Here is a 56230-nt window from a genome sequence, read left to right as displayed (position 1 = left end):
GCGGGTGGTCTCGTCCAGCGAAATCCCCAGCTTGGTCGCGCCCACCTTGCGCAGGTTGATCCGCTCGGCCTGCGCGGCCTTGAGGATCACGCCCTGCATCGGGCCGACCTCGACCGTGAAGGTGTCGAAGAAGTCCTGCGGGTCGACCTTGAACCCCGCCTCTTCCAGCCCGCGCGCGGTGCGCACCGCCTTGCGGTGGATGCGCTGGGCGATGGCGCGCAGCCCCTTCGGCCCATGGAACACCGCGTAGAACCCCGCGATCACCGCCAGCAGCGCCTGCGCGGTGCAGACATTCGATGTCGCCTTTTCGCGGCGGATATGCTGTTCGCGCGTCTGCAACGCCAGCCGATAGGCCTTGTGCCCGTGGGCATCGACCGAGACGCCGACGATGCGGCCCGGCATGGCGCGCTTGTAGGCCTCGCGGCAGGCCATATAGGCGGCATGCGGGCCGCCGAACCCCATCGGCACGCCGAAGCGCTGGGTCGAGCCCACGGCGATATCCGCCCCCATCGCGGCCGGTTCCTTGAGGATCACCAGCGCCATCGGATCGGCCACCACGATGCCCAGCGCGCCCGCGTCATGCAGCGCCGCGATGGGGCCGGTGAAGTCGTGCAGATGCCCGTAGGTGCCGGGATACTGGAAGATGCCCGCAAAGACGCGGGCCGGGTCCAGATCGGCAAAGGGATCGCCCACGATCACCTCGATCCCCAGCGGTTCGGCGCGGGTGCGGATCACCGCGATGTTCTGAGGGTGGCAGTTCTCGTCCACGAAGACCGCCCCCGCCTTCGACGTCGCCACGCGCTGGGCCATGGTCATCGCCTCGGCACAGGCCGTCGCCTCGTCCAGCAGCGAGGCATTGGCCACCTCCAGCCCCGTCAGGTCGCAGACCATGGTCTGGTAGTTCAGCAGCGCCTCCAGCCGACCCTGGCTGATTTCCGGCTGGTAGGGGGTGTAGGCGGTATACCAGGCCGGGTTTTCCAGGATGTTGCGCTGGATCGCGGGCGGCGTGACCGTGCCGTAATAGCCCTGTCCGATCAGCGTGGTGAAGGGGCGGTTCTTCTTGGCGATCTGGCGCATGAACCACAGCATCTCGCGTTCGGATTTCGGCTTGCCGAAGTCCAGCGGCTCGGCCTGGCGGATGCTGGCGGGCACGGTCTCGTCGATCAGCCCTTCAAGCGTGGACAGCCCCAGCACCTTCAGCATCTCGACCATTTCCTCGGGCGAGGGGCCGATATGGCGGCGGTTGGCGAAATCGTAGGGCAGGTAGGTGCTGGGGGAATAGGGCATGGGGCGTTCCGTCAGCCGATGAATTTCTTGTAGGCGGCTTCGTCCATCAGATCGTCGAGCGCCGACAGATCCTCGACCTTCATCTTGAAGAACCAAGCCTCGCCCAGCGGATCGTCATTGACGAGGCCGGGATTGTCGGAAAGCGCGGTGTTCACCTCGACGATCTCGCCATCCAGCGGCGCCAGGATGTCGGACGCCGCCTTGACGCTCTCGATCACCACGACCTCGTCATCCTTGGACACGGTCTTGCCCTCGTCGGGCAGGTCGACAAAGACGATGTCGCCCAGTTGCTCGGCGGCATGCTCGGTGATGCCGACGACGACCAGATCGTCCTCGACGCGCAGCCATTCATGTTCTTCGGTGTAATACATGGGGGTTCCTCAACGCTTGTAGTTCGGGTCTCTGAACGGCAGGGCGACGACATCGGCAGCCATCCGCCTGCCGCGCACCTCGCCCCAGACTGTGCGCCCTTTGTGGCCAAGATCAACGGGCAGATAGCCCATCGCCAGCGGCGCCTCGATCGACGGGCCGAAACCGCCCGATGTCACGATGCCGACCGGATCGGCGGCGTCTTCGGTCGCGAAAAGCGGCGTGCCCTCGCGCATCGGCGCGCGGGTCTGCGGGCGCAGGCCTATGCGCAGCCGCGCGGGGCCGTCGGCCAGTTCCCGCAGGATGCGGCCCGCACCCGGAAAACCGCCTTCGCGCGCCCCGCCTGCCCGCCGCGCGGTCTGGATCGCCCAGGACAGCCCCGCCTCGACGGGCGAGGTCGTGCTGTCGATATCATGGCCGTAAAGGCACAGCCCCGCCTCCAGCCGCAGGCTGTCGCGCGCACCAAGGCCGATGGGCTGGACCGCTTCATGGGCCAGCAGCGCACGCGCCAGCGCCTCGCACTTTGCCCCCTCGACCGAAATCTCGAACCCGTCCTCGCCGGTATAGCCTGACCGCGACAGCCAGAGCGGGCCGAACGCGCTGTCCAGCGTGGCCACATCCATGAAGCGCATCGCCGCAGCCCCCGGGGCGACCCCGTCCATCACCGACGTCGCCGCAGGCCCCTGAAGCGCCAGCAGGCCGCGGTCGGCCACCTCCTCGACCGCACATTCCCCGGCCAGATGCGCCCGCAGATGGGCGATATCGGCCCCCTTGCAGGCGGCATTCACGACAAGAAACAGGTGATCCCCGCGATTGGCCACCATCAGGTCGTCCAGAATCCCGCCCGCCGCATCGGTGAACATCGCATAGCGCTGCCGTCCCGGCGCAAGCCCCAGCAGATCGACCGGCACCAGCCGTTCCAGCGCAGCGGCAGCATCCGCCGCCTGACCCGAGGGCGCGCGCAGGATCACCTGGCCCATATGGCCGACATCGAACAGCCCCGCCGCGGCGCGGCAATGCAGATGCTCCTTCAGCACGCCGGGGGCGTATTGCACGGGCATCTCGTAGCCCGCGAAGGGCACCATCTTCGCGCCCAGTTCCAGATGAAGACCGTAAAGCGCGGTGCGCCTCAGTTCCGACATGTCGCCCCTTTCCGCCGGATGCAGCACGCATCCCGACACCGATTGCGGCCATCCCCGCGGGATGTCCGTTGCGATGCCCCCTCTGTCCCTTCGCCTGAGATCGCTATCCCTTCGGCGGACACCGGGCCGACCCCCCGTGCCTCTCTCCAGAGTTTCCGTGCCCATCCGCGGTCCTTGCGCCTGAGAGTTTACCGGGGCGGTTGCTCCTTCGGCACCGGCCACGGGGGCCGGATTCTCCCGGGATGGATGACGCGGACGCTAGATGAAGCGTCGCTTGCAGGCAAGAGCCCGCCGCCGCCAAGGGCGCCGCGCGATTTGCGCCTGCGGCCCCATGGCGCAAACGCCACGGCCAGGCATCCGGACGGCAAGGCCCGCGTTTTCCGCGCCCGCTACCGCCCCCGGATCCGCCGCAGATCCGACCTCAGCGCGGATTGCCGCGCCCGGAACCCCTCGGCATCGCCGAAATCGGTGAAATTGCCGTAGAGCGCGTGCGGATCGGCGACCCGCCGGGCATGCTTGATCGGGCACCAGTATTGCTCGGTCCGCGCCGCGACCTCCCGGGCCAGCGCCAGCACCCCGTTGGCATAGCCGCAATAGATGCAGTTCAGCTTCTGCAACCCGTTCAGATAGGCCAGCTGATGGCGGTCGATCACCACATGATCGCCCCGGCGCACCTTGTCGATGCCATAGACCGGGAAACAGATCGCCTGATAGATCGCAACGAACAGGTCCAGCAGCACGACCGGCAGGATCAGCGCATAGATCACCGGCGCGGTCAGGATGAACAGCGGCCGCGGGCTGGCCAGAAAGCCCAGCAGGCTGACCCGCAGCGCCCGGTGGCGGGCCAGCACCTCCTCCTCGAAGCGGGCACGCCCGGCCACCAGGCGGTAACGGAACTCTGCCCGCTTCTCCTCCAGTTCATCCTGAAGGCCCTGCTGCAATTCGCGGATCCGGGCCAGCAGGGTATCGACGGTCTGGGACATGGCGCGCGCCTCCTGCGGCCGAGTTGACCACGAAGGGTCCCGCGCGCCAAGCCCCGCGGCCGGTCAGCCGATCGAGACCAGCTCGATCTCGAAGGTCAGATCCTCGCCCGCCAGCGGGTGATTGGCGTCAAGCACCACCGCCTCGTCGCTCACCTCGGCGACGGTCACCGCCACGACCTGTCCATCGGGCGTCTGCAATTGCAGCCGGGTGCCGATCTCCAGCGGGATTTCCGCGGGCACCTGGGCGCGCGGGATCGCCTGGCGCGCACCGGGATTGCGTTCGCCATAGGCTTCGGCGCAGGGCACCTCGACCGTCTTGCTGTCCCCCGCGCGCATGCCCGGCAGCGCGGTGTCCAGCCCGGGAATGATCTCGCCCGACCCCACGGTGAATTCCAGCGGGTCGCGGCCTTCGGACGAGTCGAAGGTGGTGCCGTCGGCCAGCGTGCCGGTGTAATGGATGCGGACCTTGTCGCCCGGTTTGACCTCGGTCATGGGTCTCTCCTTCGCTTGTCTGTCGGGGGAACGGGTTTGCCGAGGCCGCGCGATCGGCACGGGTGCTCGGGTCGTGACCCGAACCTGAAGGGACGCCTCCCCGATGTAAAGCGCCGCGATGCCTCAGCCCATGCGCGCGGGCGTCATCGATCCCAGCGCCGCTCCGGTCGGATCGCGCAGGATGGCGATCTGTCCCACGCCCTCGATCCGAAAGGGCTCGCGGATCACGCCGCCGCCCTGGGCGCGGGTCTGCTCCAGCGCGCGGGGCAGGTCGGAGACCGCGAAATAGCTGAACCAGTGCGGCGGCACGTCCTCCATGCCGGGCAGATCGCCCAGATCCATGACCCCCACGACCGGCTGCCCGGCGCGAAAGCCCACCTGGTAGACGCCCGCGCCCATCGGCATCGGCTCGAAATACCAGCCGCAGACGGCCTTGTAATAGGCCAGTGCGCCGGGCACGTCGCGGGTCATCAGTTCGGTCCACCAGACCTTGCCGTGATCTTGTGACATCGCGGTCTCCTTCCTGTGGCAGCATCCTACCCGATTCCCGTGACATCCCGCTGCGGCGCGTCCGCACCCTTTTCCCCCGCCCGGCTCTGTGCCAGTCTCGCCCCCGAGGAGGACCCCATGGCCATCACCACCTGCATCTTCGATGCCTATGGCACGTTGTTCGACGTGACCGCCGCCGCGCGCGAAGCGGCCAGCGCGCCGGGCTGCGAACGGCTCGCCGGTCTCTGGGTGCGGCTGGCCGAGGACTGGCGGCGCAAGCAGCTCGAATACACCTGGCTGCGCGCCATCACCGGGGCGCATGCCGATTTCTGGCAGGTCACGCAGGACGGGCTGGACTGGGCGATGGAGGCCCACGGCCTGCAGGGCGATGCAAGGCTGCGCGCCCGCCTGCTCGACCTCTACCGCGCGCTGTCGCCCTATCCCGAGGTGTCCGCCATGCTGACCGCGCTGAAACAGGCGGGCAAGGCCACCGCCATCCTGTCGAACGGCGCGCCCGGCATGCTGGCCAGCGCGGTGGCCTCGGCCGGGATCGGCGCGGTGCTCGACGACGTGCTCTCGGTCGAGAGCGTCGGCATCTTCAAGCCGCACCCGTCCGTCTATGACCTTGTCGGCCAGCGGTTCGGCACGGCCCCGGACCAGGTGCTTTTCGTCTCCTCCAACGGCTGGGATGCCGCGGCCGGTGCCGGTTACGGCTTCGTGACCGCCTGGGTCAACCGCACGGGCGCCCCGGTCGACCGGATGCCCTGGCGACCGGCCCATGTCCTGCCCGACCTGACCGGCATCCCGGCATTGGCAAGGGGCGCATGATGCAGCTTTTCGCCGCCGATGACGGGCTGATGCTGGCCTATGACGACCAGGGCGCGGGCACGCCGCTGCTGTGCCTTGCGGGCCTGACGCGCAACATGGATGATTTCGAGCCGGTCCTGGACCATTTCGCCGACAGCGCCCGGGTGATCCGCCTCGACATGCGCGGGCGCGGCCGGTCCGGCCATGATCCCGACTTCATGAATTACAACCTGATCCGGGAGGGCCGGGACGCGCTGGCGCTGCTCGACCATCTCGGGCTTGAAAGGGCCGCGATCCTGGGCACCTCGCGCGGCGGGCTGATCGCGATGGTGCTGGCGATGGGCCATCGCGACCGGCTGCTGGGCGTCTGTCTCAACGATATCGGCCCGCTGGTCGATCCCCGGGGGCTGGCCTATATCATGGGCTATCTCGGCAAACGCCCCGGCCTTGCCGATTTCGACGCGGCCGCAGAGCGGCTTGAGACGACGATGCAGGACCGGTTTCCCGGCGTCTCGCGCGCGACCTGGCGCGAACATGCCAGGCGGGTCTGGGACGAGGCGCCCGACGGACTTGCGCTGCGCTACGACCCGCGGCTGCGCAACGCGGTGTCCGAAGCATCCGCAACCGACGCCTTGCCCGATCTGTGGCCGATGTTCGATGCGCTCGCGGGCCTGCCGGTCGCGCTGATCCGGGGGGCCAATTCCGACATCCTGTCCGCCGAGACCGCGGCCGAGATGCGCCGCCGCCGCCCCGACATGATCTTCGCCGAGGTGGCGGATCGCGGCCATGTGCCCTTCCTCGACGAACCCGAAAGCCTGGCCGCGATCCGCGCCTTCCTGAAGGCCGTGGCGTGAACATCGCGATGATCGAGGCCGCGGCAGCACGCCTTGCGGGCCATGTGCGCGAAACGCCGCTGCTATCCGCGCCCGGGCTGGACCGGATCGCCGGGCGCCGCGTGCTGCTCAAGGCCGAGTGCCTGCAACATGTCGGCAGCTTCAAGGCGCGCGGCGGCTGGGCGGCGGTCTCGGCGCTGGATGCGGGGGCGCGCGGCGTGATCGCCCTGTCCTCGGGCAACCATGCGCAGGGCGTGGCCCGCGCCGCGGCCGCGTTCGGGCTGCCCGCGGTGATCGTGATGCCCGCCGACGCGCCCGCTCCCAAGATCGCGAACACCCGCGCGCTGGGCGCCGAGGTGGTGCTGCATGACCGCGCCACCGAAGACCGCGAGGCGCTTGCGGCCGGGATCGCGGACGCGCGGGGGCTGACGCTGATCCGGCCCTTCGACGATCCGCAGGTGATCGCGGGGCAGGGCACGGCCGGGCTGGAACTGGCCGCGCAGGCCGCCGCGGCAGGCGTGACGCAGGCCGATGTGCTGATCCCCTGCGGCGGCGGCGGGCTGACCGCGGGCGTCGCGCTGGCGCTCGCGGCGCGCGCGCCGGGGCTACGGGGCCGCCCCGTGGAGCCCGAGGGCTTCGACGACACCGCCCGGTCCCTGGCCTCGGGCCGGATCGAGGTGAACGACGCCCGCGCGGGCGCGCTTTGCGACGCGATCCTGACACCCAGCCCGGGGCGGATCACCTTCCCGATCATGGCGCGGCTCTGCGGCCCCGGACTTGTCGTGACCGAGGACGAGGCCCTGCGCGCCATGGCCGCCGCCTTCGAGCATCTGAAGATCGTGCTCGAACCCGGCGGCGCGGTCGCGCTGGCCGCCTCATTGTTCCATGGCGACGCGGTGACAGGCGACGCGGTGATCGTGATCGGATCGGGCGGCAATGTGGCGGCCGAAACCTTCCGGATGGCGCTTCGCCAAAGCGGAGAGATGCAATGACGACTTTCAGAATCGCAACATTCAACGCCCAGAACCTGATCGGGCCGGATCAGGAATACCAGCGGTTCGAGCGTTATTCCCCAGAGGATTACGCCGCCAAGCGGGACTGGATGGCGGATCAGTTGAACCGCATGGATTCCGACATTCTGGCGTTCCAGGAAATCATCGACCCCGAGGCCCTGCGCGAGGTCATCGCCGAGGCCGATGCGCGCGCCCCCCATCGCCGCCCCTATGCCGAGGCCGATCTGGCCTTTGCCCCCAACCTCGCCGATTCCGGACCGGGCGAGCGGCGGCCGGGGCTGGCGATCCTGTCGCGCTTCGGCTTTGCCGGGCAGCCGGTCTCGATCCAGCGGCTCGACCCGCCGCTGGAGATCCCGTTCAACCATCTGGGCGGCGGCGATGCGGGCCAGTATGTCCTGAACCGGCTGACGCGCCCGATCCTGAAGGTGCGCGTGCCCGTCGGTAGCCAAGTGCTGACCGTCTTCAACCTGCATCTCAGATCGCGCATGGGCGAATTCGTCCGCCCCAGGGGCGCGCGCTTTTCGCCCGAGGTGGACCTGTCGCATTACGACGCCCCGGGCCGGGCGCTGGGCCTCCTGCGCGCCTCGCTGCGCCGGATGGCCGAGGCCTGGGTGCTGCGCAAGCTGGTGGTCGACGAACTTGAGGCCGGCAACCCCGTCGCGGTGCTGGGGGATCTGAACGCCACCCCGCAATCGGCCACGCAACAGATCATCGCGGGCGAACGGCCCTTCACCGATTACACCTGGCTGCGCCGCCACGACGCGAAATCGGCGGACGACCTTTATTCCGAGGCCGAAGCGGCCGCGATAACCGAAGCCGTCGAACGGGTCCGACTGCATTCGGCCGAGCGGCTCTTCATCCGTAAATCCCTGCGCGACATGGCCTATACCAACGCCTTCGGCGGCGTCTTCGAATCCTTCGACGCGATCCTCCTGTCGCGCCATTTCCACCCCGACTGGCCCGGCCGCATCGGCGAGATGACCCATTTCGGCGTCTATAACGACCACATCACCGACGGCACCCATCCCGAGGCGCCGGGCAATATCCGCGCCTCGGATCACGGCCAGATCATGGCGCATGTCCGGCTGGTCTGATTGACGCCCCCCGGCGCGCGGGCCATGCTGCGCCGCGGCCGGACAGGACAGGAGGTGCCGATGCGGATTGCCGATCTGGGCGACGTGGCCCTGCATTTCCGCGAGGATGGCGACCCGGACGGCGCGCCGGTGGTCTTCGCGAATGCGCTGGGCACCGATCTGCGCATCTGGGACGAGGTGGTGGCGCTGCTGCCCGCGGGCCTGCGTGCGATCCGCTACGACATGCGCGGGCACGGTCTGTCCGCCTGCCCGCCGGGGCCTTATTCCATGGGCGCGCTGGTGCGCGATGCCGAGCGGCTGCTGGAGTTTCTCGGCGTGACCGACTGCGTCTTCGTCGGCCTCTCGATCGGCGGGATGGTGGCGCAGGGGCTGGCGGTCAAGCGGCTGGATCAGGTGCGCGCGCTGGTGCTGTCGAACAGCGCGGCCAAGATCGGCACGCCCGCGATCTGGGCCGAGCGCATGGCGGCCATCCGCGCGGGCGGGATCGCGGCGCTGGCCGATGCCACGATGGAGCGCTGGTTCGCGCGCCCCTACCGCGAAAGCCCCGATTGCGCGCTCTGGCGCCACATGCTGACACGCCAGCCGGTCGAGGGCTATCTGGGCTGCTGCGCGGCGATCTCGGGCACGGATTTCTACACGCCGACCTCGGGGCTGAGCCTGCCGACCCTCGCCATCGCGGGCAGCGCGGACGGCTCGACGCCGCCCGATCTGGTGCGCGAGACGGCGGCGCTGATCAAGGGCTCGCGGTTCCAGCTGATCCGCGGCGCGGGCCATCTGCCCTGCGTCGAGAAACCCGGCGAATATGCCGAGATCCTCACCGCATTCCTCAAGGAGACAGGCCATGTCTGACCGCTCCGACGCCGCGCAGGCCTGCGCCAGACTTTCACTTTTCCAACATTTCGAGGGGTCAAACACCCCTTGTTGGGCCTGATCATGGCAGAATTCCTGCTTGTCCACGGCTCGAACCACGGCGCCTGGTGCTGGCGTGACATCCTGCCCCGGCTTCACGCGGCGGGCCACGGGGCACGCGCGCTCGACCTGCCGTCGGCGGGGTCGGACCCGACGCCGCCCGAGTCCGTGACGCTGGCCGCCTGTCGCGACGCGGTGCTGGCGGCGCTTGATGGCCCGACGATCCTCGTCGGCCATTCGCTGGGCGGCATCACGATCACCGCAGCGGCCGCCGCCGCGCCCGAGCGGATCGCGGCCCTCGTCTTTCTGGCCGCATGGGCGCCGCGGGAGGGCGAGTCCGCGCGCGATCTGAGGGCGCGCCATGGCTGCGCGAACCTGATGGCGGCGATGCGGCTGAGCCCCGACCGCAAGACCTCGACCTTCCGCGACGAGACGCTGGACACCTATTTCTACCATGACTGCCCGCCCGGCACGGCGGATTATGCCCGCGCCCGCCTGACCCCGCAGCCGACCGCACCTGGCACCGAACCGGCCGCCGCCCTGCCGCCCGGTCTGGAATGCCACTACATCCGCTGCACCGCCGACCGCATCATCCCGCCCGAGGCCCAGCGCGACATGACCCGGGACTGGCCAATCGCCCATCTCCATGACATGGAGTGCGGCCACTCGCCCTTCTTCGCCCAGCCCGACAGACTGGCCGACATTCTGAACCGGATTGCCGAAACGACATGACAAAACCCTGCATCATCTGCGTCGCCATCACCGGATCCGTCCCCCGCAAGGAGGACAACCCGGCGGTTCCCATCACCGTCGCCGAACAGGTCGAAAGCATCCACGAAAGCTTCGAGGCGGGCGCGGCCATCGCGCATTGCCATGTCCGCAACGACGACCAGACGCCGACCTCGGACCCCGAGCGTTTCGCCCGCCTGATGGAGGGCATCCACAAGCATTGCCCCGGCATGATCGTGCAATTGTCCACCGGCGGCCGCTCCGGCGCGGGCGCGGCGCGCGCCGGGATGCTGCCGCTGCGCCCCGACATGGCCTCGCTGGCGGCCGGCTCCAACAATTTTCCAACACGGGTCTACGAGAATCCGCCCGATTTGGTCGATTTCCTGGCCTCGGAAATGCACAAATACGATGTGAAGCCGGAAATCGAGGCTTTCGACCTGTCCCATATCTTCCAGGCCGTGAAGATGACCGGGGACGGGCGACTGGCCAGACCGCTTTACGTCCAGTTCGTGATGGGCGTGAAGAACGCGATGCCCGCCGACAGGCCCGGTTTCGATTTCTACATCGAGACGCTGAAGCGGCTCGCCCCCGATGCCGAATGGTGCGGCGCGGGCATCGGGCGGCACCAGATCGAGGTGAATGAATGGTCCATCGCCGCCGGTGGCCATACCCGCACGGGGCTCGAGGACAATGTGCGGCTGGACCGCGACCGGCTTGCCCCCTCGAACGCCGCGCTGGTGCGCCGGGCGGTCGAGCTTTGCGAGAAATACCACCGCCCCGTCGCCACCTGGGCCGAGGCACGCGCGATCCTGGGTCTTCGGCCCGGCTGAGACCCGCGCAAAACGCTTTGCCGCGCGCGCCCTCACGGCTAAGCCTTTGTCATCCAACGCCCGGACGCGCGCCCCATGAGCCAGCCCAAGACCCGCCTGCCGATCATCTTCATCCTGGTCACGCTGATCCTCGATGCCATCGGGATCGGGCTGATCCTGCCGGTGATGCCCGACCTGATCCGCGATATCGAGGGCGTGGGCCTGTCGGATGCCGCGATCTGGGGCGGCATCCTCGCCACCTCGTTCGCGGTGATGCAGTTCCTGTGCGGCCCGCTGGTCGGCAACCTGTCGGACCGCTACGGGCGGCGGCCGGTCCTGCTGATCTCGCTCGCCACGATGGCGCTGGATTATGTGGTGATGGCGCTGGCGGGCTCGATCTGGCTGTTGTTCGCGGCCCGCATCGTGGGCGGGATCACCGCCGCCACGCAGGCGACCGCGGGCGCCTTCATCGCCGATATCTCGCCCCCCGAACGCAAGGCCGCGCGCTTCGGGCTGGTGGGCGCGACCTTCGGCATCGGCTTTGTCCTTGGCCCGCTGATCGGCGGTTTCCTGGGCGAACTTGGCCCCCGCGCGCCGTTCTGGGCCGCCGCCGGGCTGGCCACGGCCAACCTGATCTTCGGGTATTTCGTGCTGCCCGAAACCGTGACCGACCGCATCCGCCGCCCGTTCGACTGGCGCCGCGCGAACCCGCTGGGCGCCTTCCGCGAGATGGGGCGGCTGCCCGGGGTGCGGCCGCTGCTGACGCTGTTCTTCCTCTATGAATGCGCGATGTTCATCTATCCCGCGATCTGGGCCTATTTCACCCAGTATCGCTTTGGCTGGTCGACCGGCACGATCGGCATTTCGCTGGCGATGTTCGGCATCGGCATCGCCGCGGTGCAGGGCGGGCTGATCCGGGTGATCCTGCGGGTGCTGGGCGAACGCGGCACCGTCTGGTACGGGCTTTCGTACAATTTCCTGGCCTTCCTCATCATCGGCCTTGTCGACAATTCGACCGCGATCCTTCTGATGACGCCGCTTCTGGCGCTGGGGGCGGTGGTCACGCCCGCGATCCTGGGGCTGATGTCCAGGGCCGCGCAGGACAACCAGCAGGGCGAGTTGCAGGGGGCGATTTCCTCGACCCGCTCGGTCGCGATGATCCTCTCGCCCATCGCGATGACGCAGATCTTCGCCGCCTTCACCCGCGAGGGCGCGCCCCTGATCCTGCCCGGCGCGCCGTTCCTGCTGGCGGCCAGCCTGATGATCGCCTGCGCCCTTGTCTTCGTCGCGCGACGCGACTGCCGCGCCCCCGCCTGAGCCCCAGGGAGACGCCCATGCGCCCGATCAAAGCCGCCATCTGCCGCGCCTTCGGCGCCCCCCTGACCATCGAGACCCTGCACCTGCGCCCGCCGGGGCCGGGCGAGGTCGAGGTCACGCTGGGCGCGGTCGCGATCTGCCATTCCGACATCTCGATGGCCGAGGGCGCCTGGAACCAGAGCCTGCCCGCCGTCTACGGGCACGAGGCCGCGGGCCATGTCGCCGCCATCGGGCCGGGTGTCACGGGGGTTGCGCCGGGCGACAGGGTGCTGGTCACGCTGATCCGCGCCTGCGGCCGCTGCCCCACCTGCGCCGGGGGGCACCCGACGATCTGCCGCACGAAACCGGGCGATGGCGACACGCCGCTTTTCACCGCTTCGGGCGAGCCCGTGCATCAGGGGCTGGATACCGGCGCCTTTGCCGAGGCGGTGGTGGTCCATCACAGCCAGCTTGCCCCGATCCCGGCCGACATGGCGCTGGATGCGGCCTCGCTGATCTCCTGCGGGGTCATCACGGGGCTGGGCGCGGCGGTCAATACCGCCCGCGTGCGGCCCGGCGAAACCGTGGTGGTGATCGGCGCGGGCGGCGTGGGGCTGAATGCGATCCAGGGCGCGCGGCTGGCGGGCGCCGCCCGGATCATCGCCATCGACATGCGCGCGGACAAGCTGGAGGCCGCGCGGGAATTCGGCGCGACCGACGGCGTTCTGGCCACCGGCGACAAGCCCTGGCGCGCGGCCCGCCAGATCGCGGGCCGTGCCGCCGACGCGGTGCTGGTCGCGGTCGGCAGCCCCGCGGCCTATGACAGCGCCCCGCGCTACCTTGCCCCCGGCGGGCGGCTGGTGATGTTGGGCATGCCCCATTCCGGCCAGACGGCGCGCTATGAACCGATGTCGATTGCCCTTCTGGGGCAGGAACTGCGCGGCTCGATGATGGGCGACACGGTGCTGGCCCGCGACATCCCGTGGATCGTGGATCTTTACCGCCAGGGCCGGATCCGGCTGGACGAGCTGATCTCGGGGCGCTGGCGGCTGGACGAGATCAACGCGGCCATCGCCGACACGAAAACCGGCGCGGCGCGGCGCAACGTGATCCTGTTCTGACATCCCGGCCTCGGCCCGGTTTGTCACCTGTCCTTCAAATTGCTGTTACGCGCGGACGATAGCCCGCGGGCATTTACAATTCGAAGGACCTGACATGACCCGAATTCTGTTCCTGACCACCGCCACGCTTGGACTTGTCGCGCTGACGCCCGCGGCCCAGGCCTGCACGCTGTCGGCCCTGACGCTGACCTGCGCGGACGGCACCACCTCGACTGACCAGCGCTGGGATCAGGCTGGTCTGAACATTCATGTCGAAAGCGGCGCAACCGTGTCCTCGACCGGCGCGGCGACGCCTGCCTTCCGGTTCGGCGGCGACGATATCACGCTGACCAATGGCGGGCTGATCCAGAATCCGAATACCGCGGACAACAATTCGAACAACGCGATCGAGGTGCGCGGCACGAACCAGACCTATATCAACAATGGCACGATCTCGGGCGGCGACCGGGGCATCCACAGCCGGGGCGGCGATGGCGGGCTGACCGTGATCAATGCCGAGGGCGCGCTGATCGAGTCCCGCCGCCAGGCGGTGCGCGGCGGCGAGGATTATCCGGGCACGACCGTCATCAATGATGGCGTGATCCGTTCGACCGACGGCCGGGCGCTTCAGATCCGCGGCCAGGGCTCGACCGTCATCAACAATGGCGCGCTTTACGGCGGCGAGGAAGTGGTCGAGGCGCGCGACGATTTCACCATCATCAATCACGGCCTGATCCAGATCGACGAGACCGTGGCCGACGAGGATGGCGTGCAGTTCGCCTCGGGCCGGGCCGAGAATTACGGCCGCATCGTCGGCACCGACGACGCGATCGACCTGGACGAGGGCGAGGTCTACAACGCCCCTGGCGGTGTCCTGCTGTCGCTGGGGCCCGATGACGACCCCAACAAGGCCGCCATCGACCTCGACGGCGAATTCGACAACAGCCGCGACCCGCTGCGCCCCGCCGGGTCGGTGCGGATCGTCAACGAAGGCTACATGGAAGGCGCGCGCGCCATTTCGGCCGCCTATGACCCGACCCTGCCCGACGACCATGTCAGCCAGGCGCGCCAATCGGTCGAGATCGTCAATTCCGGCACGATGGTCGGGCGCGGCGGCATCGCCATCGGCCTTGCCCCGACGCAGGGCGACAGCCAACTGACGCTGATGGGCGAAAGCCGTCTTTACGGCGATGTCCTGTTCGGCGCGGGCGACGACCTGCTCGGCATCGGCACGCTGACCTCCGACCTGCTGATCGCGGGGCTGTTCGACGGCGGCGCGGGCGAGAATACCGTCAGCCTCATGTCCTACATGCTGACCGACGTGCTGGGCTTCGAGGCGGTCGATGACGACACCTACATGCTGCGGCTGATGACCGGGCAGGGCGAACTGGCGGGCGGCTTCCGCAACTGGCAGGACTGGCTGTTCGCCGATGGCACCCGGCTGAGCACGGCCGAATTCGCCGCCGCCCTCGCGCCCGCCCCGGTGCCGCTGCCGGCGGGCCTGCCGCTGCTGCTGGCCGGGCTTGCGGGTTTCGGCGCGCTGCGGCTGCGCGCCCGGGGCTGAGGCGCACGAAAGACGACAGACCGGCGCCCCCGGGCGCCGGTTTCCCTATGCGGGTGGGGCCATGACTTGCTCCGCGGGCTGCCCTTCCCTAGGTTGGGGGATAGCCATGGCCGCCCGCTGCGGCGCAACGGATCGCGCGCAATGAAAGCTCCTTTCGACCCCGACCTGCAACCGCCCCCGCAATCGGGGTTGCCCAAACACGACCTGCGGCGGCTTCAGGTCTGGTTCCTGGGCATCATCGCCTTCGCGGTGGTGCTGTTCCTGCTGGTGCAGGCCAAGTTCCTGCTGATCTCTCTGGCCATCGCCATCATGCTGTTCTCGCTGACATCGGACGCGATCGGCTACATGAAGCGGCTGCGCTTCGGCGAGGCAAGGTTCTCCGAATGGCTGGCCTCGCTGCTGGCGGTGCTGCTGATCGCGACGGTGCTGATCTCGCTGTCGGCGATCATCCTGACCCAGGCGAACACGGTGGTCACCACCATCATGCAATATGCCGAACCGGGCCAGCGTGCGGTGGCCGAGATGTTCGGCTGGATGGGCGAGGACGTGGAACAGGCCGTGCTGAACTGGCTGCGCGGCGTCCGGCTGGGATCCTGGCTGACGACCATGGCCGGTCAGGCGGGCAACATCGCCTCCGGCGCGGTCCTGGTTACGCTGTTCGTGGGCTTCCTGTTTCTCGAACGGCTGTGGTTCTCGACCAAGCTCACCAGCCTGATGGGCGATGCCGAGCGTGCCGCGCGGGTCGAGCGGATCATCGGTTCGATCATGCACCGCGTGAACCACTACCTCGTGGTCAAGACGCTGGTCAGCCTGGTGACCGGTGCGCTGGTCTATGCCGTGATGCGCCTGTTCGGTCTGGAACTGGCGCTGGCCATGGGCGTGCTGACCTTCGTGCTGAACTTCATCCCGAATATCGGCTCGATCGTGGCCACGCTGGCCACCGCGCTGGTGGCCTATGTGCAGACCGGGGACAACGTGACCGGGCTTGCCGTGCTGGCCATCGTGGGGATCCTGCAATTCGTGGTCGGGCAGGTTCTCGACCCGCTGCTTCTGGGCAAGACGCTGCGGCTGTCCTCCTTCGGGATCATCGCCTCGCTGGCCTTCTGGGCGGCGGTCTGGGGCGTGCCGGGCATGTTCCTTGCCGTGCCGATCATGGTCTCGGTAATGATCGTCTGCTCGCAGATCGCCTGGCTGCGCCCGGTCGCGGTTCTGCTCTCGCGCGAGGGACTGCCCGATGCCGACATGGGCGATGCCGGGACCCGCAAACCCGAACATCGCGATGCCGCCTGAACGCCTGACAGGCGTCGGTCGGCATCGCGTGACAATCAAGCACCAAGGTCGACAAGTGCATCCGCTGCACGGCATGATCGCCTTCATCATGCACCCGGCGAAAGGGAATGGCATACCCGAAAGCCGCATGACCACCGAGACCCGCTGGCGCTGATGCCCGTGAACTCTACGGCAGCTTTGGACCGGCTGACCGCGAATTTTTTTGAGCAACGCAAACAGATCAACCTTGGCGTCGCAGAGGGGGCAACTGAGCACGCCTCGGACGACTTGAACGACGTGTTGAGGAAGCTTTTCAGGCGCAGAGGCGTTTGAGCGAACCGCTGCCGGACATTCTGTTGAACATCAAGCTCGCCCCCATCTGTCCAGAGAGGCGGAACGCGAAGGCCGAATAGGTGGAGATCAGCGACGGTGTCGACACGCAACGCGATGTCATTCGGGTCCTTCTGCCGGTGCAGAAGCCGCGCCGTCATGCCTGCAGGACGCAGCGAACTGCTCCCGTCGCGGCGGACGAAAGAATGAGACCGACTACGAGATGGCCGTGGTGTTAGCGGAAATCCAAGTGATCGGAACGGAGGAAGGTCCCAACCGTCGGTCGCCAGGCCGATGGCGTCGGCATTTCGGATCTGGTCGGCGTCACGTTTGAGGCGGTGGCGGCTCTTGCTGGAGTGGCGCGGGTAACTTCTGCTGCCCATGCCGCGCCGCCATCGAGCGGCTCGACGTTTCTCCCGGGCAACTCGTCAGTTTGCTTTTCTTGCGCTGCCCGATGACAAGCCGGAACCTGCAGATGAGACCGACACGAGCGTCTGAACCTCCGGTCTGCGGCGCCGGGCTCAATCTCGACGACGCACTCACCGGGACGGACGAACTCATACCCCCCAGCCTGCCGCGCGTCGACGTGAACCGCGACCTGCGGTGCCTTCCCGTCACCCGCGAGAAATTCCGCCATCCTGGCGCGGACGGTCTCGGATTTGGCATTGAGCATGAGATCCAAAGCGACCTCGAACGCTTGGGTGCGATACAGTGCCTCTTCGCATCTGCCTCGGAAACGAAACGCCGCTGGATCTCTTCGAGGTAATCGCGCACCGCGGGGCGCTTCATGGCCGTGTGGAACCCCTGCGGGCGCATGCCGACACGGGCGCAGGCATCAACGATCGACAGGCCCTCAGTGACCCGGAGGCGGATCGCCTCGCGGAGTTTGGCGGACATGCGGGCGGAGGGTCGGGGCAAGCGCGTGACGTTCGATATGTCCTCAGACTACGGCCGAGAGGCGCGGCGCGGCATGCACTTGTGCGCTCAGGAGGTCACACAGGACATGCTGTTTCCAACCGGTCTACACTGCGTGACGGTTCCGTCGACCGCCTTCGCCCGCTCTTCGTAGTAGGTAGAGACGCATGCCTCTGTGGCGGGCCGTAGCGTCTCCGAGAGATAGATCGGGTACCCTTCCTTGATTGTCATCGATTGGCAGCCCAAGAGTGGAAAGACCGAAGCCAGTAGCAGCAGAACAAGCATGGAAAGCCCCCAGATTCCGACGCCGGTAGCCTGCACGGATGAAGAAAAATGAAAACTCGCGAACTGGGTGGTGGAGTGGGTCGGGCGCGGCGCACGATTTCCCCCCTCGCGCGAGCCCCCCGGGGGGCCTTCTTCCCGCCAGCCGACTCGGGCTGGATCGCTCGCATCCTTGTGCGGGAGGCCGGGCAGCCGCGGCAGCCCGCGACCGCCTGTCACGCCCCCAAATGGAACCCCGTGGCGGGCTCGATGGTGGGGCAGAAAGAGCGGAAGTCCGCTTTTTTACTCAATTCCAATCGCTTGAGTAGTTGGATTTGGTGGAGCCGAGGGGGATCGAACCCCTGACCTCGTCATTGCGAACGACGCGCTCTCCCAGCTGAGCTACGGCCCCGATGGGCGCTCATGTGACCCATGGCGCGGGGGTTGTCAAGCGGTCTGGCGGGCATGTTTGTGTATGATCGCCTCCACATGGCAGCCTCAAGAACTCGATCAGGAGGCTTCCCGGCATGCGGGCGATCGTTCTCACGCCTGGTCGGGGACCGGGAGAAGCTGACGATCAGATGCAAGAGAGCGCCGACAAGGGCGAAAACCCTGCGGATGCGGCCGTCGGCCGAGTGTTCCACGGTGTCCTGCATGGCGACCGTGGCAAGAACCTCGGAGCCCTTCTGGAAGGACGCAACGCGGAAGGATCCGCGCTTGATCGAGCAAGCAGACCGCCACAAGAGCATCGGCAGCTTCGATGGGTCCGAAAGCCTGCATTCGTCGCGCTGCGTCCAAGGTTCCTCCACCATCGAATGAAAGCCTTTGAACGTGATGGAAACGCTGCCCGCTTTTCTCAGACAGGTTCATGTCCGGGACAGGGCTTTGGCCCTACTGGAGTCGAGCAAAACTCGACCGCGCGCTGCGGTTGTCGAAGAAGGGCACGCTGGCAGGTGCGAGGCCGGATTTCAGAAGCCCCGCGACCTCGGCCAGAACGACTTCGGTGATGAAGGGCAGGTTGAAGCCGCGCACCTCGGCCAGCGGGATCCATTGCAGAAGCCCCAGCTCGTCCTCGGCGCGCGAGAAATCGTCGAGATCGTTCGCCACCGCCTCGGCCTCGACCAGGAAAAAGCGCGCATCGAAGCGGCGCGGGCGGCCGGGCGGGGTGATCGCGCGAAAGATGAAATGCAGCCCCTCTGCGGTGGGCAGATGTCCGGTTTCCGAGAATCCCCGCCAGCCCCTGGGTGCGGGGCTTTCCCAGCTGCCGGGGCGGCCGAGGATCAGGCCGGTTTCCTCCCACAACTCGCGAATGCCGGCCGCGACCAGCGCGGGGGCCAGTGCAGGATCCGCCTCGGCGCACAGTCGCGCCGCGCAGCCGGGGGCGAGGGGATGCGCCAGGGGCACCGTCGCGTCCACCGGATCGACCGCGCCGCCGGGAAAGACGAACTTGTTCGGCATGAAGGCGGCCGAGGCGCCGCGCTGGCCCATCAGCACCCGGGGCGCCGTGTCGGCATCGCGCAGCACGATCACCGTTGCCGCGTCGCGGATCGGCGGGTCCGTCAGGTCCCGCTCCCGAATCCGTGCATCCTCCTGGCCCATTGCAACGCCACCATCACACCCTTCAGCCTGGGCAGAAGGTATAGCGCCAGCCCGATGCAGCCAATGGTGAAAACCGAGGCCAGAACCAAGGGATCGGGCTGGAAGGCCAGATGCGCCCAGAGAACAAGGGGCGAGGCCAGGAAGGCCACGATCAGAACGGTCAGATAGACCGGCCCGTCATCGGAATGGTAGTGGTGCAATTCTTCCATGCAGACCGGGCAGTGCTCGCGCACGCTCAGATAGCCCGACATCATCGGGCCCGCGCCGCAATTGGGGCAGCGCTTGCACCAGCCGCGCAGAATCGCTGTGCCGATGGGCCTCGGGTGCATGTCGAACATCGAGTGATCAGTTGCGGTCATGTTGGGCACGCCTCCGGCTTTGCGTGCAGTCTCAAGCTAGTGACTCCGCATGTGGTTGAAAGAGGACCGACTGTCCTTGCGGCGGGATGTCGCAAAAACTCCTGCGTCGTCGCGACGGAACCCCGGGGCTTGTCCGTAATAGGTTCGACGATGGGCGCAAACGCCCCGAGGTCACAGGCAAGAGACACGAACAAGGAGAAGTTCCATGACGGACGGAAAAGGGCGCGTTTCGATTTTGGCGCTTGGCGCGGCGGCGATGCTGGTTTTCGCGGTTCCCGCAGCCGCGCAGCAGGGCGGTGCCGGGCAGCAGGCCGGGGCAGCGCAGGGCGCGGCCGCGGCGGGGACGCGCGGTGCGGCATTGTTCCAGCGGTTCGATGCGGATGGCGACGGCGCGATCAGCCTGGACGAGTTCACCGCGCGGGCGCGGGCACGGTTCGCCGAACTGGATGTCGATGGCGACGGCCTGATTTCCGCCGAAGATGCGCAGAATCTGGGTCCGGCGCCACGCCGCGCCGAGATGTCCGGGCCGCGCGGCCGGGGGGATCGCGACTGGCGCGGGAATGGCCGGAAGGGTGGTTACCACTACGGCGCGGGGCCGGGAATGCAGGGCGGCGGCTATGGCATGTTCGGCGGCATGGATGGCTCGGGGCCGATGGGTTATGGCGGCTTCGGAGATCCGCGGCTGACGGATGAGGAACGCGCCGACCGCGCCCGGTCCCTGGTCGAGATGCTGGACGCCGATGGCGACGGCATGCTCAGCGCCGAGGAACTGGCCGCACGACCCGGTCCGCAGATGATCTTCGACCGGATCGACACCGATGGCGATGGCGTGATCAGCAAGGAAGAGTTCGACGCCGCGGCGGAACGGTTCGGCGACCGCGTCGGGGCCCGGCGGGCCACGCGCTGAAAGAGGCCGCGGCGGGGCCTTCGGTGCCCCGTCGCGATTGCCGTGCGCCGCATCAGGCGCTAGGCCGGAGCAAGGATGCTGATGCCTTTCGATGCCGAGAGCGGCGAGTCCGACGAGGTCTTGCTTGTGGCCTATGGCCGGGGCGACGCGCGGGCGGCGCGTGCCCTGACGCTGCGGCTGACGCCGCGCGCCCTGGGCTATGCCGCGCGGCTTCTGCGCGATGCGGCCGAGGCCGAGGACGTCGCGCAGGAGGCGATGTTGCGGCTCTGGCGGATCGCGCCCGAGTGGCGCATGGGCGAGGCCAAAGTGACGACATGGCTGTACCGTGTCGTCACCAATCTGTGCACCGACCGGCTGCGGCGGCGGCGCGGGCAGGGGCTGGACGAGGTGCCCGAGCCCGAGGACGATGCGCCGGGCGTCGAGGCGCGGATGATCGCGCAGGCACGGGTCGATGCGCTGGATGCGGCGCTGGCCGCGCTGCCCGAGCGGCAGCGGCAGGCGGTGATCCTGCGCCATATCGAGGGGCTGTCCAACCCCGAGATCGCCGGGATCATGGAGATCGGCGTCGAGGCGGTCGAAAGCCTGACCGCCCGGGGCAAGAGGGCGCTGGCCTCTGCATTGGCGGGGCGGCGCAGCGAATTGGGGTTCGAGGATGACTGACCGGCAGATGAACGACACCGAGATCGAGGCGCTGTTCGCGGCGGCCCGCACCGACCGGCCGGAACCGTCGGCGGCGCTGCTGGCCCGGGTGATGGCGGACGCGATGGCCGAGGCCGAGGCGCGCGCCGCCTCGGCCCCCGCACCGCGTGCCCGGCCGACGGGCGGTGGGCTGGCCCGGATTCTTGGCCTGATCGGTGGCTGGCCGGCGATGGGCGGGCTGGCGACCGCCGGGCTGATGGGCGTCTGGATCGGCTATGCCGCGCCGGGCGGGTTTGACGCGGTGACGGCAACGATGCTGGGCAGCGGCTACGATGTCTCCGACATGATGCCCGGCCTCGACGCCTATCTGACGGAGGGTTGAGCATGGCCGGAACCGAAAAGGCCGCTGCCACGCCCCGCACGCCTGTCTGGGTGCGCGTGGCGCTGGTCGCAAGCCTTGCGCTGAACCTGCTGGTCCTGGGGATCGTGGGCGGCGCGGTGCTGAAACGCGACATGCCGCCGCGCGCGGGGTTCGTGCCCGGCGATTACGGCCCCTACAGCCGCGCGCTGAGCGAGCCCGACCGCGAGGCGCTGCGCGCCGCCTACAGGGCCGAGGCACCCCGCCTGCGCGAGAATCGCGAAGCCGTGCGCCAGAGCTTTCGGGACTTGCAGGCCGCGCTTCGGGCCGCCCCCTATGACCATGCCCGGGTGGTCGCCGTGGTCGAGGCCCAGCAGGCGCGGGTGCAGGATCATGCGGCGCTGATGCGCGGGCTGACGCTCGACCGCGTGGCGGCGATGAGCCCCGAGGAACGCGCCGCCTTCGCCGACCGGCTGGAACGCGTGCTGCGTCGCGGCCCCCCGCGCGAGCGTGATCGCGACCGAGAGGGGCATGGCGGTCGGCCCTGAACCCGATCCCCCTGTCAGCCCCGGTTCGAAATCCAGCGGCACTGATAGGGTGCAAAGGGAATGTCGGGGCCGGTGGGCGAGATCGTCTCTCCCGACAGCAGGTCCACCCAGGTCTCGCCGCCGATCAGGTTGATCGCCATGGGCGAGACCGAGACCTCTTCGGCGCTGACATTGTGCAGCGCAAAGATCGACTGGTCGCGGTCGAGGCTCTGGCGCCACAGTCCGAACAGGCGGTGATCCAGATGCAGCGTGAACTGCGTCGCGTTGGGATGAAAGGCAGGCTGGGCGCGGCGGATCGCGATGCGCCGCCTCATCTGGCGCAGCACATTCGCCTGCGGGCTGTCCGCGTCCTCGAGCAGGGCCAGGAGCGTCGGATAATCCCAGCGATGGCGATTGATCGCGCGCTTGACGCCGGTCCGCTCGACGCCCGCGTGATCGTTCGGCGTGGCCAGCAGCGCGTGGATGTAGAAGGCGGGCACCCCTTCCAGCGCCATCACGATGGACTGCGAACACAGGAACCGCTCGATCTGGTGGCCGTCCTCGCCCGCAAAGCTGCCCTTCATCGCGTCGAACCAGGTGATGTTCAACTCGTAGGGCGCCTCGCCGCCGCCATTCAGCGTGCGCATTGATACCTCGCCGCCAAAGGCACGGATCGCGCCCAGCACGGCGCCGATTTCCTCATCGGGCAACAGCCCCTCGACCGGGCGCATCCCGATCCCGTCATGGGAGGCGGTGAAGTTCAGATAGGCGCCGCCCAGCTGCGCAGGCGGCATCGTGGTCTGCCAGCGGTGCAGATGCCGGGCCGATCCCGACAGCATCGCGTGCAGGATCAGGGGCGGCAGCGAGAAATTGTAGACCGCATGCGCCTCGTTGCGATTGCCGAAATAGGACAGGTTCTCGACATTGGGCACGTTGGTCTCGGTCAGCAGCACGACGGGCTCGACCGCGAAATCGCACAGCACGCGCATCAATTGCACGATGGCATGGGTCTGCGGCATGTGGATCGAGGGCGTGCCCGGCTCCTTCCACAGGAAGGCCACCGCGTCCAGCCGCAGGATGCGGATGCCGTTATCCACATGCAGCCGCATGATCCGCAGGAATTCCAGCAGCACCTCGGGGTTGCGGAAGTCCAGGTCCACCTGGTCATGGCTGAAGGTGCACCAGACATGGCGCGTGCCCATCGCGGTCTCGACCTCGCGCAGCAACGGGCTGGTGCGCGGGCGGACCACGGTGGACAGGTCGTCTTCGGGATCGGCTTCGAAGAAGAAGCGGTCGTAAGGCGGATGGCCCTGACGATAGGCATTGAACCATGTCGACTGGCTGGAGACATGGTTCAGCACCAGATCCGACATCACCCGGAAATCCCGCGCGATGCGGCTGATATCGGACCAGTCCCCCAGGCTGGAATTGACCGAGCGGTAATCGGTCACCGCAAAGCCGTCATCCGAGGTGAAGGGGAAGAAGGGCAGGATATGCACCGAGCTTACCGTGTCCGCGAGAAAGCGGTGCAGGAAGTCGTTCAGCAGGTCCAGCGGCTTGTGCTGGCCGTCCATGATGCTGTTGCCATAGGTGATGACCATGCTGTCGGCCGCAGACCACAGCCGGTTCGAGGGCATGCGCGCACGCCTGCGCGGATGGCTGCCCTCGGGCCAGAACGCCTCGACGATGCGGGCGACCAGATGCGCGCAGTCGTGGGCGGGATAGATCCTGCCGACAAGATCGGCCAGTTTCATGCGCAGGGTCTGCGGCGGTGTGGTCATGGCGGTCCGGCTGTTGCAATTCCGGCCAGAGTTGCGCGGAGCGTGCGCCTGTTCAAGGCGGAGCCGACGCATTCGCCTGTTGGCGCGGCGGGATGCACAGGTTTTGGGCGCCCTGCCGAGGGTTCAGGCCGGTGGCAGGATCAGGATCGCCCGGAAATCGTTGACATTGGTCAGGGTGGGCCCGGGGATAACCTGATCGCCCAGCGCGGCAAAGAACCCGTGGCTGTCATTGTCGGCCAGCGCCTCGGCCATGTCGCGCCCCGCCGCGCGGGCCTTGGCGGGGGTGTCGGGGCCGATCACCGCGCCTGCGACCTCGGCTGCGCCATCCACCCCGTCGGTGTCGCAGGCAATGGCGTGGATGCCGGGCGCGCCGTCCAGCGTCGCGGCCATGGCCAGCGCATATTCCGCGTTCGGCCCGCCAATCCCGTCGCCTCGCCGCGTGACCGTGCATTCGCCGCCCGACAGCAGCACCAGGGGCGCCGCGCCGGGCGCCATCGCCGCCTGCCGGGCCAGCGCCAGCGCGGCATGGTCGGCGGCCAGCGCGCGCGCCTCGCCCTCCAGCGCATCGCCCAGGATCTTGACCCGACAGCCCGACGCGCGGGCGATCCCGGCCGCCGCCGCCAGCGATTGTGACGGTGCCGCGATTACCCGGTTCTCGATGCGTGCGAGGCGGGGATCGTCGGGGCGCAGCACGCCGGTTTCGCCCGCCAGCACCGCGGCGACCGAGGCGGGCGGGGTGATCTCCCAGCGGTCGAGAATGGCGCGGGCGTCTGCTGGCGTGGTGATATCGCCCACCGTCGGTCCCGAGGCGATGGAGGCCGGATCGTCGCCCGGCACGTCCGAGATCATCAGGGCCAGCATCCGTGCGGGATGCGCCGCGGCGGCAAGCTGGCCACCCTTGACCCGGCTGAGATGCTTGCGCAGCGTGTTCATCTGCCCGATCGGGGCTCCCGAGGCCAGGAGGTCGGCATTGACCTTCTGCTTCTCGGCCAGCGTGATGGCGCCTGCGGGCCGGATCAGCAGGGCCGATCCGCCGCCCGAGATCAACGCCAGAACGAAATCGTCCTCGCCGACCCCGTCCAGCAGCGCCAGCATCCGGTCGGTCGCCGCCACGCCTGCCGCGTCAGGCACCGGATGCGCCGCCTCGACGATCTCGATGCCCTGCGTCGGACGGGCATAGCCGTAGCGGGTGATGACCAGCCCCTCGCAGGGGCCCCAGGCCGATTCCACCGCTTCGGCCATCCGCGCCGACGCCTTGCCGGCGCCGATCACCAGAACCCGTCCCGGCGGCTTCGGCGGCAGCGCCGCGGGCACCGTGCGCATCGGGTCGGCGGCGGCGACGGCGGCATCGAACAGGCCGCGCAGGAAGGTGGCCGGGGAGGAGGCAAGGGGGGCGGTCACGGTCGGGGCGCTCCGGTTGCGGGATCTGGAGCGGTTCTAGCCGCCCGATACGGCGCTGGCTAGGCCCGGACCACGCGCATCGGTCCGATCCGGGGGGGCTCGCCGTCCGCGTGTCAGGCGCTGGCGACGCGAGTATCTTCCGGCTCGATCAGCATCAGCGCCCTTGCCAGGCCCTGGTTGTCCGTCACCAGATCGGCCAGCGTCACCTCGTCCAGCGTGCGGTAGAAGGCGTCGATCGCCTTGTGCAGCGTGCCTTGCAGCTTGCAGCAGCACGAGATCGGGCAGGTGTTGGTCGCCGGGTCGAAGCACTCGGCAAAGGGCACGCCCGATTCCAGATGACGGAAAACCTCGCCCACGGTGATGTCCTCGGGCGGGCGCTTCAGCGTCAGCCCGCCATTGCGGCCGCGCGTGGTCTTGACCAGGCCGTGATGGGCCAGCGTGTTGATCACCTGCGCCATGTGATTTTCCGAGGTATTGCAGGACGAGGCAATGTCGGACTTGCGCACCGTGCGCCCGCTGTTCACGGCGCAATACATCAGCGCGCGCATCGCGATATTGGTGCGTGTCGTCAACCTCATCGGCGGTTCTCTTTGCCAGCCGTCGCGGATAATGGTTTATCTCACATACGGGTTCTATCCAGCATAGAGCCTGTTAAAGATCAGGCAAGCCTCTTGCGCGCAAGGCAGGGGGACGGGTGCGAACAGACGAGCGGGGCAGGGCTTGGGCCGGAAACGCGCGAAGAAGGACGATCCCGCGGCGAAGCGGCTGGCCCGGATGACGGCCCCGGTGATGAGCAGGCTCGAACTCGCAGGCGCTCTTGCGACCGGGGCTTCGTTACTGTGGCTGGTGCAGGCGGGCGCGGTGGCGCTGGCGATCGGGCATATGCTGGAACCCGACCGGGTCGGCGGCCATGTGGCCCTCTATGCGCTGATCTTCATCGCTGTGGGCCTGATGCGGGCGCTGCTCGACCACCGGGCGGGCGCGATGGCGTTCAGCGCGGCAGACACGGTGCTGGCGCTGGAACGCGCGCGGCTGGTCACCCGCGAGTCGCGCCGCGCAACCGACGACTCCGCGCGTCCCCCCGCCGCGCGGACCGCCACGCTGGCCGCCGAGAAAATGGCGGCCATGACGCCGTTCCTCACCCGCTATGCCATCGCTCGGCGGCGCGCCTATGTGGTACCGCTGGTGATCTTGGCGGTGTCGTTCTGGTTCTCTTGGGCGGTGGGTCTGGTGCTGCTGGTCGCGGGACCGTTGATCCCGGTCTTCATGGCGCTGGTCGGCATTGCCGCCAAGAAGGCAAGCGAGCGGCAGATGGAAGAGCTTGCCAACATGAACGTGCTGCTGCTCGAACGGCTGACGGCGCTGGTCGATATCCGGCTGCTCGACGCCTCCGAGCGCACGGTGGAGGGCTTTCGCGATGCGGCCGACCGGCTGCGCCACCGCACGATGGAGGTTCTGCGCATCGCGTTCCTGTCCTCGACCGTGCTGGAACTGTTCGCCGCGATCGGGGTGGCGATGGTGGCGGTCTATGTCGGCTTCAGCCTGCTGGGCGAGCTGAATTTCGGCACCTGGGGGGTGCCGTTGACGGTGGCGCAGGGGGTGTTCCTGCTGCTGCTGGCACCCGATTTCTTCCAGCCGCTGCGTGACCTGTCCGCGGCCTGGCATGACAAGGCCGATGCCAGCGCCGTGGCGCGAGAGCTGGACGAACTGGAATCCCGGGGCGAAAGCTCGTTCCTGGGCGTCGGCGCGACGGCCCGGCCGATCGACACCGCCGATACGCTTTCGGTCCGGGGTCTGGCCTATCGCCCGCCCGGCGGACGGCTGATCCGCTTTCCCGATTTCGACCTCGGCCCCGGCGAGACGCTTGCGATCACCGGGCCCAGCGGCATCGGCAAGTCCTCGCTGCTGCGGCTGATCGCCGGGATGGCGGTGCCGACCGAGGGCGAGATCCGGCTGGGCGACACCGTTCTGGCGCCCGAGAATGCCGACGCGTGGCGGGGCAGGCTGGGCTGGCTGCCGCAACAGCCGCGCTTCGTGTCGGGCAGCCTGCGCAAGAACCTGACGCTGGCGGTCCGGCCGGGGCGCGCTCTGCCGCTGCCCGCGGCGCTGGAACTGGCCGCCGCCGACCGCATCGTGACGACCCTGCCGCGCGGGCTGAACACCCAATTGGGCGAGTTCGGCATGGGCGTCTCGGGCGGCGAGGCGCGGCGGCTGATCGTGGCGCGCGCCGCGCACGCCCATCCCGACCTGCTGCTGGCCGACGAACCCACCGCCGATCTGGACGAGGAAACCGCTGCGCTGGTGACCGAGGGGCTTCTGGGGCTGGTCGCGGGCGGTGCGGCGCTGATCGTGGCGACCCATGACCCGGTCCTGGCCGCAAGGATGGACCGCCAGATCGCCATGCGGGCAGAGGAGGCCGCATGAGCCATATCTTCCATGTCATGCTGCTGATCTGGCGGGCACAACGCGCGGCCCTGATCCGCGGCACCGTTCTGGCGGTGGCGGTGCTGGTGGCGGGCGTTGCGCTGCTGGGCCTGTCGGGCTGGTTCATCACCGCGGCGGGGGCGGCGGGGCTGGCCGGGATCGGCATCGCGTTCAACGTCTTCCAGCCCTCGGCCGGGGTGCGTTTCCTGGCGCTCGCCCGGACCGCGGCGCGCTATGGCGAACGGCTTCTGACCCATGACGCGACGCTGAAAAGCCTGACCGATATCCGGGTGCGGCTGTTGCGCGGGGTGCTGGGATTGCCCTTCCAGCGGCTGGCGCGGCTCAGGGGTGCCGAGACGATGAACCGGCTGGTGGCCGATGTCGATGCGCTGGACGGCATTTCGCTGCGCCTGTTCATCCCAGCGATTGCGGCGGCAACAACCTATCTGGGCAGTTTCCTGGTTCTGTGGTGGCTGACCGACCTTGTGCTTGCGGTCTGGATCGTGGCCAGTTTCACGCTGGGCACGGGGCTTGTGCTGCTCTGGACCGGGCGGCATGCACTCGCCCCCTCGCGCCGGGCCGAAAAGGCGTTGCAGGCGTTCCGCATCCGGCTGATCGACCTGTTGCGCGCCCGCGACGATCTGGTGGTCTATGGCCGCCTGCCCGACCAGACCGCGGCGGTTGGCGCCGCCGAGACCCGGCTGCGCGAGAACCTTGGTGCGGTTGACCGGCTGGAGCGGCGGGCGGGGCTGATGCTGGCGCTGACCACGACGATCTCGGCCGGGATCGCGCTTTGGCTGGGCGGCGCGCTGGTGGCGCGCGAAAGTATAAGCCCCGCTCAGGCGGCGCTGGGCTTCTTCGCGGCGCTGGCGCTGTCCGAGACGGTGCAGCCGGTGCGTCGCGGCCTTGCCGATCTGGGCCGGATGCTGGATGCCGCCCGCCGCGTCCGCCGCCTGCTGCCCGAAAACGATGCCGCCCCCGTCGCCGCCTCGCCTGCGGCGTCCCCTCCGCGCCCCGAAACCGCGGCGCTAGAGATGAGCAATATCGCCTATCGCCACCCCGGCGCTGAAAACCCCGTGATCGAGGGCTTCGCCCTGAGCGTCGCGCCGGGCGAGAAGGTGGCGCTGACTGGCGTCTCGGGTCGGGGCAAGAGCACGGTTCTGGCGCTGGCCGCCGGTCTGATCCAGCCCGATCGCGGCCAGATCCTCGTTTCCGGCCGCCCCCTCCGCGATCTGCCCGAAAGCCAGCTTCGCGCCGAAGTGACCTATCTGCCGCAGCGCAGCATGCTTCTGGGCACAAGTTTCTTCGACATGCTCGCGCTGGGCACGACGGAACTTGACGAAAGGGATGCGTTGGCTGCCCTCGAAGCGGTGGCGCTGTCCAGCACGGTCGCCGGGCGCGGCGGGTTGCATGCGAAGCTGTCCGAGAATGGCGCGGGTCTGTCGGGCGGTGAACAGCGCAGGCTTGCGCTGGCCCGGGCACTCCTGCGCCACCCGCAGTTGTTGCTGCTCGACGAACCCACCGAGGGGCTGGACCGCCCCACCGCGATCCGCGTTCTCGCGGGCATCCGCGATTTCCTGCCCCGGGCGACGCTTCTGATCGCCTCGCATCGCAAGGCCGAAAGGGACTGGGCCGACCGGCTGATTCGCATGGTCTGAAGTTACATCTTGGACATGCGTTTTTGATTCAGGTCAAAGTCCGCACACAAATGTATACCTAGAACGAATCTAAAGGTGCGCAAAGCGTGTATCTTTGGGAATCGCACGGGTAACGGCCAAGGAGGCCCGCCACCATGGAACTCGACATCGTCGAGCTGTCCCGGCTTCAATTCGCCCTGACAGCCATGTTTCACTTTCTCTTCGTGCCGCTCACGCTTGGCCTGTCGGTCATCGTGGCGATCATGGAGACGGTCTATGTCATGACCAACCGCCCGATCTGGCGGCAAATGACCAAGTTCTGGGCCACGCTGTTCGGGATCAATTTCGTCCTAGGGGTGGCCACCGGTATCACCATGGAATTCCAGTTCGGCATGAACTGGGCCTATTACAGCCACTATGTCGGCGACATCTTCGGCGCGCCGCTCGCCATCGAGGGGCTGATGGCCTTCTTCCTCGAGGCGACCTTCGTGGGGCTGATGTTCTTCGGCTGGGACAAGCTGTCCAAGGTCACCCATTGCGTCGTCACCTGGCTGGTGGCGATCGGGTCGAACTTCTCGGCGCTCTGGATTCTGATCGCCAATGGCTGGATGCAGAACCCGGTCGGCGCGGTGTTCAACCCGGTGACCATGCGGATGGAGATGACCTCGTTCTTCGATGTCATGTTCAACCATGTCGCGCAGGCCAAGTTCGTGCACACGGTTTCGGCCGGTTACGTCACCGCATCGGTCTTCGTGCTCGGCGTCTCGGCCTGGTATCTGATCAAGGGCCGGCACGAGGCGTTGGCGAAGCGCTCGATCGCGGTGGCGGCCAGCTTCGGCCTTGCTTCGGCGCTGTCGGTCGTGGTGCTGGGCGACGAGTCGGGCTATTCGGCCACCCATTCGCAGAAGATGAAGCTCGCCGCGGTCGAGGGCATGTGGGACACCTACAAGGCGCCCGCCCCCTTCAAGCTGGTCGGCATCCCCGATCAGGAGGCGCGCGAGACGAAATATGCCGTACAGATCCCCGTGGCGATGGGCCTTCTGGGAACCCGGTCACTGACCGAGGAGATGCGCGGCATCAACGATCTGGTGATCGAGGCCGAGGCCCGCATCCTGAACGGCATCCTCGCCTATGACGCGCTGATGGATATCCGCGCAGCCAAGGGCGCCGCCACGCCCGAACAGATCGCCCGGTTCGAGGATCACAGCGCCGATCTGGGCTATGCCTTGCTTCTGAAACGCTATGTCGATGACCCGCGCGAGGCGACGACCGAACAGATCGCCATGGCGGCCGAGGATACCATTCCCGGTGTCCTGCCGCTGTTCTGGGCGTTCCGGGTGATGGTGGGGCTTGGCTTCATGTTCATCGGGGTGATGCTGTTCTTCTTCATCCGCGCCAATTTCTACGGCATGCGCTTTCCGCGCTGGTCGCTCTGGGCGGCGGTTTTCGCCATCCCGACGCCCTGGATCGCGGCCGAGGCGGGCTGGTTCGTGGCCGAGTTCGGCCGCCAGCCCTGGACAGTGGACGGCGTGCTGCCCACCGCGCTGTCGGTCAGCCATCTCAGCGTGACCCAGGTCGCCCTGACGCTGGCGGGCTTCGTCACCTTCTACTCGGTGCTGTTCATCATCGAGATGGGGCTGATGCTGAAATACATCCGCAAGGGCCCGTTCATGGACGTGGCCGAAACCGAGGCGTGGAACCGGCGGCACAATGAGCGGCTGTCGGGCCGCACCAGCCAGCAACCGGCGGAGTAAGACCAATGATCCTGCATGAATTCATGGATTTCGAGGTTCTGCGCGTGATCTGGTGGGCGCTTCTGGGCGTGCTGCTGATCGGCTTTGCGCTGGCCGATGGGTTCGATCTTGGCGTGGGCACGTTGCTGCCCTTCGTCGCCCGGACCGATCTGGAACGCCGCGTGGCGATCAACACCGTGGGGCCGGTCTGGGAAGGCAACCAAGTCTGGTTCATCCTGGGCGGCGGTGCCATCTTCGCCGCCTGGCCGCCGCTTTACGCGGTCAGCTTCTCGGGCTTCTACATGGCGATGTTCCTGATCCTCGCCGCGCTGATCCTGCGGCCCGTGGGGTTCAAGTACCGCTCGAAACGCGAGTCGGAAACCTGGCGCAGCGCCTGGGACTGGGCGTTGTTCGTCGGCGGCTTCGTGCCGGCGCTGGTCTTTGGCGTGGCGGTCGGCAACGTGCTGCAAGGCGTTCCGTTCCGGCTGACCGAAGACCTGATGCCGATCTACGAGGGCGGCTTCTTCGGCCTGCTGAACCCCTATGCGCTGCTCGCGGGGCTGGTATCGGTGTCGATGCTGGTCATGCACGGCGCGGCCTGGCTGGTGTTCAAGTCCGAGGGTCTGGTGGCCGACCGTGCCCGCGAATTCGGCGTCTACGCCGCATTCGCCACCATCGCCACCTATGCGCTGGCAGGGCTCTGGCTGGCGGCGGGCGTCGATGCCTACGCCTTCACCGGCGCGGTCGCGCCCGACGGCCCCTCCAACCCGCTGATGAGCGAGGTTGCAAGGGGCGGCTCGTGGATGGCGGCCTATGCCGAGCGGCCGTGGATCGTGGTGGCCCCCGTGATGGCCTTCCTCGGGGCGGCCCTGGCCGTGCTGGGGTTCCGTGCGCGGCGCGAGGGCTGGACGATGCTGGCCTCGAAACTCTCGATCACCGGCATCATCGCGTCCGTGGGGCTGACGATGTTCCCGTTCATCCTGCCCTCCAGCATCGACCCGAATTCGTCGCTCACGGTCTGGGACAGCTCGTCCTCGCACCTGACGCTGTTCGTGATGCTGGTCTCGGCGGTGATCTTCATGCCGCTGATCCTTCTCTACACGGCATGGGTCTACAAGGTGTTGTGGGGCAAGGTCACGGCCCGCGACGTGATGGACAGCAGCGATAGCGTTTACTGAGAAAGGAGCCCCAAGATGTGGTATTTCGCCTGGATGCTTGGCCTGCCGCTCGCCGCGCTTTTCGCCGTGGTGAACGCGATCTGGCTGGAGTTGCACACCGACAGCGTCCTCATGGATGAGGCCGACGACGCCTGAGAGATCGCCGGGGCGGGGGTATCCCTCGCCTCGGCGTCAGACGCCCAGATAGCGGTCGGCCAGCGCCTGCGTCATCCCGGCCATTTCCCCGGTCCAGACATTGCGGCCCTTTTCCAGGATCACCGCGCGGTCGGCGATCTGGACCAGTTCCTTCAACGACTTGTCCACGACAAGGATCGACAGCCCCGTTTCGGACCTGAGCGCCCGGATCGCGGCCCAGATCTCGGCCCGGATCAGCGGCGCCAGCCCCTCGGTCGCCTCATCAAGGATCAGAAGCCGCGGGTTCGTCATCAGCGCGCGGCCGATCACCAGCATCTGCTGTTCGCCCCCCGACAGCGAACCCGCATCCTGCCCGGCCCGCTCGGCCAGCCGCGGGAACAGCGCATGGACCCGCGCCAGATCCCAATGGCCGGGGCGCGCGGCGGCGATCAGGTTCTCGGTCACGCTCAACCCGCGAAAGGCCCGCCGACCCTCCGGCACCAGCCCAAGGCCCAGCCGCGCCGCGCGATGCGGCGCCATCCCCTCAAGCGGCTGCCCGGCAAAGCGGATCGAACCCTCGCGATGCGGCATCAGCCGGGTCAGCGTGCGGATCGTCGTGGTCTTGCCCATGCCGTTGCGCCCCATCAGCGCCACGACCTCGCCCTCGGCCATGTCGAGATCGACGCCGAACAGCGCCTGCGAATGGCCGTAGAAGGCGGTGACGCCGCGCATCTGCAACAGCGCGCTCATTCCAGCCGCTCCTCGCCCAGATAGGCGCGCTGCACTTCCGGATCGGCGCGGATCTCGGCCACCGTGCCGCTGGCGATGATCCGGCCCGAAACCAGCACGCTGACCCGGTCGGCCAGCGCAAAGACCGCGTCCATGTCATGCTCGACCAGCAGGATCGGCGCCTCGTGGCGCAGATCGTCCAGCAGCGCGGTCATCTCGCGCGCGCCATCGGGTCCCATGCCCGCCATCGGTTCATCCAGGACAAAGGCGCGCGGCGCCAGCGCCAGCGCCATCGCCAGTTCCAGCCGCCGCCTTTCGCCATGCGCCAGATCGCCCGCGGGTATCGCCCGCCGCCCGGACAGGCCCGCGCGGGCGATATGCGCCTCGGCCGCCGCGCGCAGCCCCGTATTGGCCAGCGCCGGGCGGAAGAACCGGAAGCTCTGCCCCCGCGCGCCCTGCACCGCCAGCACCACGTTCTGCAACACCGTCAGTTCGGCCGCCACCGCCGAAACCTGAAAGCTGCGCGCCAGCCCGGCCCGGGCGCGGGCGGCCACATCCGCCTGCGTCACGTCGCGCCCGTTCAGGACAACCTGCCCGGCATCCGGTTTCAGATTGCCCGCGATCAGCCCGATCAACGTGGACTTGCCCGCCCCGTTCGGCCCGATCAGCGCGTGGATCTCGGATCGCCGCAAGGTCAGCGACACGCCATCCGTGGCCTTCAACGCACCGAAGGCGCGGTGCAGGTCGCGCACCTCCAGCACCGGCTCAGTCATGCGCCACCTCGCGCCCCGCAAGGGTTCCGATCAGCCCGCCGCGTGCGAAAAGGACAATTCCCAGAAGCGCAAGCCCAAGGAAAAGCTTCCAGTATTCGCTGAACCCCCCCAGCCAATGTTCGAGAAGGATAAACAGCGCCGCCCCCGCCACCGGCCCGAACAGCCGCGCCACACCGCCCAGGATGACAAAGACCATGATCTCGCCCGAGGTCTGCCAGCTCAGCATCGAGGGGCTGACGAAACGGTTGAGATCGGCGAACAGCGCGCCTGCCAGCGCCGTGATCGCGCCCGAAATGACAAACGCCGTCAGCTTGACCGAATAGGGCCGGATGCCCAGCGCGGCGCTGCGCACCGGGTTCTGCCGCGCCCCCGCCAGCGCCAGCCCGAAGCCCGACCGCGCCAGCACCCACGACACCATCAGGGCCGCCATCAGCACCCCATAGGACAGCGCGAAGAACTGGATCGGGTCCAGCGTGTTCAGCCCCGGAAAGCCGTTGCGCACATAGATCGAGATGCCGTCCTCGCCGCCATAGGCGGGCCAGGAAATCGCGAAATAGTAAAGCATCTGGCCGAAAGCCAGCGTGATCATGATGAAATAGACCCCGCTGGTGCGCAAACTCAGCGCCCCGATCGCCAGCGCCCCCAGCGCCCCCGCGACCATCGCCGCCACCCAGATCACCGGCATCGACTTGGTGCCCGCCAACTCGAACGGCCAGGTCATCAGCGGCTCATAGGCCTGCACCGGCGCGGCCAGTACCGCCATCGCATAGCCGCCGATCCCGAAGAACGCCGCATGCCCCAGCGAGACCATGCCGCCCAGCCCCAGCGCGATGTTCAGCCCCACGCCCGCCAGCGCAAGGATCGCGACCTTGGTGGCCAGCGTCACGATGAAGGGCTCGCCCATCGCCTGTGCGGCCAGCGGCACCGCCAGCAGGCCCAGCGCCAGAACCGCGTTGAGAACCGTCTCGCGCCGCATCTCAGGCCCGCCCGAACAGGCCGCCGGGGCGGACCACCAGCACCAGCGCCATCAGGATGTAGATCAGCATCGACGCCAGCGCCGCCCCGACCGAGGTGGCCTGGGAGCGTTCCATGAAGGTGGAAAACGCGATCGGCAGCAGGAACCGGCCCAGCGTGTCGGTCATCCCCACCAGGATCGCACCCACCAGCGCCCCCTTGATCGACCCGATCCCGCCGATCACGATCACCACGAAGGCCAGGATCAGCACGGGTTCCCCCATGCCCACCTGCACCGATTGCAGCGCGCCGACCAGTGCCCCCGCCAGCCCCGCCAGCGCTGCGCCCAACGCGAAGACGATGGTGTAAAGCCTTGATATGTCGACGCCCAGCGCCCCGATCATCTCGCGATCCGCCTCGCCCGCGCGGATCCGGATGCCCAGCCGCGTGCGCCCGATCAGCCAGAACAGCCCCGCCGCCACGGCCAGCCCCACGCCGATCAGCACCAGCCGGTACAGCGGATAGTCGATCCCGCCGGGCAGCCGGACCGGGCCCGCCAGCGCGCGCGGGATGTCGAGATAAAGCGGGAACGAGCCAAAGGCCCAGCGTGTGCCCTCGGAAAACACGAGGATCAGCGCAAAGGTCGCCAGCACCTGGTCCAGATGGTCGCGCGCGTAAAGCCGCCGGATCACCGTCAGTTCCATCAGCGCGCCCGCCGCGGCCGCGGCGGCAAGGCTTGCGGCAAGCCCCAGCCAGAAATTGCCCGTCGCGGCGGCCACCGCGGCACAGGCAAAGGCGCCGATCATGTAAAGCGATCCGTGGGCAAGGTTGATCAGCCCCATGACGCCGAAGACCAGCGTCAGGCCCGCCGCCATCAGGAACAGCATGACGCCGTATTGCAGGCCGTTCAGCGCCTGCTCGATCAGAAGCATCAAGGACAAGGGGCGGTCCCTCGCTGGGGCGGGTGCGCGCGGCACCCGCCCGCGCCGGTTACATCTTGCACTCGTCCTCGTAGGCGTGGCCGCGATCCTCGATCGCGACACCCACGATCCGGTTGGTCAGGATATCGCCCTCGCGCACCACCTCGCGCATGAACAGATCCTGCACCGGATGTTGCGAGGCGTTGAACGAGAACTTGCCCCGGACCGAGGCGAAATCGGCCTCGCGCAGCGCGGCGCGGAAGGCGTCGGCGTCGCTGACGCTGGCCTTGTCCATCGCCGACAGAAGCAGGTTCGCCGTGTCATAGCCATAGGCCGCATAGACCGAGGGCAGGCGGCCATATTCCGCCCGGAACGCCTGAACGAAGGCCGCATTTGCCTCGTTGTCCAGGTCGGGCGACCAGTTCGCGCCGTTCAGAACGCCCAGCGCGGCATCGCCCATCGCCTGGATGATCGACTGGTCGAAGCTGAAGGCGGGGCCGATCAGTTTCAGCCCCACACCGGAATCGGCATATTGCTTGACGAAGGAAATCCCCATGCCGCCGGGCAGGAAGATGAACACGCCATCGGCACCCGAGGCGCGGATCTGCGCGATCTCGCCCGCGTAATCGGTCTGGCCAAGCTGGGTATAGACCTCGGCCACCACCTCGCCCTGGTAGAACCGCTTGAACCCGGCCAGCGAATCCTGCCCCGCGGGGTAGTTGGGCGCCATGATGAACGCCCTGGTGATCCCGGCGCGCGCGGCATAGGCGCCTGCGGCCTCGTGCAGGTTGTCGTTCTGGTAGCTGACCGAGAAGTAGCTCGGGTGGCAGCCCTTGCCCGCCAGTTGCGAGGGCGCGGCATTGGTCGAAAGGTAGACCTTGCCCTGCGCGGTCGCGGCCGGCACCACCGCCATGGCGAGGTTCGACCAGACGATGCCGGTCAGCACGTCGACCTTGTCGGACTGGATCATCTTGTCGGCGATCTGCACCGCGATGTCGGGCTTCTGCTGGTCGTCCTCGATCACCACGCTCAGATCGGGATTGCCCGCCCGGTTCACCGCCAGCATGAAGCCGTCGCGCGTGTCGATCCCCAGGCTCGCGCCGCCGCCCGACAGCGTGGTGATCATGCCGACCTTGACCGGATCGGCCAGCGCGGCCCCGCCAATCCCCAGCGACGCGGCCGCCGCCGCCACAAGCGTTGCCTTCAGGTTCATCTTCCTCTCCCCGTCATTCTTATGTGCGGGGCCGTTAAGCCCGCGTGGATCGGGGGCATGCTATGCCGCGCCCGCGCTGTGCCGCAAGCGGCGAATCGGCGCTGTGGTGCGGTCCAACCGCGGACCCGCCCGGTCAACGACTTGGCCGCTTGGGCGAGTGGCGCATCGGGCGTGCTGGTCGATCCTCGGCGCACCGGGGGAAGGCTGGGTTGTGTCGATATCGCCGAGCCGCCGTCGACCCCTATCCGGGAGGCTCGTCGCGGCGGATGAGACCCGCGATGGAGAAAAGCGCCTCAATGTCGAGATGCCGTTCCAGATGCTCGGCCAGCGCGTCCAGCGCCGCCTCGACGGCCGCGCCATGGGACAGCGGGCCGGGCGCCAGCCCCAGCGCGTAAAGCCAGGCGCGGCGGAACCCGTCTTCGGCGAACAGCCCGTGCAGATAGGTGCCCACGATCCGCCCATCGGGCGAGACCGCGCCCTCGGGCCGACCCTCGATCCGGGCAAAGGGGCGGGCGCGGTCGGGCCCCTCGGTGCGGCCGATATGGATCTCGTAGCCCTCCAGCGGCGCGCCGGTCGCGTCATGGGTGGCGGCCACGCGGGTCAGCGTCTTGTCCGCCGCCATCGCCGTCTCGACATCCAGAAGGCCCAGCCCCGCGGTTTCGCCCGCCGGGCCCTCGCGCCCCTCGGGGTCAAGAATCCGCCGCCCCAGCATCTGGTATCCGCCGCACAGCCCCAGCACCCGCCCGCCGCGCCGGACATGGGCCATCAGGTCGATATCCCAGCCCTGCATGCGCAGGAATTCCAGATCGCCGCGGGTCGATTTCGTGCCCGGCAGGATCACCAGGTCGGCATCGCCGGGCAAGGGGCAGCCCGGCGGGATCATGCTCAGCCGGATCGAAGGCTCCAGCTTCAGCGGGTCCAGATCGTCGAAATTCGCGATCCGCGACAGCATCGGGCAGGCGACGTGGAATGTCCCGTCGCCCGCGGGCGCACCCAGATCGACCGCATCCTCGGCGGGCAGGCGATGGGCCAGCGCAAACCACGGCACAAGGCCGAAGCCGCGCCAGCCGGTTGCCCGCTCGATCGCCGCATAGCCGTCCTCGAACAGCCGCGGATCGCCGCGGAACTTGTTGACCGCAAAGCCCCGGATCATCGCGGCATCCGCCGGGTCCAGCACCGCCTGCGTGCCGACGATCTGGGCGATCACGCCGCCCCTGTCGATATCGCCGACCAGCACCACCGGCACGCCCGCGGCACGGGCAAAGCCCATGTTGGCGATGTCGCCCCGGCGCAGGTTCACCTCGGCCGGGCTGCCCGCGCCCTCGACCAGGATCAGATCGGCGCTGGCCGCAAGCCGGTGAAAGCTGTCGAGAACCGCGCCCATCAGCCCCGGCCGCTCGCCCGCGAAATCCGCGGCCCGCCAGGCGCCGCGGGCCCGGCCCTGGACGACGATCTGCGCGGCCCGGTCGGTTTCGGGCTTGATCAGGACGGGGTTCATGTCGGCTACCGGATCGCGCCCGGCGGCGAGCGCCTGCAAGGCCTGCGCCCGGCCGATCTCGCCGCCATCGGCGGTGACGGCGGCATTGTTCGACATGTTCTGCGGCTTGAAGGGCGCGACCGACAGCCCGCGCGCGCGCGCCGCACGGCAGAGCCCGGCGACAAGGATCGACTTGCCCACATTCGAACCCGTTCCCTGGATCATCAGCGCGCGGGTCACGGGCGCGCCCTTTCCCTGGCGGCGGTCGGCGTGGCAGGCGTTGCAAGGGGGTATTTGGGCCAAGAAGAAGACAGCGGTGGCATCTCACTCTCCGGCAAGGGCGCGGCGGCGTTCGGCCAGGCGCGCGACGGCATCAAGCACCAGCGGCGTGCCGCAGGTCCAGTCGGGGCCGGTGAATTCGGGGTGAAGGGCGGCTCCGGTCGCATGCAGAGCGGGATGGGCGACGACCTCCTCGGCGCGCGAGGTGGCGGGGTAGGGGCGCGCGACGATCAGCAGGTCGGGATCGGCCATCACCAGATCCTCGAGCGACAGCCGACCGCCCCCCCTGCGACCCAGCCGTGCTGCAAGATTGTCGAAGCCCGCATGGGCAAGAATATCGTCGGACAGCGTGTCCGCGCCCTGGGTGAAGCCGTTGGGATGAAAGATCGCCGCGACGGGCCGCGACCCCGGCGCCGGGGCAAGGGCCGCGCGGCGTGCCTCGAATTCCGCGATCAGGGCTTCGGCGCGGTCCTCGTGGCCCAGAAGCCGCCCGGCCTGGAGGATCTGGCCGGGGATCTCGTCGATCCGGCGGGTGATCTCGAACTGCTCGACCGCGATGCCCAGACGGCGCAGCATCGAGACCGTGGCCGGGTCGGAAAACCGCCCCGCCAGCACCAGGTCGGGGCGCAGCAGCAGGATCTCCTCGGCACCGCCGCGATTGGCCGGATAGGCGCGCGCCGCTTCGGCCATGGCCGAGGACCGTGGGTCTGCCGCCAGCCTGCTGACCGAGACGAGTTGGCCGGGTTGCGCGATCAGCATCGCCAACTGGTCCGTGCACAGGTTGATCGAGACCACGCGCCGCGGCGCCTCGGCCAGTGCTGCCGCCCCGGCAAGAACCAGGGCGGCGGCGAGGGGGATCAGCCTAGAAGGACGCACGCAGGCCAACGAAGACAGAGCGCCCGGCGCCATTGTAGCCGCGCACCGGTTCGTAGCTTTCGTCGAACAGGTTCTCGACGCGCAGATAGGCTGTGGCCCTGTCGTTCACCGCATAGGACAGGCCCAGATTGACCAGCGTGTAATCCGCAATGCCCGAGGGCGGGTTGGGCCAGTCATTGGTATCGGTCCGGTCGGCCACGGCCTGAATCCCGATCTGGGCGTCCAGCCGGTCGGTCAGCCCGGCCTCGACGCCGAGGCTCAGGTCATGGCGCGGCACCCGGACCATGCGCCCTGCCGGGTTGGCGGCGTCGGTATAGGTGTAGGCACCGAACATTGCGACGCGGTCGCTAAGCGCGTAGCGGCCCGACAGTTCGATCCCCTTGCTGGTGGTGGTGCCGGGCACCTGGTTATAGGTGCTCGTGCCGGAATCGAAGTCGATCAGGTTGTCGATTTCCGTATGGAAAACCGTGGCCTTGGCAAAGCTGTCCGTCCCATAGCGTTTCTCGATCCCGATTTCGGCGCTGCGGCTTTTCTCGGGCTCCAGCGTGGCGCTGCCGAAGGGACCGAAGCGTTCGTAGAGCGAGGGCGCCCGGTAGCCGGTGCCGACCACCGCCCGCAGGATCACGTCATCCCGCATCCGCCAGGCCAGCGCGGCGCGGCCCGACAACTGGTCGTCGAAATCGGAATAGCTGTCATGGCGCAGCGACAGCGCCACGTCGAGCGCGGGCGAGACGGCATATTGCAGTTCGCCGAACGCGGCAGCGCTGTCGGCGTCGTAGCGCACGCCGTCCAGCGTGGCCTTTTCCTCGGTCCAGTCCGCACCGAAGGCCAGCGTAAGATCGGTGCTCAGGTCCACGCGGCCGAGATAGTCCAGCCGGGTGCGCTCGCCGACGAAACGCTGGGTAAAACCGCCCGCATCGAAGCGCTCGGTCTCGACCCAGGACAGCGCGATCTCGTGCTCGATCGCACCCGTCGCAAACTCGGCAAAGCTGCGCAAGCCGCGGCGGGTCTGGTCGATCTCGCCGCTGGGATCGGCGGTCGACCGATCGAATTCCGAAGTGCCATCGGAATAGAGTGCCGAAAAGCCGATGCGAAGGTCGTCCGTCAGGTCATAGGCGGCAAACAGCACCATCTGCGTCTGGTCGAAGCCGTCCTTCTCGGTATCCGAGGTACGCGCCGAAAAGCCTTCGGAAGTCAGCCGCGAGAAGGTCAGCGCGACTTCGCCGCGTTCGCCTTTCTGACCCAGATTGACCGTGGCGGCCCGGGTGTCGAAGCTGCCCGCCTCGACATTGGCCCGCCCCGAGAAGCCCGGCGCATCGGGCCGCCATGTGGTGATGTCGACCACACCGGCAACGGCATTCGAGCCATAAAGCGCCGATTGCGTCCCCTTCAGCACCTCGATCCGGTCGGGCATCCCGGCGGTCAGCGTGCCGAAATTGAACGCGGTCTGGGTGCTGGAGGGGTCGGTCATGTCGATACCGTCGATACGCACGCCGATATAGCTGCCCCCAAGACCCCGCAGCCGCAGGGTCGAGGTGGCCCCCAACCCGCCATTCGTGGTGATCGACACGCCGGGCAACAGCGCCAGGGTCTGTCCGATGCTCAGCCCGCCCTGGGCGATGTCGGCGGCGTCCAGCGTCTCGACGGTGGTGCCGGTGCGGTTGATCTCGATCGGCACGAGGCTTGCGGTGGCCGTGATCTCGTCCAGCAGCAGGCTTTGCTGCGCATATGCGGCAAGGGGGGTGAGCGCGGTCACGCCAAGTCCCAGGGCGATTGTCTTGCGAATCATGTCTGTCCCGTGTCCGTTCGCTGGCCGCCGGTGCGTCCGGCTGGCCTGTTTTGACTGCAAGTCCTTGGAAAGGCATGCCTTCCCGCAGACGGTGAGGCGTCACCACTGCGGAAGGACCGCTGCCCGCGTCGCACCCCGCGACGGGACCGGGTGATCGTCCTGGCAGGTCTCCTGGCTTGCGGGTCGTCGCTTGGCTGGCCTTCCCGGGCGCGGGGGCCCAGTGGCGTTGTCAGCCGCGCTCTCCGCCTACAGTTGCGGGGGCAGCCACGGCATGGGCCCGGAGGCCGCACCGTGTTCCCTTTTCATCACCCGCGCCCAAGGACGCGGATGAACCAAGACGGCTCGGGCCTAGTTCCCTCGTCGAGGGCTGTCAAGGGGTGGCACGGCGGGGAGGGCAGCCGCCCGGCGGGATGGTCAGGATTATCCGGCTGCGGGAATCGGTTCGCGGCACAGCGCGATCAGTTCGGCGCGCGCCTCGGGCGGGGCAAGGATCAGCGCTGCTGCGCCGCGGAATGCGATCCGCGCAAGGATCGCGTCCTCGCGTCCGGCGTCGGACAGGAACACACAGCACGGGGCGTCCGTGTCGTCACCCGCCAACTGACCAAGCCCCGCCCCGCCGACTCCAGCGAACTGCTCCAGCCGGGCGAGGTGCGCGGCATCGCCGCTGCGTCCGACGACATCCCCGCCGACGAGGCGCAGCCCAGCAACGGCCAGATCGCAGGCGGCCGCGACCGGGTCGGCCACCGACGCCTGGCCGGGGCCGACGAGGGCGGCGGTCAGGGTCTCTACCGAGCAACCGATCATGGTGGGGTCGATCCGGTTCGGCGGGCGGGCGGCATCTATGCTGATCTCGCGCGCGTTGTCCAGGAAAGTACGAAACGGACCCCTGAAGACGGCTATGATCCGTGCGGCGGCATCTTCTCTGCCCTCCGATCCCTCCTCCTCCGCGCCGTGACCGCTCAGCGCCAGTAACCGGCGCCCTGCCACGACCAGCACGAAGCGGTTGCCGCTTTCGTTGGTCAGGATCATCTCGCGGGGCAGGATGGTCTCCTCGATCTCGGTCAGCAGGGCGGACACGATGCTGTCAGTGGCGCTTGCCCGGATTTGTCCGTCGTCCTTGCCCTTCAGCTTTGCGAGCTTGCTGTTGAGCCTGTCCAGATCACCCATCTCACGGCCCTCGCCGGGTTGCGTCCGCGGTGCGGGCGGTGTCCTCGGGCAGAATCGCGTCGATGCCCGACCAAAGCACGTTCAGCGCCGCTTCCAGATCGGCACTATCCTCCAGCACCCCGCACAGCGCCTCGTCGGGCGCGGCGGGAGTGCGCAGGAAGACCTCGATCCGCCCGCCCTGCAAAGCCACGGCTTCGACGACCGGCGCCGCCAGCGCCACCTCTGCGGCTGCCCAGACCGGCCCGCTCAGCAGTCGTGCCCCTCGCAGGCAAAGCGCATCCAGCGCCTCCTGCGGCGGGGCCGGGAGGTCGGAATCGCTGCACAGCACGAGACGTGCCTTGAGGTCGACATAGACAAGCGACCGGCATCCAGGGGTCGATCTGCGCAGAGACTTTATTCGTTCGGCTGGAACCATCGCGCGCAGTCTAGTCGATATTTCGGCGCCTTCCATAACCAAAACGCATCCCGCGATCGCCGACATCGCGAAGCAGGTCCGGTCCGAGGAGTCCGGCCGATTGCGGCCGACGGTCTCGCGCCGTCAGAACTGACCCAGCCTTCGGGTCTCGCCATCGACCGGGCGGGTCGCGCGTCTGGGCGCGCGCTCAAGTGTCACACGTTGCGGGCGGACGCTGTTTTCTTCCCCAGTGTCGACAACCACCTCGTCGTACTCGGGCTGCGCTGCCAAACAGGACGGGGTCAGCGAGACAGAGGCAGGCCGCGGATCGGACCCGGCCCCTTGCGGGTCGTGGCCCTGCAAGGCGTAAAGCAGCTCGATGAAATGCAGGCTGAACGCCTCGGCGCCGCTTGCGCCCCAGAGGACCGGGTCATCGCGCCCCTCGACCGCTCGGGTCAGCGAGATAGGGAAACTTGCGGCGAAAAGGCCTTCTGTCTCGCGTCGGACACGCTTGAGTACGCGCTCGCGGTCTCCCTCGGTCAGCAGCTTGTCGCAGCGTGTAAGCAGAAGGATGCTCGTCTTCGCAAGCCGCTCCGAATGTTCCTCCCAGACGGCGGCTTCGCTCTGGCGCCAGGCCTGGGTGGCATGGGTACACCAGATCACGCCGTCGGCCTGCCCGATCACGTCCTGCCAGACGCCCGCATCCATGTTGGGATCCGAGATCCCCGGCATGTCGATCAGATCGCAGAGCGTCAGCAACTCGGCTTCGGCAAAGATCTGAACGAGACGGGTATCGGTGGGCGAGACCTCGCAAAGCTGGTCGATCTCGAGCGGGTGTATCACGCCCGCGCGATCCTCGCGCCACGCCTGTCCCGAGCCATGGGAGATGCGGACCGGCGGAAGCTGGGTCGCGGTCACCTTCACGGGCAGCGGGTTCTGACCGATCAGCAGGTTCGACAGGGTGCTCTTGCCTGCGCTGAATTCGCCCATCAGCGCGATGCTGGGCTTTTTCACCGGTGCGGGGACGGGGTGCGGGTCCGGTCGCGTCGCGTCGTTCACGGCCGCCAAGGCGGCGCCGATCATGGCGAACTCATCGGGATGGGTGTCAGTCATGGCTATCTTGCTTCCCTGTCACGTTCAGGCCGCTTCCTGGCGCATCGTAGCAACGGCGGCTTCGATCTGTCGCAACCGGTCCGCGCGCGCCTGATAGCCGAGTGCCGCGCCCAGATCCTGCGCGGTGGGCGCCGCCTTCTCGGCCAGCGCTGTCACGATCTCGCGCTGTTCCTCCAGAAATCCAGCCAGCGTTTGCAGCAGGTCGGCACGGATTGCCTCGGCATGGTCATGACTCAACTCGTCCAGGATCGGCGCGGTCTCCTCGCGAATCATCTTGTAGAACTCGGCCGCGAAGCTGCGATAGCCTTTGCGGCGCAGCCACCAGCGGCGCCACCAGGTACCCTTGACATCCAGCGCGATGGTCTGGGCGATGGCGACCGGCGGGTTCAGTCGGGGTGGTTCGGGCGGCTCGATGGCCAGCGCCTCGGTCAGCCCGAAAGCGGCGCGGTAGGTCGCCGCGACATCGGTGGCGGTCGTCTCCAGGATCGCCCTGGCCTCGTCCTGCATGCGCTTGCCGAAGACCTGACAGGCTGAGCGCAGCAAGAGCCGCAGGCCCGTCGGTTCGTAAGACCAGACCGTTCCCTCGCCGTGTTTCTCCAGGTGCTCGATCAGCGCGGCGGTCGCACGGTCCAGGAAATTGTGATGCGACCGATCCAGCCGAACGCAGAACGCTTCACGCTGGGCGGCGAAGGCGGTTTCCAGCGCGACGGTCGCGCGTTGTTCGATCCGGTCGAGCTCGCGCGAAATCCGGTCGGAGTCGAGCGCCACGGCCTGACCATCTGCAACGGCGAGCCCAATCGAAAGATGCGCCGCGGTCACGCCGCGGGCGAGGTTGCCGACGCTGCGGGCGATCCGGTCGATCGCCTCGCCGCCCACGCCCTCGGCAACACGTTCGCCCAGGGCACGGTAAAGCGCCGGGATGCCCGACAGCCGCCAGACGCCTTCGATCGCGTCCTGCGGCCCTTCGCTCGCGACGCATTCGGTGCGCGCAAGGGCGAGCAGCGACTTGCGGCTGGCCTCGTTCATCTGCGACAGCGTTCCTTCCAACGCATGCTGGCCCCAGACCGCGCTGCCGAACAGGATCGGCGCGTCGGCCGGTCCCTCGTGCCGTTTCAGCGTTGCGCGGATCGAGTCGCGGATTTCGGTGATCTGGGCGGCGGGGTCCGACAACTCGTCGATGCGGTTGACAAAGATCACCACCTCGCGCGCCTTGACCGCCGAGATCAGCCGGATCAGTGCCATGTCGACGGTCGAAAGCGCCTGGTGTGCCGACAGCACCAGCACGCAAAGTCGGCTGTCGCGGATCGCGCCGATGGTGATCTGCTCGCGCATCAGGAAGGTGTCGTTGACCCCGGGCGTGTCGCGCAGGCACAGCTTGAACGGCACATTGGCATGGGTCACATGCAGGTCAGCCGATTTCGTGATGTCGGCAAAGCGTCCGCGCATGTCGAAGGGCTCGCCCTCGTCATCCTCGAAATCATCGCCGAGGCAGACATAGCGTTCCACCAGTTCCTCGTCGAAGGTGCCGTATCTGTGCTCCTGCCCGAGCAGCATCTCGAACCGACGGCCCAGTCGTCCCTTGGATTTCTCACGCATCCGCTCGACCTGGCGGCGCACCTTTTCGAGTTCTTCCTCGGCGCCGGCGCGGCTGGCCAGTTCGCCCATACGTCCGCCCTTCTCGATCAGCCGGTCCCATTCCTGCGGATCGAAAAAGCGGAAATTGGCGCCGGCCGCGCCGGTTGTCCATGAGGGCGAGACATGGATCGAGGTCACCACCGAGGTCCAGGGGTTCACGTCCGCAGGCAGAAGTCCAGGCCAGCCCGCCATCGTGTTGATGAGTGACGTCTTGCCGGCCTTGACTTGGCCAATAAAGGTGATTGACGGCTCGACCAACTCGAGTTGATTAGCAAGCCGGGCCGCGCCGCGCGCGACGGTCGCATCGCCAAGCTCGGTCAGATCAGCTAGAGTCCGACGCATCTGGTCCATCCGTTCCATAAAGCCGGTGAACCCGTCCATGCCCAGCGCCAGCAGTCCCGGATTGGCGGTCCGCGGACGGGCGGCCTCCAACGCCATTTCTGCGCGTTCGTCCAGCGTCACCTTGTGGCCTCCCTCTTGACTGTGCGGAACCCGCTCGGTCCCGGTCGGAATCGGCTGCGCTCATGCTGGTTGTCGCGGCCACCGAAACAATTTTTCCGGTCAAGATGTCCTGAGCGTGGCGATCCCATGACCTTACCTTGGCTCTGCCTCCCGATCAGGCGGCGAGTCGCGCTTCGAAGCCGCGCCGCAACTGCAACAGAAGCGTGACCGCATCGGCGGCGGCGGTTTCGTCCTGCTCAAGCGTCAGCAGAAGCAGCATCTCGTTGGCCTCCAGGATATCCTCGGCCAGATCGCCGACAAGCCCCGCATCCTCGATGATCTCGCCCAGTTCCTCGGTGGTTCGCGCGCAGAGCGCGAGCAACCCCTCGATTTCGGCCGGGTCGTTCTCGCCGATTGCGTCCGGAAAATCCCCGCTATGCCCGTCCAGCAACCGGATCGCGCGGGCCGACGCGACGACCTCGGGATCCGGCAGTGCAGGGGCGCAGGCGGGCGCGTCCGTGGCACCGTTTTGGGGCATCTCGGCCCGGCCGTTCCGATTGGTCATCTCAACCGGAGCCATTCCGGGCGGGGCATCGAGCGGCCGGGTCTGTGGCCTTGTGTGAAGCGCCGCCTGGCTGTGGCGGCGGACGAACAAGCTGGCGGCGTCCAGGTCGGCGCTGCGCCCCTGTTCGATCATGCGCGAAAGCGCCTCGAACAGGGCCGTCGCCCCGCTTCGGGCAAGCAGCGCCCGGTCGGCAGTCTCCGTGCTGGCCATGGCGGCGGCCGCTTGCGCGGTGGCGATCGGCAGAAGACTATGGAACTCGGTCTCGACCACCTCGCGCAGATCGTCCAGCCGCTCCTCCAGTACCCCCATGCACATCAACTCATCGGCTCTGGTTAACACCAGAAAGGCATGGTCCTTCAGGTTGTCAGGCACCCGCGCCCAGATCTGCGCCTCGTCATGGGCAAAGCCCTGGGTGCACCACAGGATGATGTCGGGCGAGGTCTGCTCGATCGCACCCGCGCTTTGAAAACCGCCGCCGGGGGAAGGAAGCCCCAATTCGATCACCACGAGGTTGCAAAACAGCGCCGAGGGCGTTTCGGAAGGCTCGCCCGGCCCGGTGACGACGGTCGGCGCGGCATGACCGCAGAGCAGGCGTGCCAGTTCGGACTTGCCGCTTCCGGCCGGTCCGGTCACGACCAGCCGCAGCGGCACGCGCAGCCGCGCCAGCAGCCGCTTTCCATAGTCGCGTGCCTTTCCCGGCAGATCACTCGCCGCGAGGGTCTCTTCGAGATCCGCAAGAACACCCCGGTCGAACGTCGTACTCATTGGACACGTCTCCCGAAGCTCAGAAAAAAGCGCACGGCAAGTGGCAGCGCCCGTAGCGGCCCTGCCTCGCGGTTGCGTGCAACGGCCAGATCGGCGCGCTTGCGGGTTCGTTCGGCCGGGCTGGGGCGGTGCGGCTTGACCTCGGGCTGGCAGCCACGGGCGACGACCCGGATCACGCTGAAGCAGACATTGTCCTGATCGGGGTCGGCCAGCGCTTCGAGTTCGGAAAACAAAGCGTTGGCGATCTCGGCACTAGAACGCCGCCGATACTGGACCAGAAGCGAGCGCAGCCGCTCCCGGTCGATCGAGTCGAGCCCGTCGCTGGCCGCCACGATGATGTCGCCCACCGTAAGGTCGATCGGCCGGTCGGGGCAGTCGATCTGATGGATCTCGGCCCCGGTCAGCGCCGAGGTCAGGCAGTTGCGGTCAGGATGGCGGCGCGCCTCGTCGACGCTCAGCAGGCCCAGACGCATCATGCCGTCTATCTGGGGCGCGAGCGAATGGTCCTCGTTGATCTGATGCAACTGTCCGTCGCGAAACAGGAACAGTGGCGAATCCCCGACCGAGATCCAGAACAGACGATCCCGCGCCACCGCAAGCGCCACAAGCGTCGTGCCCATGCCAGCAGTGTCGGCATGGCTGCGCACATGCGCCGCGATGCTGCCATTGGCCTCGCGCGTTGCATCGCGCAGGATGCCGGGGGCGCAGCGGATGAAGCGATCTGGATCGTCGCTGCGAAGTTTGAGTTCGCTGAAAACCTCGGTCACCGCGATCCGGCTGGCCACATCGCCCGCCGCGTGGCCACCCATGCCGTCGCCCAGCACCGCAAGGCCGATATCGCCGCCGATCGTGAAATCGGCGATGATGGCATCTTCCTGATGCTCGCGCCGACCCTGGCCGATGCCGGTGGCGGCGTCCAGGCGCAGATCATCCGATGTCGGCATCGCGCCGTTCCGTCGACCAGGTGAAATCGGGTCCGCAGAAGGCAACAAGGCGCAGCGTGGTCTCGCCGATGCGGATGACGTCGCGATCAGACATTTCCTCGGTGCTAAGCAGCGGTCGACCGTTCAGGCGAACGATGTTCACCTTGCCGCCCGAGCCGAGGAAGAACCGGCCCTCCTCGTCGTCATAGGCCAGCAACGCGTGACCCGAGCGCGAGATCGACGTGTCGCCGAAGTCCAGCCGTACGGTCTGGTCGGCACCGCGTCCGATCTGCGCGACACCGTTGAAAAGGGTGAAATGGGCGCCGCGCCCGGGGCCGTCGACGACCACCAGCCAGCCGACGGGAAAGAACGGTACGGTACCCGCCAATGGGGCTGGGGCCGCATCCCGCGCGAACGGATCCACCGCGGGGTCTTCGGCCTGGCCGAAGCCCAGAAGACGAGTGCGGGCGCGACCCGCCCCGGGGCCTGCGCGGCCCGCGGCGGGCGGAGGGGCCTCGAAGGTGGCGATGCCGTCGATACTGGGGTCGGGGTCTGATGGCGCCATGCCATGCTGTTGCGTCGCCTCACCGAACGATTCTGGCCTTCCTGCGCGGGCGTTGGCGACAGCGGGTGAGGACGGGGCACCGTTGGCCGAGGGCTGGAGCCGCTCGTCGCCGGTGCCCGCCACCGGATGGGGCCGCGGTGTCTCGTCCCGGGCGCCGCCCTGATCCTCGCCGGGGAACAGAACCGGTCTCGAAGGATCAACTGCCGCATTTGCGGCGGTTTGAAAGACCGGCATGTGCCCGGGCAGCGCGGTCCCCTCGGTGGGCCACTGCCCCGGTCCCCGGGCATATTCATCTTCCGGGGCGTCCGGGGCGCCATCGCAAGGGTCGTCGGGGAGGTCGTCCTTGGGGTCGACGTCGAGGTCGCGCAACCGTTCGCGAAACGCCTCGGCATCCCGGAGCGGCGAATGGATGGCCCGTGTCACGGCCCGCGATGCGGCGCGCGGTGCCCCGGTGGCCCCTGTATCGAGGGGGGCGGGCATGTCGCGACGACGCGGGGGAAACGGCTCGACATAGTCATTGAAATCGTCGGCGTCCGGTTTCTCGCCGGTCTTGCGTCTGAGGAATTTCATGCCTCGGCCTTCCGTGCCTCTGGGTTTCTGCGGTGGTTGCGCGACCTGTCAGGGTCGTGCGGCAAGTCTGCGAGCCAGACCAAGCAACAGGCCGAACCGTCCGGGGCGGGGACGGTGGCCGCGTCGTTTGGGCCGCCGCGGGCTGACTGCCGACTCGGCCTCGGCCCCGGGCGGGCTCGTGTCGAACTGGCTGGCCACACCCGCGTCCTCCTCCTCGTCGTCATAGAGCGATCGCCAGGCGAAGGTGGGCTTGCGTTCGGGCAGTTTCGGCGGTTCGATCGGTTTCGCTCGCCCCTCGTGATCGGATCTCTGGCGGGCTTCCATAACCGCGCGGTTCGTCTCTTCGACCAGCCGCGAGATCGACATCATCACGTCCTCGTCCATTTCAAGGACGCGCCCTTCGGTCACCTGCCGCGGGCCGGTCTCCATCATCGCCAGCCATTCATGCGCCGATTGCGGCCGCTCCTTCGGCACCACGTTCAGCGCCTTGTCGATCGCACCGAGGAAGGCGGGCGCGTAGCCCGGAACCCTTCCCTTGAGCAGTTGGTAGGGGTCGCGTTCGTTCGCAGCGAGTGCAGCCATGCGCCGCTGACTGTCGGGCGGCGCCTCGCCGGTGATCAGATGGTGGAAGGTTGCGGCGAGCGCGTAGAGATCGCTGGGCGGTCCCTGCCGGATGCCCGCGACGTAGAATTCCTGGGGCGAATAGCCGTCCTTGACCACCTGCATGCGCGAGAGCACCCGGCTGCTGCGCGTCGCGCGTTCTCTTGCCGCGCCGAAATCGATCAGCACCGGGTTGCCGGTCAGGTCGATCAGGATGTTGTCGGGCGAGATGTCGCGGTGCAGCAGGCTGTTGTCGTGAACGAAGGCCACCGCGTCCAGAACCTTGATCAGGATCTCCTGCACCGCCTCGGGCGAGGGCGTCTCGCGCGGATCCTCGATGATCTCGAGCAGGCTTTTGCCTTCGATATAGTCGAGGGCCATATAGGCCGTCGTGTTGTCCGAGAATACCTGATGCACGCCGACGATGCCCGGGTGGTTCAGCCGCGCGAGACGCCGTGCCTCGTCGATGAAAAGCGTGACGATCGAATGGAATTCCCGGCTGTAGCTGCGCGAGCGGGCATGCACGTCCAGCCCGGCACGCATGCATAACGACTCGGGGAAGCACTCCTTGATGACCACGGTCCGATCGAGACTGTCGCGGGCCAGATAGGTCAGGCCGAACCCGCCGGAGTTCAGGAAACGCTCGATCCTGTATTGCCCATGCAGAAGCTCCGTGCCGGGCTGCAACTCCTCTGCCGGGCCATCCGGTGGCAGGGGCATCGTGATGTGGGGCGCTGCGTTCATCTTGGCGGCCTGGTTGCGCGATTCGGGATCCAGCGGGTGCGGAAGACACCTTGACTTCGGGATTGCGCGGCGAGTGTTCCCGATAAGCTGGACCAAAACATGGCTTCGACCGGGGCGATTGTGGCGGAAATCGGGAAAGTGCGGGGTGGTCTCGCAGCATCTGCGGAGTCAAAGCCGAGCAGGACCCCGGACGGGTTCGCGTTTCGCAACGGTTCAGGACGCATTCGGGCCGGTTCCCGGCGAATCTGCCCGATTTCTGCGCTGCGTCTACGGTGAGGTCGGTTCGGGATGCGCGCGGTGGTTGTTTTTTGTCCCCGTCAAGCCTACCTTTGAAGGGATAATTCTAGCCGACCCGCATCCGGTGCCTGCCTCATCCATGCCGCCTCATCCAGCCCAGTGTCATGGCACCACGTCCGCCGTCGGCGGGGGGGCGTTGCGCGTCGCAAGCTACAATATCCGAAAGGCGGTCGGCCTCGACTGGAAGCGCGACGCCGGGCGCGTGCTCGACGTAATCAACGAGATCGGCGCCGATGCGGTCGTCCTGCAGGAGGCGGACAAGCGTCTCGGCGACCGGCCCGCGGCGCTGCCGCGCATGCTGATCGAGCGCGAGACCGATCTGGTTGTCGTCGATCTGGCCCAGAACGGCGTCAGCCTCGGCTGGCATGGCAATGCGGTCCTGGTGCGCCGCGGCACCGCCGTCACGGCCAGCGAGCGGATCACCCTGCCGGGGCTTGAGCCGCGCGGCGCGGTCATGGTGCGGATCGGCCAGCCGGACGGGCGCGCGATCACGCTGGTCGGCGTGCATCTGTCGCTGCTCAGGCGCTGGCGGCGGCGCCAGCTCGAAACCATCGGCGCGCGGTTCTGCGAGAATGAAAGCGCGCGCACCGTGATCCTGGGCGATTTCAACGAATGGTCCGAGGATCGCGGCTTCGAGCCGCTGGCGGACCGCTTTCGGGTCGTCGCGCCCGGCAAGACCTATCACGCCAGCCGCCCGCGTGCCGGGCTTGACCGGATCGCGCATGGGCGCGGGCTGACACTGGCTGCGGCGGGGGTCCATGAAAGCCCGCGCGCGCGGGTCAGTTCCGATCACCTGCCGATCTGGGCCGACATGGCGGCGGCTGGCTGAGCACCCCGCGACCACCCTGCGCTTGCCTTCCGCTCGGCCCGGGGCCAGCATCGTTCCATGCTGGAGGTTCTCATTCCCGTCCTTGTGCTGGCGCTCGAGGCCGCGGCGATCTGGGCGGCGCTTCGGGCGATCCGGATCTCGCGCACGCCGCAGGGCGCGGTGGGCTGGGTGGTGTTCCTGATCGCCGCCCCCTATCTGGCGCTGCCGATCTTCCTGTTCCTCGGCCATTGGCGGCTGCCGGGCTACATGACCGCGCGGCTGTCCTCGCAGATCTCGATCGCGACACTGCCGGATTTCGAGACGGCCCGCCACACCGACACCGCTACGCTGCCGAAGGATCTGCAACGCGCGCTGGCAGGTTTCGAGGCGATTGCGGGCCTGCGCGCGGTTTCCGGAAACGGGGTGCGCCTGCTGGTTGACGGGAATGCGACCTATGCGGCGATCTTCGAGGCCATCGACCGGGCCGAACGCTTCGTTCTGGTGCAGACCTATATCCTGCGCGACGACGATCTGGGCCGCGAGTTGCAGCGCCGTCTGATCGCGCGGGCGCGGGCGGGCTGCACGGTCCGGTTGCTCTACGACGCGCTGGGCAGCCACCGCCTGCCCGCCGCGTTCAACGCCGCGCTGCGCGAGGCCGGCGTGGTCGTGGCCGATTTCCACTCGCTGCGCCGCCCGCACAGCCGGTTCCAGGTGAATTTCCGCAACCACCGCAAGATCGTCGTGGTGGACGGGCGCGAGGGCTTTCTGGGCGGGCACAATGTCGGGGACGAATACATGGGGCGCAACGCGCGCATCGGGCGCTGGCGCGACACCCATCTGGCGATATCCGGCCCGGCGGTCGCCCAGTTGCAACTGATATTTGCCGAGGACTGGTTCTGGGCCACCGAGGAACGGCTGGATCTCGACTGGCAGCCCCCCGCCGTGGCGCAGGATCTCGACGTCCTGATCGTCGCTCCCGGTCCCGCCGACCGGCTGGAGACCGGAAGCCTGTATTTCTGCAACGCGATCCATGCCGCGCAGCACCGCATCTGGATCGCCTCGCCCTATTTCGTGCCCGATACCGACATCCTGTCCGCGCTGTCGCTGGCCGCGCTGCGCGGGGTGGATGTGCGCATCCTTGTCGCGGCCCGGCGCGATCACTGGCTGGTCTGGCTGGCCGCCTTTGCCTATTTCGACGAGATGCTGGAGGCCGGGGTGGGCATCTACCGCTATAGCGACGGGTTCATGCACCAGAAGGTCCTGGTGGTGGACGAGGCGATGGCCTCGGTCGGTACGGTGAACCTCGATAACCGGTCCTGCCGGTTGAATTTCGAGGTGACGGCGCTGGTCTTCGAGCACGATTTCGCCCGGACGGCCGCCGCGATGCTGGAGGCCGATTTCGCCCGCAGCCAACCCCACACCACAAGGCTGGCCGAGGCGGCGAACCCGTTGCACCGCAGCGCCGCATGCGTGGCGCGGCTTTTCGCGCCGATCCTCTAGCCGCGCCCTGCGACCCGGCCGGGCGGCTCAGAGCATGGTCCAGACCTGGAACAACAGCCCCGCCGCAAAGGCGCCGGTCAGCGACAGCGCAACGTAAAGCGCAAAGACCGGCGGGCGGGCCAGCGCCCAGACCGCCATCGCCGCCGGGATCGAGGTCACGCCGCCCGCCACCAGAAAGGCCATCCCGGCCCCCGGCGCCATGCCCTGCGCCATCAGCCCGCCCACCAGCGGCAGCGCGGCATAACCGTTCAGATAGGCAGGCACCCCCACCAGCGTAGCGGCAAGGATGGGCCAGAGACCCTCGCCCCCCAGAGCGGCGGTCACCGTCTCGGCCGGGATCCAGGCCAGCATCAGGCTTTCGATCAGGAAGGCCAGCGTCAGCCACTTGGCCAGGAACAGCGAGGTCTTGCGCGCGTCCCGGCCGAAACGGGCCCGCCGCTCTGGCTCGATCCAGAACCGCCAGGCAACGGGCTTGGGCGCGCGCATCTTCGCCCCGCCGCAACCGCCATTGCCCACACCCGCGCGCAGCGGTTCGCCAAGTGCCCCGCCGCGCGCCAGCAGATGCACCACCAGGCCGCCGAACACGCCCAGCCCGATCGCCGCCAGGGTCTTGGCAATCGCGAATTCCATGTCCAGAACCCCCGATGTCAGAACGAACATCGACGGGTCCATGATCGGCGAGGCCAGCCAGAACGCCATCACCGCCGATAGCGGGACGCCCATGGCCAGTAGCGCCGCGATCAGCGGGATCACCCCGCAGGAACAGAAAGGCGACACCGCGCCGACCAGCGCCGCAAGCCCGATCATAAGCACCGGCGCCCCGGTAAAGGCCCGGGCGATCAGGTTGTCCGCACCCGTCGCCCCCGCCCATGCGGCGATAGCCACCGACAGGACCAGGTAAGGCGCGGTATGCAAAAGCGCCGCCCCGGCGAAACGCGCGCTTTCTGCCGCCTGCGCCGGATCGAAGACCGCCAGCAGCCCGAGGATCAGCGCCGAGGCCATCCAGACCCGCTGCTCCTGCCACAGGTGGCGCAGGACGGCACGCGGCCCAAGGGTGGAAAGCGTCGTGTCGGTCATCGCGAAGGCTCCGGATCAAGGGCGGTTTCGGAGAGGGCCGCAGCCCGGACGCGCACCCCGGCGCAACATTCCGAGGTCAGGAAATCGAGAACCCGGCGCAGGGCGGCATAATCCGTCCGGTTGAACACCTCGCGCCCCTGCCGGTCCTGGATCACCAGCCCGGCATCGACAAGCGTCGAGAGATGATGCGCCAGCGTCGAGGGCGCAAGATCGAGCGCCGCGGCGATATCGCCGACGCGCAGCCCCTGATCGCCCGCCTTGACCAGCAGGCGGAAGATCGCAAGCCGGGCGTCATGGCCCAGGGCGCCAAGGGCACGGGCATGGGGGCTGGTCGTGGTCATGGCGCGATAATAACTACAATTCCGGTTATATCGAGTCGTTTCTGCCCGCGACCGCAGGATTCCCAGATGTCAGCCCGCGGCCGCAGGCTCGGGTTTCAGCCGTCCCGCCACCAGCGCCGAGGCCGCGACCATCGCCGCCGCCGTGCCCAGCATCAGCGCCAGCCCCCCCGCCTGATAGGTCAGCCCCGACAAGAGCGTGCCCATCAGCCGCCCGCCCGCATTGGCCATGTAGTAGAAGCCCACATCCATCGTCACCCGCTCGGCCCGCGTGAAGGCAAGGATCAGGTAGGAATGCAGCGAGGAGTTGATCGCGAAGACCGCGCCAAAGGCCAGAAGCCCCGCGACAAGACAGGCGGTCAGCCAGGGCGCGGGGCCGGGGGCAAGGGCGGCGGCCAGCGTCAGCATCGTGGGCACCGCCACAAGGATCAGTGCCCAATGTCGTGCCGCACCGATCAGCTCGGCCTCGGGCCGCCTTGCCGCGCCCAGCAGGCGGGGGGCTGCGGCCTGCACCGCGCCGTAAAGGATGATCCAGCCCGCCATGAACGTGCCGATCAGGAAAAAGGCGGCGCGATTGCCCTCGGTCGTGCCGTCCGACAGCACCGCGTAGAAATAGATCGGGATGCCCACCACGAACCACACATCGCGCGCGCCGAACAGGAAGACCCGCGCCGCCGAGAGCCAGTTCACATTGGCGGATTTCGAGAAGACCTCGGAGAATTTCGCCCCCTTGCGCCCCTTCGGCAGGCCCGGCGGCATCGCGACCAGAACGGCCACAAGGATGACCGCCAGCACCGCCGCCATCGCCAGCACCGCCCAGACGAAGCCCAGCGTCGCCAGAAGCGCCGCGCCCAGCAGGAATCCCAGCCCCTTGACCGCGTTCTTCGACCCGGTCAGCAGCGCCACCCAGCGGAACAGCCCGCCATTCTCGGTGGGCGCCAACAGCTTGACCGCGGATTTGGACGACATCTTGGCCAGGTCCTTGGCCACGCCGGATGCCCCCTGCACCGCCATCACATAGGCGACCGACAGTCCGATCGCCCAGCCCGGATCAAGCTGCGCCAGCGCCAGCAGCGCCACCACCTGAAGCCCGAGCCCCGCGTAAAGCGTCGAGGTCAGCCCGAACCGCGCCGCGATCCAGCCCGCGGACAGGTTCGTGACCATCCCCGCGATCTCGTACAGCACGAAAAGATAGGCCAGTTGCAGCGGCGAAAAGCCCAGGATGTGGAAATGCAGCAGCACCAGCATCCTTAGCGCGCCATCGGTCAGCATGAAGGCCCAATAGGCCGCGGTCACCGCGACATAGGCCGACAGGCCCTCGGGGCGGCTCACAGGCTGGCCCCCACCATCAGCGCGACGTCGACCAGCCG

55 protein-coding genes, 1 tRNA gene and 3 riboswitches (2 of these 59 only partly in view) are annotated in these 56230 nt (G+C 68.0%); of the genes, 24 read left to right on the top strand and 32 right to left on the bottom strand.

Annotation, left to right across the window (positions count from 1 at the left end):
* From gcvP to EV216_RS01060, 6 genes are all read right to left on the bottom strand, one after another.
* On the bottom strand, positions 1 to 1287 hold the start of the coding sequence (gcvP, locus tag EV216_RS01085) for an aminomethyl-transferring glycine dehydrogenase (RefSeq protein WP_132693199.1). Its footprint begins 1563 nt before the window's first position; only the first 1287 of its 2850 coding nucleotides appear in the window; the start codon lies at positions 1285 to 1287; the stop codon falls past the left edge of the window.
* An 11-nt stretch (positions 1288 to 1298) separates the two neighbouring features.
* The gene (gcvH, locus tag EV216_RS01080; RefSeq protein WP_132693198.1) at positions 1299 to 1658 is read right to left on the bottom strand and encodes a glycine cleavage system protein GcvH; all 360 of its coding nucleotides are present in this window, start codon (positions 1656 to 1658) and stop codon (positions 1299 to 1301) included.
* Positions 1659 to 1667: 9 nt separating this feature from the next.
* Complete coding sequence (gene gcvT, locus EV216_RS01075; RefSeq protein ID WP_132693197.1) at positions 1668 to 2798, bottom strand: glycine cleavage system aminomethyltransferase GcvT; 1131 nt, start codon at positions 2796 to 2798, stop codon at positions 1668 to 1670.
* A 72-nt stretch (positions 2799 to 2870) separates the two neighbouring features.
* Positions 2871 to 2956, bottom strand: a riboswitch (glycine riboswitch).
* Positions 2957 to 3048: riboswitch (glycine riboswitch) on the bottom strand.
* Positions 3049 to 3187: 139 nt separating this feature from the next.
* Positions 3188 to 3781, bottom strand: coding sequence for a hypothetical protein (locus EV216_RS01070; RefSeq protein ID WP_132693196.1), 594 nt, complete (start codon positions 3779 to 3781; stop codon positions 3188 to 3190).
* A 63-nt stretch (positions 3782 to 3844) separates the two neighbouring features.
* On the bottom strand, positions 3845 to 4273 hold the full coding sequence (locus tag EV216_RS01065; RefSeq protein ID WP_132693195.1) for an FKBP-type peptidyl-prolyl cis-trans isomerase: 429 nt from the start codon (positions 4271 to 4273) through the stop codon (positions 3845 to 3847).
* A gap of 123 nt (positions 4274 to 4396) precedes the next feature.
* Positions 4397 to 4783, bottom strand: a complete 387-nt coding sequence (locus EV216_RS01060; RefSeq protein WP_132693194.1) for a VOC family protein — start codon at positions 4781 to 4783, stop codon at positions 4397 to 4399.
* 117 nt (positions 4784 to 4900) lie between these two features.
* Between EV216_RS01060 and EV216_RS01055 the strand changes: the two genes are divergently transcribed.
* From EV216_RS01055 to EV216_RS18105, 12 genes are all read left to right on the top strand, one after another.
* The gene (locus tag EV216_RS01055) at positions 4901 to 5590 is read left to right on the top strand and encodes a haloacid dehalogenase type II (RefSeq protein WP_132693193.1); all 690 of its coding nucleotides are present in this window, start codon (positions 4901 to 4903) and stop codon (positions 5588 to 5590) included.
* The gene (locus EV216_RS01050) at positions 5590 to 6423 is read left to right on the top strand and encodes an alpha/beta fold hydrolase (RefSeq protein WP_132693192.1); all 834 of its coding nucleotides are present in this window, start codon (positions 5590 to 5592) and stop codon (positions 6421 to 6423) included. Before EV216_RS01055 ends, EV216_RS01050 begins: the two co-directional genes overlap by 1 nt.
* An 8-nt stretch (positions 6424 to 6431) precedes the next feature.
* Positions 6432 to 7394, top strand: a complete 963-nt coding sequence (locus tag EV216_RS01045) for a threonine ammonia-lyase (RefSeq protein WP_132693231.1) — start codon at positions 6432 to 6434, stop codon at positions 7392 to 7394.
* Complete coding sequence (locus tag EV216_RS01040) at positions 7391 to 8509, top strand: endonuclease/exonuclease/phosphatase family protein (protein ID WP_132693191.1); 1119 nt, start codon at positions 7391 to 7393, stop codon at positions 8507 to 8509. The genes EV216_RS01045 and EV216_RS01040 overlap by 4 nt, the downstream gene beginning before the upstream one ends.
* 60 nt (positions 8510 to 8569) lie before the next feature.
* A complete protein-coding gene (gene pcaD / locus EV216_RS01035) occupies positions 8570 to 9358 on the top strand; it encodes a 3-oxoadipate enol-lactonase (RefSeq protein WP_132693230.1) in 789 nt (262 codons plus the stop codon).
* A gap of 84 nt (positions 9359 to 9442) precedes the next feature.
* Positions 9443 to 10150 (top strand): alpha/beta fold hydrolase, encoded by a 708-nt coding sequence (locus EV216_RS01030; RefSeq protein WP_132693190.1) that lies wholly within the window; start codon positions 9443 to 9445, stop codon positions 10148 to 10150.
* Positions 10147 to 10977, top strand: coding sequence for a 3-oxoadipate:acetyl-CoA acetyltransferase (locus EV216_RS01025; RefSeq protein WP_132693189.1), 831 nt, complete (start codon positions 10147 to 10149; stop codon positions 10975 to 10977). The genes EV216_RS01030 and EV216_RS01025 overlap by 4 nt, the downstream gene beginning before the upstream one ends.
* A 75-nt stretch (positions 10978 to 11052) precedes the next feature.
* Entirely contained in the window at positions 11053 to 12273 is a 1221-nt protein-coding gene (locus EV216_RS01020; protein ID WP_132693188.1) for a TCR/Tet family MFS transporter, read from the top strand.
* A gap of 17 nt (positions 12274 to 12290) precedes the next feature.
* Positions 12291 to 13373, top strand: a complete 1083-nt coding sequence (locus EV216_RS01015) for a Zn-dependent alcohol dehydrogenase (RefSeq protein ID WP_132693187.1) — start codon at positions 12291 to 12293, stop codon at positions 13371 to 13373.
* 94 nt (positions 13374 to 13467) lie between these two features.
* Positions 13468 to 14916: a hypothetical protein gene (locus tag EV216_RS18445; protein ID WP_207893957.1), complete on the top strand. Its 1449-nt coding sequence runs from the start codon at positions 13468 to 13470 to the stop codon at positions 14914 to 14916.
* Positions 14917 to 15057: 141 nt separating this feature from the next.
* The gene (locus EV216_RS01005) at positions 15058 to 16206 is read left to right on the top strand and encodes an AI-2E family transporter (RefSeq protein WP_132693186.1); all 1149 of its coding nucleotides are present in this window, start codon (positions 15058 to 15060) and stop codon (positions 16204 to 16206) included.
* Positions 16196 to 16360, top strand: a complete 165-nt coding sequence (locus tag EV216_RS18105; RefSeq protein WP_165899104.1) for a hypothetical protein — start codon at positions 16196 to 16198, stop codon at positions 16358 to 16360. Before EV216_RS01005 ends, EV216_RS18105 begins: the two co-directional genes overlap by 11 nt.
* A gap of 1667 nt (positions 16361 to 18027) precedes the next feature.
* On the opposite strand, the gene EV216_RS01000 is transcribed toward EV216_RS18105, so the two are convergent.
* Positions 18028 to 18103, bottom strand: a tRNA-Ala gene (locus EV216_RS01000).
* 242 nt (positions 18104 to 18345) lie between these two features.
* On the opposite strand from EV216_RS01000, the gene EV216_RS18100 reads away from it, so the two are divergent.
* A complete protein-coding gene (locus tag EV216_RS18100) occupies positions 18346 to 18510 on the top strand; it encodes a hypothetical protein (RefSeq protein ID WP_165899103.1) in 165 nt (54 codons plus the stop codon).
* A gap of 72 nt (positions 18511 to 18582) precedes the next feature.
* On the opposite strand, the gene EV216_RS00995 is transcribed toward EV216_RS18100, so the two are convergent.
* Complete coding sequence (locus EV216_RS00995; RefSeq protein WP_132693185.1) at positions 18583 to 19290, bottom strand: NUDIX hydrolase; 708 nt, start codon at positions 19288 to 19290, stop codon at positions 18583 to 18585.
* On the bottom strand, positions 19251 to 19649 hold the full coding sequence (locus tag EV216_RS00990; RefSeq protein WP_132693184.1) for a DUF983 domain-containing protein: 399 nt from the start codon (positions 19647 to 19649) through the stop codon (positions 19251 to 19253). Before EV216_RS00990 ends, EV216_RS00995 begins: the two co-directional genes overlap by 40 nt.
* Positions 19650 to 19854: 205 nt before the next feature.
* Here EV216_RS00990 and EV216_RS00985 point away from each other — a divergent pair, with 205 nt between their 5' ends.
* The 4 genes from EV216_RS00985 (at position 19855) to EV216_RS00970 (ending at position 22101) form a co-directional block, all read left to right on the top strand.
* Positions 19855 to 20556 (top strand): EF-hand domain-containing protein, encoded by a 702-nt coding sequence (locus EV216_RS00985; RefSeq protein WP_132693183.1) that lies wholly within the window; start codon positions 19855 to 19857, stop codon positions 20554 to 20556.
* 75 nt (positions 20557 to 20631) lie between these two features.
* Positions 20632 to 21216, top strand: a complete 585-nt coding sequence (locus EV216_RS00980) for an RNA polymerase sigma factor (protein ID WP_132693182.1) — start codon at positions 20632 to 20634, stop codon at positions 21214 to 21216.
* Positions 21209 to 21577, top strand: a complete 369-nt coding sequence (locus EV216_RS00975; RefSeq protein WP_132693181.1) for a hypothetical protein — start codon at positions 21209 to 21211, stop codon at positions 21575 to 21577. The genes EV216_RS00980 and EV216_RS00975 overlap by 8 nt, the downstream gene beginning before the upstream one ends.
* Before the next feature lie 2 nt (positions 21578 to 21579).
* Complete coding sequence (locus EV216_RS00970) at positions 21580 to 22101, top strand: periplasmic heavy metal sensor (RefSeq protein ID WP_132693180.1); 522 nt, start codon at positions 21580 to 21582, stop codon at positions 22099 to 22101.
* A gap of 14 nt (positions 22102 to 22115) precedes the next feature.
* On the opposite strand, the gene EV216_RS00965 is transcribed toward EV216_RS00970, so the two are convergent.
* The 3 genes from EV216_RS00965 to EV216_RS00955 all read right to left on the bottom strand — a co-directional run bounded on the left by EV216_RS00965 (position 22116) and on the right by EV216_RS00955 (position 25840).
* A complete protein-coding gene (locus EV216_RS00965) occupies positions 22116 to 23861 on the bottom strand; it encodes a sugar phosphorylase (RefSeq protein ID WP_207893956.1) in 1746 nt (581 codons plus the stop codon).
* 123 nt (positions 23862 to 23984) lie between these two features.
* Entirely contained in the window at positions 23985 to 25262 is a 1278-nt protein-coding gene (locus EV216_RS00960; protein WP_279388174.1) for a glycerate kinase type-2 family protein, read from the bottom strand.
* A 113-nt stretch (positions 25263 to 25375) separates the two neighbouring features.
* A complete protein-coding gene (locus EV216_RS00955) occupies positions 25376 to 25840 on the bottom strand; it encodes an RrF2 family transcriptional regulator (RefSeq protein WP_132693179.1) in 465 nt (154 codons plus the stop codon).
* Positions 25841 to 25982: 142 nt separating this feature from the next.
* Here EV216_RS00955 and cydD point away from each other — a divergent pair, with 142 nt between their 5' ends.
* The 5 genes from cydD to cydX all read left to right on the top strand — a co-directional run bounded on the left by cydD (position 25983) and on the right by cydX (position 32369).
* Entirely contained in the window at positions 25983 to 27686 is a 1704-nt protein-coding gene (gene cydD, locus EV216_RS00950; protein ID WP_207893955.1) for a thiol reductant ABC exporter subunit CydD, read from the top strand.
* Entirely contained in the window at positions 27683 to 29344 is a 1662-nt protein-coding gene (locus EV216_RS00945; RefSeq protein ID WP_132693178.1) for an amino acid ABC transporter ATP-binding/permease protein, read from the top strand. Before cydD ends, EV216_RS00945 begins: the two co-directional genes overlap by 4 nt.
* A gap of 134 nt (positions 29345 to 29478) precedes the next feature.
* Positions 29479 to 31077 (top strand): cytochrome ubiquinol oxidase subunit I, encoded by a 1599-nt coding sequence (locus EV216_RS00940; protein ID WP_132693177.1) that lies wholly within the window; start codon positions 29479 to 29481, stop codon positions 31075 to 31077.
* 5 nt (positions 31078 to 31082) lie between these two features.
* Complete coding sequence (cydB, locus tag EV216_RS00935) at positions 31083 to 32234, top strand: cytochrome d ubiquinol oxidase subunit II (protein ID WP_132693176.1); 1152 nt, start codon at positions 31083 to 31085, stop codon at positions 32232 to 32234.
* A gap of 15 nt (positions 32235 to 32249) precedes the next feature.
* Positions 32250 to 32369 (top strand): cytochrome bd-I oxidase subunit CydX, encoded by a 120-nt coding sequence (gene cydX, locus EV216_RS00930; RefSeq protein ID WP_132693175.1) that lies wholly within the window; start codon positions 32250 to 32252, stop codon positions 32367 to 32369.
* Between the two features lie 36 nt (positions 32370 to 32405).
* On the opposite strand, the gene EV216_RS00925 is transcribed toward cydX, so the two are convergent.
* The 16 genes from EV216_RS00925 to EV216_RS00850 all read right to left on the bottom strand — a co-directional run bounded on the left by EV216_RS00925 (position 32406) and on the right by EV216_RS00850 (position 50840).
* Positions 32406 to 33098 carry an ABC transporter ATP-binding protein gene (locus EV216_RS00925; RefSeq protein ID WP_132693174.1) on the bottom strand — a complete coding sequence of 231 codons (693 nt, stop codon included), beginning with the start codon at positions 33096 to 33098 and terminating at the stop codon, positions 32406 to 32408.
* Entirely contained in the window at positions 33095 to 33850 is a 756-nt protein-coding gene (locus EV216_RS00920; RefSeq protein WP_132693173.1) for an ABC transporter ATP-binding protein, read from the bottom strand. Before EV216_RS00920 ends, EV216_RS00925 begins: the two co-directional genes overlap by 4 nt.
* Complete coding sequence (locus EV216_RS00915) at positions 33843 to 34826, bottom strand: branched-chain amino acid ABC transporter permease (protein ID WP_132693172.1); 984 nt, start codon at positions 34824 to 34826, stop codon at positions 33843 to 33845. The genes EV216_RS00920 and EV216_RS00915 overlap by 8 nt, the downstream gene beginning before the upstream one ends.
* Position 34827: 1 nt before the next feature.
* Positions 34828 to 35745 carry a branched-chain amino acid ABC transporter permease gene (locus EV216_RS00910; RefSeq protein WP_132693171.1) on the bottom strand — a complete coding sequence of 306 codons (918 nt, stop codon included), beginning with the start codon at positions 35743 to 35745 and terminating at the stop codon, positions 34828 to 34830.
* Between the two features lie 49 nt (positions 35746 to 35794).
* On the bottom strand, positions 35795 to 36937 hold the full coding sequence (locus EV216_RS00905; RefSeq protein WP_207893954.1) for an ABC transporter substrate-binding protein: 1143 nt from the start codon (positions 36935 to 36937) through the stop codon (positions 35795 to 35797).
* A gap of 241 nt (positions 36938 to 37178) precedes the next feature.
* On the bottom strand, positions 37179 to 38639 hold the full coding sequence (locus EV216_RS00900; RefSeq protein ID WP_132693225.1) for a cobyric acid synthase: 1461 nt from the start codon (positions 38637 to 38639) through the stop codon (positions 37179 to 37181).
* 99 nt (positions 38640 to 38738) lie between these two features.
* Positions 38739 to 39569, bottom strand: a complete 831-nt coding sequence (locus tag EV216_RS00895; RefSeq protein ID WP_165899102.1) for an ABC transporter substrate-binding protein — start codon at positions 39567 to 39569, stop codon at positions 38739 to 38741.
* Entirely contained in the window at positions 39556 to 41358 is a 1803-nt protein-coding gene (locus EV216_RS00890; RefSeq protein WP_132693169.1) for a TonB-dependent receptor plug domain-containing protein, read from the bottom strand. Before EV216_RS00890 ends, EV216_RS00895 begins: the two co-directional genes overlap by 14 nt.
* A 144-nt stretch (positions 41359 to 41502) precedes the next feature.
* Positions 41503 to 41710: riboswitch (cobalamin riboswitch) on the bottom strand.
* 68 nt (positions 41711 to 41778) lie between these two features.
* Positions 41779 to 42525 (bottom strand): hypothetical protein, encoded by a 747-nt coding sequence (locus EV216_RS00885; protein WP_132693168.1) that lies wholly within the window; start codon positions 42523 to 42525, stop codon positions 41779 to 41781.
* A gap of 1 nt (position 42526) precedes the next feature.
* Entirely contained in the window at positions 42527 to 42853 is a 327-nt protein-coding gene (locus tag EV216_RS00880) for a hypothetical protein (RefSeq protein WP_132693167.1), read from the bottom strand.
* Between the two features lie 210 nt (positions 42854 to 43063).
* A complete protein-coding gene (locus tag EV216_RS00875; protein WP_243641923.1) occupies positions 43064 to 44032 on the bottom strand; it encodes a dynamin family protein in 969 nt (322 codons plus the stop codon).
* A gap of 24 nt (positions 44033 to 44056) precedes the next feature.
* The gene (locus tag EV216_RS00870) at positions 44057 to 46129 is read right to left on the bottom strand and encodes a dynamin family protein (protein WP_132693166.1); all 2073 of its coding nucleotides are present in this window, start codon (positions 46127 to 46129) and stop codon (positions 44057 to 44059) included.
* A 154-nt stretch (positions 46130 to 46283) separates the two neighbouring features.
* Positions 46284 to 47438 carry a hypothetical protein gene (locus EV216_RS00865; RefSeq protein ID WP_132693165.1) on the bottom strand — a complete coding sequence of 385 codons (1155 nt, stop codon included), beginning with the start codon at positions 47436 to 47438 and terminating at the stop codon, positions 46284 to 46286.
* Positions 47435 to 48382 carry a PP2C family protein-serine/threonine phosphatase gene (locus EV216_RS00860; protein WP_132693164.1) on the bottom strand — a complete coding sequence of 316 codons (948 nt, stop codon included), beginning with the start codon at positions 48380 to 48382 and terminating at the stop codon, positions 47435 to 47437. The genes EV216_RS00865 and EV216_RS00860 overlap by 4 nt, the downstream gene beginning before the upstream one ends.
* Entirely contained in the window at positions 48366 to 49295 is a 930-nt protein-coding gene (locus EV216_RS00855; protein WP_243641922.1) for an FHA domain-containing protein, read from the bottom strand. The genes EV216_RS00860 and EV216_RS00855 overlap by 17 nt, the downstream gene beginning before the upstream one ends.
* Positions 49296 to 49544: 249 nt before the next feature.
* Entirely contained in the window at positions 49545 to 50840 is a 1296-nt protein-coding gene (locus EV216_RS00850) for a serine/threonine-protein kinase (protein ID WP_132693163.1), read from the bottom strand.
* A gap of 376 nt (positions 50841 to 51216) precedes the next feature.
* Between EV216_RS00850 and EV216_RS00845 the strand changes: the two genes are divergently transcribed.
* Both EV216_RS00845 and cls read left to right on the top strand, forming a co-directional pair.
* A complete protein-coding gene (locus EV216_RS00845; RefSeq protein ID WP_165899101.1) occupies positions 51217 to 51966 on the top strand; it encodes an endonuclease/exonuclease/phosphatase family protein in 750 nt (249 codons plus the stop codon).
* A gap of 57 nt (positions 51967 to 52023) precedes the next feature.
* The gene (gene cls / locus EV216_RS00840; RefSeq protein WP_132693162.1) at positions 52024 to 53445 is read left to right on the top strand and encodes a cardiolipin synthase; all 1422 of its coding nucleotides are present in this window, start codon (positions 52024 to 52026) and stop codon (positions 53443 to 53445) included.
* Positions 53446 to 53472: 27 nt separating this feature from the next.
* Here cls and EV216_RS00835 read toward each other — a convergent pair whose 3' ends face one another.
* The 4 genes from EV216_RS00835 to EV216_RS00820 form a co-directional block, all read right to left on the bottom strand.
* On the bottom strand, positions 53473 to 54522 hold the full coding sequence (locus EV216_RS00835) for a permease (protein WP_132693161.1): 1050 nt from the start codon (positions 54520 to 54522) through the stop codon (positions 53473 to 53475).
* The gene (locus EV216_RS00830; RefSeq protein WP_132693160.1) at positions 54519 to 54863 is read right to left on the bottom strand and encodes an ArsR/SmtB family transcription factor; all 345 of its coding nucleotides are present in this window, start codon (positions 54861 to 54863) and stop codon (positions 54519 to 54521) included. The genes EV216_RS00835 and EV216_RS00830 overlap by 4 nt, the downstream gene beginning before the upstream one ends.
* Before the next feature lie 69 nt (positions 54864 to 54932).
* On the bottom strand, positions 54933 to 56192 hold the full coding sequence (gene arsJ, locus EV216_RS00825) for an organoarsenical effux MFS transporter ArsJ (protein WP_279388173.1): 1260 nt from the start codon (positions 56190 to 56192) through the stop codon (positions 54933 to 54935).
* Positions 56189 to 56230, bottom strand: partial view of an ArsJ-associated glyceraldehyde-3-phosphate dehydrogenase gene (locus EV216_RS00820; RefSeq protein WP_132693159.1) — the 3' portion only. Its footprint extends 957 nt past the window's final position; the window shows 42 of its 999 coding nt (coding positions 958–999); the start codon falls outside the window, past its right edge; it ends in the stop codon at positions 56189 to 56191. Before EV216_RS00820 ends, arsJ begins: the two co-directional genes overlap by 4 nt.

Source organism: Rhodovulum steppense, from assembly GCF_004339675.1.
Lineage (GTDB): Bacteria > Pseudomonadota > Alphaproteobacteria > Rhodobacterales > Rhodobacteraceae > Rhodovulum > Rhodovulum steppense.
This window is presented reverse-complemented; position numbering and strand designations above follow the sequence as displayed.

Coding starts and splice junctions, on each gene's coding strand:
- gcvH (WP_132693198.1), bottom strand. CDS start 1,658: ATGTATTACACCGAAGAACATGAATGGCTGCGCGTCGAGGACGATCTG.
- gcvT (WP_132693197.1), bottom strand. CDS start 2,798: ATGTCGGAACTGAGGCGCACCGCGCTTTACGGTCTTCATCTGGAACTG.
- EV216_RS01070 (WP_132693196.1), bottom strand. CDS start 3,781: ATGTCCCAGACCGTCGATACCCTGCTGGCCCGGATCCGCGAATTGCAG.
- EV216_RS01065 (WP_132693195.1), bottom strand. CDS start 4,273: ATGACCGAGGTCAAACCGGGCGACAAGGTCCGCATCCATTACACCGGC.
- EV216_RS01060 (WP_132693194.1), bottom strand. CDS start 4,783: ATGTCACAAGATCACGGCAAGGTCTGGTGGACCGAACTGATGACCCGC.
- EV216_RS01055 (WP_132693193.1), top strand. CDS start 4,901: ATGGCCATCACCACCTGCATCTTCGATGCCTATGGCACGTTGTTCGAC.
- EV216_RS01050 (WP_132693192.1), top strand. CDS start 5,590: ATGCAGCTTTTCGCCGCCGATGACGGGCTGATGCTGGCCTATGACGAC.
- EV216_RS01045 (WP_132693231.1), top strand. CDS start 6,432: ATGATCGAGGCCGCGGCAGCACGCCTTGCGGGCCATGTGCGCGAAACG.
- EV216_RS01040 (WP_132693191.1), top strand. CDS start 7,391: ATGACGACTTTCAGAATCGCAACATTCAACGCCCAGAACCTGATCGGG.
- pcaD (WP_132693230.1), top strand. CDS start 8,570: ATGCGGATTGCCGATCTGGGCGACGTGGCCCTGCATTTCCGCGAGGAT.
- EV216_RS01030 (WP_132693190.1), top strand. CDS start 9,443: ATGGCAGAATTCCTGCTTGTCCACGGCTCGAACCACGGCGCCTGGTGC.
- EV216_RS01025 (WP_132693189.1), top strand. CDS start 10,147: ATGACAAAACCCTGCATCATCTGCGTCGCCATCACCGGATCCGTCCCC.
- EV216_RS01020 (WP_132693188.1), top strand. CDS start 11,053: ATGAGCCAGCCCAAGACCCGCCTGCCGATCATCTTCATCCTGGTCACG.
- EV216_RS01015 (WP_132693187.1), top strand. CDS start 12,291: ATGCGCCCGATCAAAGCCGCCATCTGCCGCGCCTTCGGCGCCCCCCTG.
- EV216_RS18445 (WP_207893957.1), top strand. CDS start 13,468: ATGACCCGAATTCTGTTCCTGACCACCGCCACGCTTGGACTTGTCGCG.
- EV216_RS01005 (WP_132693186.1), top strand. CDS start 15,058: ATGAAAGCTCCTTTCGACCCCGACCTGCAACCGCCCCCGCAATCGGGG.
- EV216_RS18105 (WP_165899104.1), top strand. CDS start 16,196: ATGCCGCCTGAACGCCTGACAGGCGTCGGTCGGCATCGCGTGACAATC.
- EV216_RS18100 (WP_165899103.1), top strand. CDS start 18,346: ATGGCGACCGTGGCAAGAACCTCGGAGCCCTTCTGGAAGGACGCAACG.
- EV216_RS00995 (WP_132693185.1), bottom strand. CDS start 19,290: ATGGGCCAGGAGGATGCACGGATTCGGGAGCGGGACCTGACGGACCCG.
- EV216_RS00990 (WP_132693184.1), bottom strand. CDS start 19,649: ATGACCGCAACTGATCACTCGATGTTCGACATGCACCCGAGGCCCATC.
- EV216_RS00985 (WP_132693183.1), top strand. CDS start 19,855: ATGACGGACGGAAAAGGGCGCGTTTCGATTTTGGCGCTTGGCGCGGCG.
- EV216_RS00980 (WP_132693182.1), top strand. CDS start 20,632: ATGCTGATGCCTTTCGATGCCGAGAGCGGCGAGTCCGACGAGGTCTTG.
- EV216_RS00975 (WP_132693181.1), top strand. CDS start 21,209: ATGACTGACCGGCAGATGAACGACACCGAGATCGAGGCGCTGTTCGCG.
- EV216_RS00970 (WP_132693180.1), top strand. CDS start 21,580: ATGGCCGGAACCGAAAAGGCCGCTGCCACGCCCCGCACGCCTGTCTGG.
- EV216_RS00965 (WP_207893956.1), bottom strand. CDS start 23,861: ATGACCACACCGCCGCAGACCCTGCGCATGAAACTGGCCGATCTTGTC.
- EV216_RS00955 (WP_132693179.1), bottom strand. CDS start 25,840: ATGAGGTTGACGACACGCACCAATATCGCGATGCGCGCGCTGATGTAT.
- EV216_RS00945 (WP_132693178.1), top strand. CDS start 27,683: ATGAGCCATATCTTCCATGTCATGCTGCTGATCTGGCGGGCACAACGC.
- EV216_RS00940 (WP_132693177.1), top strand. CDS start 29,479: ATGGAACTCGACATCGTCGAGCTGTCCCGGCTTCAATTCGCCCTGACA.
- cydB (WP_132693176.1), top strand. CDS start 31,083: ATGATCCTGCATGAATTCATGGATTTCGAGGTTCTGCGCGTGATCTGG.
- cydX (WP_132693175.1), top strand. CDS start 32,250: ATGTGGTATTTCGCCTGGATGCTTGGCCTGCCGCTCGCCGCGCTTTTC.
- EV216_RS00925 (WP_132693174.1), bottom strand. CDS start 33,098: ATGAGCGCGCTGTTGCAGATGCGCGGCGTCACCGCCTTCTACGGCCAT.
- EV216_RS00920 (WP_132693173.1), bottom strand. CDS start 33,850: ATGACTGAGCCGGTGCTGGAGGTGCGCGACCTGCACCGCGCCTTCGGT.
- EV216_RS00915 (WP_132693172.1), bottom strand. CDS start 34,826: ATGCGGCGCGAGACGGTTCTCAACGCGGTTCTGGCGCTGGGCCTGCTG.
- EV216_RS00905 (WP_207893954.1), bottom strand. CDS start 36,937: ATGAACCTGAAGGCAACGCTTGTGGCGGCGGCGGCCGCGTCGCTGGGG.
- EV216_RS00900 (WP_132693225.1), bottom strand. CDS start 38,639: ATGATCCAGGGAACGGGTTCGAATGTGGGCAAGTCGATCCTTGTCGCC.
- EV216_RS00890 (WP_132693169.1), bottom strand. CDS start 41,358: ATGATTCGCAAGACAATCGCCCTGGGACTTGGCGTGACCGCGCTCACC.
- EV216_RS00885 (WP_132693168.1), bottom strand. CDS start 42,525: ATGGGTGATCTGGACAGGCTCAACAGCAAGCTCGCAAAGCTGAAGGGC.
- EV216_RS00875 (WP_243641923.1), bottom strand. CDS start 44,032: ATGACTGACACCCATCCCGATGAGTTCGCCATGATCGGCGCCGCCTTG.
- EV216_RS00865 (WP_132693165.1), bottom strand. CDS start 47,438: ATGAGTACGACGTTCGACCGGGGTGTTCTTGCGGATCTCGAAGAGACC.
- EV216_RS00860 (WP_132693164.1), bottom strand. CDS start 48,382: ATGCCGACATCGGATGATCTGCGCCTGGACGCCGCCACCGGCATCGGC.
- EV216_RS00850 (WP_132693163.1), bottom strand. CDS start 50,840: ATGAACGCAGCGCCCCACATCACGATGCCCCTGCCACCGGATGGCCCG.
- EV216_RS00845 (WP_165899101.1), top strand. CDS start 51,217: ATGCCGCCTCATCCAGCCCAGTGTCATGGCACCACGTCCGCCGTCGGC.
- cls (WP_132693162.1), top strand. CDS start 52,024: ATGCTGGAGGTTCTCATTCCCGTCCTTGTGCTGGCGCTCGAGGCCGCG.
- EV216_RS00835 (WP_132693161.1), bottom strand. CDS start 54,522: ATGACCGACACGACGCTTTCCACCCTTGGGCCGCGTGCCGTCCTGCGC.
- EV216_RS00830 (WP_132693160.1), bottom strand. CDS start 54,863: ATGACCACGACCAGCCCCCATGCCCGTGCCCTTGGCGCCCTGGGCCAT.